The 53,746-nt window shown below is 73.1% G+C and carries 40 protein-coding genes and 1 tRNA gene (1 of these 41 cut by a window edge); 20 read left to right on the top strand and 21 right to left on the bottom strand.

Features of this window, described 5'->3' with window-relative positions:
- Together Pta02_RS14215 and Pta02_RS14210 are read right to left on the bottom strand one after the other, a co-directional pair.
- Positions 1-670 (bottom strand): hypothetical protein (locus tag Pta02_RS14215; RefSeq protein ID WP_203875259.1); only part of this gene is annotated, 670 nt, incomplete at its 3' end.
- Between the two features lie 162 nt (positions 671-832).
- Positions 833-1,669, bottom strand: a complete 837-nt coding sequence (locus Pta02_RS14210) for an aldo/keto reductase (protein ID WP_307837467.1) — start codon at positions 1,667-1,669, stop codon at positions 833-835.
- Positions 1,670-1,883: 214 nt separating this feature from the next.
- Between Pta02_RS14210 and Pta02_RS14205 the strand changes: the two genes are divergently transcribed.
- Positions 1,884-3,194, top strand: a complete 1,311-nt coding sequence (locus Pta02_RS14205) for a diacylglycerol/lipid kinase family protein (RefSeq protein WP_203875257.1) — start codon at positions 1,884-1,886, stop codon at positions 3,192-3,194.
- A gap of 79 nt (positions 3,195-3,273) precedes the next feature.
- Here Pta02_RS14205 and Pta02_RS14200 read toward each other — a convergent pair whose 3' ends face one another.
- Together Pta02_RS14200 and Pta02_RS14195 are read right to left on the bottom strand one after the other, a co-directional pair.
- On the bottom strand, positions 3,274-4,854 hold the full coding sequence (locus Pta02_RS14200) for a right-handed parallel beta-helix repeat-containing protein (RefSeq protein WP_203875256.1): 1,581 nt from the start codon (positions 4,852-4,854) through the stop codon (positions 3,274-3,276).
- 222 nt (positions 4,855-5,076) lie between these two features.
- Positions 5,077-5,150 (bottom strand) — tRNA-Lys (locus Pta02_RS14195).
- A gap of 99 nt (positions 5,151-5,249) precedes the next feature.
- On the opposite strand from Pta02_RS14195, the gene Pta02_RS14190 reads away from it, so the two are divergent.
- Positions 5,250-6,101, top strand: a complete 852-nt coding sequence (locus tag Pta02_RS14190) for an AAA family ATPase (protein ID WP_203875255.1) — start codon at positions 5,250-5,252, stop codon at positions 6,099-6,101.
- Between the two features lie 34 nt (positions 6,102-6,135).
- On the top strand, positions 6,136-7,503 hold the full coding sequence (locus tag Pta02_RS14185; RefSeq protein WP_203875254.1) for a vWA domain-containing protein: 1,368 nt from the start codon (positions 6,136-6,138) through the stop codon (positions 7,501-7,503).
- 30 nt (positions 7,504-7,533) lie between these two features.
- Here the strand turns inward: Pta02_RS14185 and Pta02_RS14180 are convergent, their stop codons facing one another.
- Positions 7,534-8,313 carry a nuclease-related domain-containing protein gene (locus tag Pta02_RS14180; protein ID WP_203875253.1) on the bottom strand — a complete coding sequence of 260 codons (780 nt, stop codon included), beginning with the start codon at positions 8,311-8,313 and terminating at the stop codon, positions 7,534-7,536.
- A 199-nt stretch (positions 8,314-8,512) separates the two neighbouring features.
- Between Pta02_RS14180 and Pta02_RS14175 the strand changes: the two genes are divergently transcribed.
- Positions 8,513-9,106 (top strand): TetR/AcrR family transcriptional regulator, encoded by a 594-nt coding sequence (locus Pta02_RS14175; protein ID WP_203875252.1) that lies wholly within the window; start codon positions 8,513-8,515, stop codon positions 9,104-9,106.
- Here Pta02_RS14175 and Pta02_RS14170 read toward each other — a convergent pair.
- A complete protein-coding gene (locus Pta02_RS14170) occupies positions 9,075-9,890 on the bottom strand; it encodes an SDR family NAD(P)-dependent oxidoreductase (protein ID WP_203875251.1) in 816 nt (271 codons plus the stop codon). The genes Pta02_RS14175 and Pta02_RS14170 overlap by 32 nt on opposite strands.
- Positions 9,891-10,004: 114 nt before the next feature.
- Here Pta02_RS14170 and Pta02_RS14165 point away from each other — a divergent pair, with 114 nt between their 5' ends.
- Complete coding sequence (locus tag Pta02_RS14165) at positions 10,005-10,658, top strand: TetR/AcrR family transcriptional regulator (protein ID WP_203875250.1); 654 nt, start codon at positions 10,005-10,007, stop codon at positions 10,656-10,658.
- Positions 10,659-10,809: 151 nt separating this feature from the next.
- On the opposite strand, the gene Pta02_RS14160 is transcribed toward Pta02_RS14165, so the two are convergent.
- The 3 genes from Pta02_RS14160 to Pta02_RS14150 all read right to left on the bottom strand — a co-directional run bounded on the left by Pta02_RS14160 (position 10,810) and on the right by Pta02_RS14150 (position 14,430).
- Positions 10,810-11,934 (bottom strand): acyl-CoA dehydrogenase family protein, encoded by a 1,125-nt coding sequence (locus Pta02_RS14160; RefSeq protein ID WP_239130510.1) that lies wholly within the window; start codon positions 11,932-11,934, stop codon positions 10,810-10,812.
- Positions 11,935-12,052: 118 nt separating this feature from the next.
- Positions 12,053-13,219, bottom strand: a complete 1,167-nt coding sequence (locus Pta02_RS14155; protein WP_203875248.1) for an acyl-CoA dehydrogenase family protein — start codon at positions 13,217-13,219, stop codon at positions 12,053-12,055.
- Complete coding sequence (locus tag Pta02_RS14150; RefSeq protein ID WP_203875247.1) at positions 13,216-14,430, bottom strand: acyl-CoA dehydrogenase family protein; 1,215 nt, start codon at positions 14,428-14,430, stop codon at positions 13,216-13,218. Before Pta02_RS14150 ends, Pta02_RS14155 begins: the two co-directional genes overlap by 4 nt.
- Before the next feature lie 72 nt (positions 14,431-14,502).
- Between Pta02_RS14150 and Pta02_RS14145 the strand changes: the two genes are divergently transcribed.
- Complete coding sequence (locus tag Pta02_RS14145) at positions 14,503-15,102, top strand: YdeI/OmpD-associated family protein (RefSeq protein WP_203875246.1); 600 nt, start codon at positions 14,503-14,505, stop codon at positions 15,100-15,102.
- Between the two features lie 43 nt (positions 15,103-15,145).
- Complete coding sequence (locus Pta02_RS14140; RefSeq protein WP_203875245.1) at positions 15,146-15,754, top strand: GNAT family N-acetyltransferase; 609 nt, start codon at positions 15,146-15,148, stop codon at positions 15,752-15,754.
- A 129-nt stretch (positions 15,755-15,883) separates the two neighbouring features.
- On the opposite strand, the gene Pta02_RS14135 is transcribed toward Pta02_RS14140, so the two are convergent.
- The gene (locus tag Pta02_RS14135) at positions 15,884-16,522 is read right to left on the bottom strand and encodes a TetR/AcrR family transcriptional regulator (RefSeq protein ID WP_203875244.1); all 639 of its coding nucleotides are present in this window, start codon (positions 16,520-16,522) and stop codon (positions 15,884-15,886) included.
- A gap of 72 nt (positions 16,523-16,594) precedes the next feature.
- On the opposite strand from Pta02_RS14135, the gene Pta02_RS14130 reads away from it, so the two are divergent.
- The gene (locus Pta02_RS14130) at positions 16,595-17,893 is read left to right on the top strand and encodes an FAD-dependent monooxygenase (RefSeq protein WP_203875243.1); all 1,299 of its coding nucleotides are present in this window, start codon (positions 16,595-16,597) and stop codon (positions 17,891-17,893) included.
- A 6-nt stretch (positions 17,894-17,899) separates the two neighbouring features.
- On the opposite strand, the gene Pta02_RS14125 is transcribed toward Pta02_RS14130, so the two are convergent.
- Together Pta02_RS14125 and Pta02_RS14120 are read right to left on the bottom strand one after the other, a co-directional pair.
- Complete coding sequence (locus Pta02_RS14125; RefSeq protein ID WP_203875242.1) at positions 17,900-18,760, bottom strand: DMT family transporter; 861 nt, start codon at positions 18,758-18,760, stop codon at positions 17,900-17,902.
- A 265-nt stretch (positions 18,761-19,025) separates the two neighbouring features.
- Positions 19,026-20,033 (bottom strand): GlxA family transcriptional regulator, encoded by a 1,008-nt coding sequence (locus Pta02_RS14120; protein ID WP_203875241.1) that lies wholly within the window; start codon positions 20,031-20,033, stop codon positions 19,026-19,028.
- Positions 20,034-20,165: 132 nt separating this feature from the next.
- Between Pta02_RS14120 and Pta02_RS14115 the strand changes: the two genes are divergently transcribed.
- Entirely contained in the window at positions 20,166-20,810 is a 645-nt protein-coding gene (locus Pta02_RS14115; protein WP_239130509.1) for a DinB family protein, read from the top strand.
- 57 nt (positions 20,811-20,867) lie between these two features.
- Here Pta02_RS14115 and Pta02_RS14110 read toward each other — a convergent pair whose 3' ends face one another.
- Positions 20,868-21,785: a DUF6891 domain-containing protein gene (locus Pta02_RS14110; RefSeq protein ID WP_203875240.1), complete on the bottom strand. Its 918-nt coding sequence runs from the start codon at positions 21,783-21,785 to the stop codon at positions 20,868-20,870.
- A gap of 260 nt (positions 21,786-22,045) precedes the next feature.
- Here Pta02_RS14110 and Pta02_RS14105 point away from each other — a divergent pair, with 260 nt between their 5' ends.
- The 4 genes from Pta02_RS14105 (at position 22,046) to Pta02_RS14090 (ending at position 26,433) form a co-directional block, all read left to right on the top strand.
- Entirely contained in the window at positions 22,046-22,990 is a 945-nt protein-coding gene (locus Pta02_RS14105; protein WP_203875239.1) for a DMT family transporter, read from the top strand.
- 54 nt (positions 22,991-23,044) lie between these two features.
- Positions 23,045-23,647: a TetR/AcrR family transcriptional regulator gene (locus Pta02_RS14100; RefSeq protein ID WP_203875238.1), complete on the top strand. Its 603-nt coding sequence runs from the start codon at positions 23,045-23,047 to the stop codon at positions 23,645-23,647.
- A gap of 163 nt (positions 23,648-23,810) precedes the next feature.
- Entirely contained in the window at positions 23,811-25,214 is a 1,404-nt protein-coding gene (locus Pta02_RS14095) for an MFS transporter (protein ID WP_203875237.1), read from the top strand.
- A gap of 1 nt (position 25,215) precedes the next feature.
- On the top strand, positions 25,216-26,433 hold the full coding sequence (locus Pta02_RS14090; RefSeq protein ID WP_203875236.1) for a M20 family metallopeptidase: 1,218 nt from the start codon (positions 25,216-25,218) through the stop codon (positions 26,431-26,433).
- 46 nt (positions 26,434-26,479) lie between these two features.
- Here Pta02_RS14090 and Pta02_RS14085 read toward each other — a convergent pair whose 3' ends face one another.
- Complete coding sequence (locus tag Pta02_RS14085; protein WP_203875235.1) at positions 26,480-26,845, bottom strand: VOC family protein; 366 nt, start codon at positions 26,843-26,845, stop codon at positions 26,480-26,482.
- 222 nt (positions 26,846-27,067) lie between these two features.
- On the opposite strand from Pta02_RS14085, the gene Pta02_RS14080 reads away from it, so the two are divergent.
- Entirely contained in the window at positions 27,068-27,475 is a 408-nt protein-coding gene (locus tag Pta02_RS14080; RefSeq protein WP_203875234.1) for an RNA polymerase sigma factor, read from the top strand.
- Positions 27,476-27,835: 360 nt separating this feature from the next.
- Here the strand turns inward: Pta02_RS14080 and Pta02_RS14075 are convergent, their stop codons facing one another.
- The 3 genes from Pta02_RS14075 to Pta02_RS14065 form a co-directional block, all read right to left on the bottom strand.
- Entirely contained in the window at positions 27,836-29,437 is a 1,602-nt protein-coding gene (locus Pta02_RS14075; RefSeq protein ID WP_203875233.1) for a sensor histidine kinase, read from the bottom strand.
- Between the two features lie 105 nt (positions 29,438-29,542).
- Entirely contained in the window at positions 29,543-30,334 is a 792-nt protein-coding gene (locus tag Pta02_RS14070; RefSeq protein WP_203875232.1) for a class II aldolase/adducin family protein, read from the bottom strand.
- Positions 30,331-31,482 carry a lactate 2-monooxygenase gene (locus Pta02_RS14065; RefSeq protein WP_203875231.1) on the bottom strand — a complete coding sequence of 384 codons (1,152 nt, stop codon included), beginning with the start codon at positions 31,480-31,482 and terminating at the stop codon, positions 30,331-30,333. Before Pta02_RS14065 ends, Pta02_RS14070 begins: the two co-directional genes overlap by 4 nt.
- A gap of 161 nt (positions 31,483-31,643) precedes the next feature.
- Between Pta02_RS14065 and secA2 the strand changes: the two genes are divergently transcribed.
- Positions 31,644-33,857 carry an accessory Sec system translocase SecA2 gene (secA2, locus tag Pta02_RS14060; protein WP_203875272.1) on the top strand — a complete coding sequence of 738 codons (2,214 nt, stop codon included), beginning with the start codon at positions 31,644-31,646 and terminating at the stop codon, positions 33,855-33,857.
- Between the two features lie 12 nt (positions 33,858-33,869).
- Here the strand turns inward: secA2 and Pta02_RS14055 are convergent, their stop codons facing one another.
- A complete protein-coding gene (locus Pta02_RS14055; protein ID WP_239130499.1) occupies positions 33,870-35,165 on the bottom strand; it encodes an aminoglycoside phosphotransferase family protein in 1,296 nt (431 codons plus the stop codon).
- Between the two features lie 131 nt (positions 35,166-35,296).
- On the opposite strand from Pta02_RS14055, the gene Pta02_RS14050 reads away from it, so the two are divergent.
- The 3 genes from Pta02_RS14050 (at position 35,297) to Pta02_RS14040 (ending at position 48,423) form a co-directional block, all read left to right on the top strand.
- Positions 35,297-36,097 (top strand): helix-turn-helix domain-containing protein, encoded by an 801-nt coding sequence (locus Pta02_RS14050; RefSeq protein ID WP_275423580.1) that lies wholly within the window; start codon positions 35,297-35,299, stop codon positions 36,095-36,097.
- Between the two features lie 290 nt (positions 36,098-36,387).
- Positions 36,388-42,762, top strand: a complete 6,375-nt coding sequence (locus tag Pta02_RS14045; protein ID WP_203875230.1) for a non-ribosomal peptide synthetase — start codon at positions 36,388-36,390, stop codon at positions 42,760-42,762.
- A 114-nt stretch (positions 42,763-42,876) separates the two neighbouring features.
- Positions 42,877-48,423: a non-ribosomal peptide synthetase/MFS transporter gene (locus Pta02_RS14040; protein WP_203875229.1), complete on the top strand. Its 5,547-nt coding sequence runs from the start codon at positions 42,877-42,879 to the stop codon at positions 48,421-48,423.
- On the opposite strand, the gene Pta02_RS14035 is transcribed toward Pta02_RS14040, so the two are convergent.
- Positions 48,392-48,922 carry a helix-turn-helix domain-containing protein gene (locus tag Pta02_RS14035; RefSeq protein WP_203875228.1) on the bottom strand — a complete coding sequence of 177 codons (531 nt, stop codon included), beginning with the start codon at positions 48,920-48,922 and terminating at the stop codon, positions 48,392-48,394. The two genes, Pta02_RS14040 and Pta02_RS14035, sit on opposite strands and share 32 nt — an antisense overlap.
- Positions 48,923-48,999: 77 nt before the next feature.
- On the opposite strand from Pta02_RS14035, the gene Pta02_RS14030 reads away from it, so the two are divergent.
- Positions 49,000-50,286, top strand: coding sequence for an alpha/beta hydrolase family protein (locus Pta02_RS14030; protein ID WP_203875227.1), 1,287 nt, complete (start codon positions 49,000-49,002; stop codon positions 50,284-50,286).
- A gap of 30 nt (positions 50,287-50,316) precedes the next feature.
- Here the strand turns inward: Pta02_RS14030 and Pta02_RS14025 are convergent, their stop codons facing one another.
- On the bottom strand, positions 50,317-50,700 hold the full coding sequence (locus Pta02_RS14025) for a VOC family protein (protein ID WP_203875226.1): 384 nt from the start codon (positions 50,698-50,700) through the stop codon (positions 50,317-50,319).
- 226 nt (positions 50,701-50,926) lie between these two features.
- The gene (locus tag Pta02_RS14020; RefSeq protein ID WP_239130489.1) at positions 50,927-51,451 is read right to left on the bottom strand and encodes a DinB family protein; all 525 of its coding nucleotides are present in this window, start codon (positions 51,449-51,451) and stop codon (positions 50,927-50,929) included.
- Between the two features lie 926 nt (positions 51,452-52,377).
- On the opposite strand from Pta02_RS14020, the gene Pta02_RS14015 reads away from it, so the two are divergent.
- Positions 52,378-53,746, top strand: the 5' portion of a protein-coding gene (locus tag Pta02_RS14015; RefSeq protein WP_203875225.1) for a golvesin C-terminal-like domain-containing protein. Its footprint extends 140 nt past the window's final position; 1,369 of the gene's 1,509 nt are visible here — the first part of the coding sequence; the start codon lies at positions 52,378-52,380; its stop codon lies beyond the right edge, outside the window.

Genomic DNA, 53,746 nt, shown 5'->3' with positions numbered 1-53,746 from the left:
AGCGCGTCGCCACGGTGCTCAGGCCCGCGGCCACGAGCAGGGCCAGGCCCAGTGTGACGAGGAGGATGGAGTTGCTCTCCTCCTTGACGTCGGCGGCCTCCTTCCTGAGCTCGTCGACACGCCCGGCCAGGGATTCGGTCAGCGCCGAGTTGATCTCCAGGCTCTCGGAGTAGGCCGCGGCGGCCTCCCCGCCGTTGATGCTGTCCATGGCCTCGGCCCGCGCCTCGCGGGTGTCCTGGGCCAGCAGCTCCATGATCTTGTCGTCCCAGACGAAGAAGGCGTCCCAGGCGGGCTTGAGCTTGTCGAACTGCGCCTTCTCGGCCGCGGTCAGGTATTCGACGTGGGTGGCGTCGAGCGCGTCGTACAGGGCCTTCTCGCTGGCCTGCTCGCCCTCGCGGTTGTAGGCGTCGGGAGCGGTGGCGACCTTGCCGCCGTAGGCCCCGGCGTCGGCAACCACCAGGCCCTGCCAGCCGGTGATGTCGGCGGCGTAGAAGGTGAGCTTCTGGACGTCGTCCTCGACCTGCTCCAGCCGGTCCAGCCGCGTGGCGATGTCGTCCTGGCTGTTCATTCCCGAACGGCCGGCCGCGACGGCCACGACGATGAGCAGGGTGACCAGGAGGAACGACAGGCCCAGACGCCTGCCGACTCCCCAATTGCGCAGGCCGGACATGGCCGTCTCCTTAGATCGGGCGAAGCGCGATGTCAGCGTTCGCTCTCCCATCGACCGGGCGGACGGCCAGTTCAGGAAAACCTGTGAGAAAGCTCTCAGCCTCCGTGCGCACCGGGCCGGCCCGGCGGGGCGGCCCGGTGGGACGGGCTCGTCCCGGCGGGGTCATCCCAGCAGGGCCAGCTCCTCCTGGCTCAGCGTGAGCTCGGCGGCGGCGGCCGAGTCGACGATGCTCTCCGGCCGGCTGGCCCCCGGGATCGGGATCACGACGGGGCTCCTGGCCAGCTCCCAGGCCAGGCAGACCCGCTGGGGCGAGACGCCCCGCGCGGCGGCCACCTCGGCGAACGGGCCGCCGAGCCGGTCGGCCGAGGAGATGCCGCCCAGCGGCGACCAGGGCAGGAACGCCACCCCCAGCTCGGCGCAGACGTCGATCTCCGGCTCGCTGCTCCTGAAGCGCGGCGAGTACTCGTTCTGCACGCTCGCCAGCCGCCCGCCGAGGATCTCGTGGGCCGTCCTGATCTGGTCCGGGTTGGCGTTGGAGATCCCCGCCAGCAGGATCTTCCCCTCGTCGAGCAGGTCGCGGATCGCGCCGACGGTCTCCTCGTACGGCACGGCGGGGTCGGGCCTGTGGTGCTGGTAGAGCCCGATCGCCTCGACGCCGAGCGCCTTGAGCGAGCGTTCACACGCCTGGCGCAGGTAATCGGGCCGTCCGTCCACGCCCCAGCCGTCGCCCGCGGTGCGCGTGTGCCCGCCCTTGGTGGCCACCAGGACCGTCTCGCGGTCGCCGGACCACAGCGCCAGGGCCTTGGCCACCAGCCGCTCATTGTGCCCGACGTCATCGGAGGACGGCGTATAGGCGTCGGCCGTGTCGATCAGCGTGACGCCCGCGTCGAGCGCGGCGTGGACGGTCCTGATCGACTGCGCCTCGTCGGGCATGTGCCCCGCCACCGACATGGGCATGGCGCCGAGCCCGATCGCTCCGACGGCGATGTTTCCGATCATGCGTGTTTCCATATGTCCATCCTGGGAGCTGGAGTTCGCTTCAGGTCAAGGCTCCCCGCTCCGTCACCCTCCACTCGCGGGACCGGCAAAGACTGGAAAGAACCGGCGAAGCGGTACACGCTACGCATGGAGGGGTGAAGACGGGCGGCGCACACCACGTGGATCGATCACCCGGCGTCGTCCGGTCCTTCCAGAAGACCTGGAGGAGGAGCGAATGACGACCCAGCGTGTCGCGGCGTTGGCCGCCCTGGTCCTCGGGACGGTCACCGTGGGGATGGCGGTGTGGCTGACCGTTTCGGCGTTCCCCCGCGGCCTCGTGCTGCTGGGACTGCTCGCGATCGCTCTGGGCGCGGCCTGGTACGGCCTGCGCCGCAGAGGCCTGCCGAGGGCGCTCGGGCTCACCGTGGCGGGGCTCGCCCTCGTGACGAGCCTGCTCCTGCTGGTGTTCGGGGGCTGGCTCCTGGCGCAGCTGCTCACCCTCTCCTTCGCGGTCCTGACGCTGGTGGCGGCCCGCGTCGCGTTCCGGACGCACGTCCCGCTCTCCCCTGCCGAGCCGCCCCGGCAGCCCGTGCTCTTCATCAACCCCCGCTCCGGCGGCGGCAAGGCGGAGCGCTTCCACCTGGCGGACGAGGCGCGCAAGCGGGGCATCGAGCCGATCGAACTGAAGCCGGGCGACGATCTGCAGACGCTGGTCCGCACCGCCGTGGCCGAGGGGGCGGACGGACTGGCGATGGCCGGCGGGGACGGCTCCCAGGCGATCGTCGCCGCGATCGCCGCCGAGCACGGCCTGCCGTACGCGTGCATACCCGCCGGGACGCGCAACCACTTCGCCCTCGACCTCGGCGTCGACCGGGACGACGTGGTGGGGGCCCTGGACGCGTTCGTCGACGGCGGCGAGCACGTCGTGGACCTCGGCGAGGTCAACGGCCGCGTCTTCGTCAACAACGTGTCCCTGGGGCTGTACGCGGAGGCGGTGCAGCGGCCCGGCTACCGCGAGGCGAAGCTCAGGACCATCCTGGAGATCATGCCCGAGGTCCTGGGCCCGGAGGCGGCGGAGCAGGACGGCCGGCTCGACCTGCGCTGGGTGGGCCCGGCGGGCCACGAGCACCAGGCGGGGGCGACCCTGCTGGTGTCCAACAACCGCTACCGCCTCGGGCGGATGATCGGCTCGGGGACCCGGCCGTGCATCGACGACGGCCTGCTCGGCATCGTCGTGCTCGGCGCGCCCACCGCGGCCGAGCGCCGTCCCGGCGGGCGCCGGCCGTGGCGCGGCTGGTCGGCGACGGCGTTCGAGGTGGACTCGGACCGCATGATCCCGCTGGGGATCGACGGCGAGGCCGTACGCATGGAACCGCCGGTGCGCTTCCGCATCCGCCCGGCGGTCCTGCGCGCCCGCATCTCCAAGAACCATCCGGGCGCCTCGCCGTCGGCGATGGAGCCCGAGGGCACGGCCGAGATGCTCCGGGCCGTCTTCCGCATGGCGATCGGACGCGGGCACGAGCCGTCGGCCGTGCCGGCGGCCTGAGGGGTCCCTCCCGGGTGACGGGCCGCCGGGCGGTGTCCCATCGGATCTCCGCCCGGCGGGGATCCGATGGGACCACCCCTCAGATCCGTGCCCCGACGTCCGCGCCGTTGCCCGGACGCAGGAAGGCGGAGGACGGGATCGAGCCGTCCGCCGCCCGGGGTCCGGTGATCGTGCCCGGGTCGGTGCTCACGAACGTCCACGTGCCGCCGAGGTTCCAGGAGTTGCCCGAGCCGGACGACGACGAGCCGGGCGACACCTGCGTCTTGTTGGCCGCCGACAGGTTCTTGGTGAGGGTGGAGTCGGAGTCGGCGAAGTCGAAGCCCGCGCCGCCGTTGCGCCATGCGGTGCTGCGGTCGATCGACAGCCGGCCGGGGTTGCCGTTGTCGACGAAGCCGCCGACCGCGTTGTCGAAGGCGATGGAGTTGCGGACGACGTGGTCGGCGGCCGGGTCGGGATCGCCGCCGCCGAGCTTGAAGCCGTTGCCGTCACCGGTGTAGCCGGGCAGGTTCCACCGGTTGAACCCGTTGCCCCAGGCCACCGAGGACTCCACGGTGACCGGGGAGGTGAACATCCAGAAGTCCAGGCCGTCGTCGGAGTTGTTCCACAGCCGGGCGCCGCGGATCACGTTGCCGCCGCCCGAACCCTCCTTGATCGCGATGCCGTCGGCGCTCTCGCCGTTCTTGCGCGGGTCACGGTTGCCGTAGGCGTCCAGGTCGATGATCCGGTTGTCGCCGGAGGCGCCCTGCAGGTGCAGGCCCGACTCGTAGTTGTCCCTGACGACCAGGCGCTCGAAGAGGTTGCCGCCGGTGTCCAGGCCGAAGATCCCGTACGGGCCGTGGATGATCTCCAGCCCGGACAGCCGCCAGTACTCGCCCTCGATGTGGACGGCGCCCCGCTCCGCGCGCGGGATGCTGGAACCGACCGCGCCGGGCGTGTAGGGCATGTTCTCGCCGTCGATGACCACCCGCTCACCGCCGTAGTTTCGCATCGTGATCGGCTGACTCGCCGTACCGCTCTTGAGCAGCTGGATGTTCGTGCCCGGCGCGTACGTGCCGCCGCGAATGAAGATCGTGTAGCCCGGCTGCGCCAGGTCGACCGCCCGCTGGATCGTGCGCAGCGGCGACGCCTCCGTCCCCGGGTTGCCGTCGTCGCCGCCGGTCGCCACGTACAGCGCGTTCGCGGGCGGCTGGCCGCCGGTCTCGACGTCGAGGTAGTCGATGTTGGGCAGGCCGCCCGAGGCGGTGGGGTTCAGCCTGACGGTGTTGGCTCCGGCCTTCACCGGCACGGTCACGGTCTTGGTGACCCAGGCCGACCAGGCACCGGTGCCCTCGAACGATGTGGTCCCGGCGGTGGACCCGTTGACGATCAGGCTGGTGGGCCGGACCGCGGTGGTCCCGTTGGCGAAGCGGATCCCCAGCGTCGCGGTGCCGGAGGCGGCGGCGTTCACGGTGAACTGGGCGTAGGCGCCGGTGGCGTTGGTGCCGTTGCAGAAGCCGCTGCCGGAGTAGCCCGGCCAGTTGGCGTCGACGGTTCCGGTGCAGACCGCCGGTGAACTCTCCGCCTCGTACCGGGTGGACGCCGCGTGCGCTGCGGGCGGTGACAGCACGGCGAGGGCGCCGGCCACCAGGCCGGTGCACGCGATGACAGCTTTCAGGCGCATCGTTGGTCTCCGTAAGGGCTCGTCGCCTCTGGTAAGCGCTTTCCAGATCGGTGAGCAGAGTCAAGCACGCGCCGCGGAGTGTGGAAAGCCCCGCGCCGCCGAAGGGCCGCTGAGAGTCGCCGGGGCGTGAAAGTTTCACGGGCAGGCGGATCACCCGGCCGTACGACGGGCCGGTGAACGAAGAAACCCCGGCCCACCGTGGTGAGCCGGGGTTTCCGCCGGTGCGCCGCCAGGGACTCGAACCCCGGACCCGCTGATTAAGAGTCAGCTGCTCTAACCAACTGAGCTAGCGGCGCGTGAAGCTCTTGAAGAATAGCGTACTTTTCCCCGTGCTCCGTAACCGGCGATTCGACCGGCTAAGCTAGAACAACATTCGGTTCTGTCTGGGAGCACACATGTGGTTCGCCTCGCCCGCCGACGTCCGTGAGCGGCTCGCCGCCGTGGACTATCTCGCCGACGACGCCATCGCGACCTCGGTCTTCCTCGCCTCCGCGCTCGGCAAGCCGCTGCTCGCCGAGGGCCCGGCGGGAGTGGGCAAGACCCAGCTCGCCAAGGCCGTCGCGGCGGCGACCGGGGCGCGGCTCATCCGGCTGCAGTGCTACGAGGGGCTGGACGAGGCCCGGGCGCTGTACGAGTGGAACTACAAGAAGCAGCTCCTGCGCATCCAGGCCTCCGGCGGGCAGGACTGGGACGCCACCCACGACGACATCTTCACCGAGGAGTTCCTGCTCGAACGGCCGCTGCTGGCCGCGATCCGCGCCGAGACGCCCACGGTCCTGCTGATCGACGAGACGGACAAGGCCGACGTCGAGGTGGAGGGACTGCTGCTGGAGATCCTGTCCGACTACCAGGTCACCATCCCCGAGCTGGGGACGATCACCGCCGCGCGCACGCCGTACGTCGTCCTGACCTCCAACGCCACCCGCGAGCTGTCGGAGGCGCTCAAGCGGCGCTGCCTGTACCTGCACCTGGAGTACCCGACGCCGGAACGCGAGCGGGACATCGTGCTGGCCCAGGTGCCGCGGATCCAGGAGGCCCTGGCCGAGCAGCTCGCCCGGACCGTCGCCACGCTGCGCACGCTGGAGCTGAAGAAGGCCCCCTCGATCGCCGAGACCGTCGACTGGGCCAACACGCTGCTCGCGCTGGGCCGGACCGAGCTGGACGAGGAGACGGCCGGCGCCACCCTCGGCGTGGTGCTCAAGCACGCCTCCGACCAGGTCCGCGCCCGCAAGGAGCTCGGCCTGTGACCCGCCCGGACGGGCCCGCGGCGGAGGAGGGCGCGTGAGCCTGCTGGACCGGCACGTCGGCTTCGTGCACGCGCTGCGCGAGGCGGGACTGCCCGTGTCGCTGGCCGAGGGGTTGGACGCGGTGCGGGCCATGGAGGTGATCGACCTGACCGAGCGGGAGTCGCTGCGCGCCGCCTACGCGGCCACGCTGGTCAAGCGGCCCTCCTACCGGCCGGGCTTCGACACGCTCTTCGACCTGTGGTTCCCCGCCTCCACCACGGGCCTGTCAGGTCCTGGCCGGGCGACGGGCCCCGACCCGCAGAGCGCCGAGGTCCCCGAGCTCCGCGACCGGCTGGCCGAGCTGCTCGCGGACGCGGGCGACTCCATCGGCGAGATGAACGCCTTCGCCCGCGCGATGGTGGAGCGCTTCGGCCGCCAGCCCGCCGGGCCCGGCCGGCAGAACTGGTTCTCCTATCCGGTCATGCGGGCCCTGTCCCCCGAGACGCTCATGGCCCGCCTGCTGGCGGAGGTCCTGACCGGCCAGGAGCGCGGCGGCATGGCCGAGAAGGTGGCGCGCCAGCGGATCACCCGCAACATCAAGCGGTTCGAGGAGGCCGTCTCCACCGACGTACGGCGCCGCATCGCCGAGGACTCCGGGATCGAGCGCATCGCCCGCTCGGCCGTGCGGCCCCCGCTGGAGCACCTCGACTTCCTCAGGATCACCAGGGAGGACCTCGCCCGGCTGCGCCGGGAGGTCCACCCGCTCGCCCGCCGCCTGGCCGCCCGGCTGACCGTCAAGCACCGGCTGGGCCACCGCGGGCGCCTGGACTTCCGGCGCACCGTGCGGGCCTCGCTGTCCACCGGCGGCGTCCCGCTGACCACCTTCAACCGGCCCCGCCGCCCGCACAAGCCCGAACTGGTCATCCTGTGCGACACCAGCGACTCCGTCGCCTCCTTCGCGCACTTCACGCTGCTGCTGACCTACGCGCTGCGCGAGCAGTTCACCAAGGTCCGCGCGTTCGGGTTCGTCGACACCGTCGATGAGATCACCCGGTTCTTCGTCCCCGGCGCCGACGTGGCCGAGGCGATGACCCGGCTGACGAAGGAGGCCGACATGGTCAGGTTCGGCCGGACCAACTACGGCCACGCCTTCGAGCGGTTCGCCGAGCGGTACGGCGACGCCGTCGGCCCGAAGACGTCGCTGCTGATCCTGGGGGACGCCCGCTCCAACTACCAGCCGCCCGCGCTGGAGACGCTCAAGCGCCTGAGCGCGGGCGCCCGGCACGCCTACTGGCTCAACCCCGAGCCGCTCGCCCAGTGGGACAGCGGCGACTCGGTGGCCACGGCCTACGGGACGGTCGTGCCGATGTACGAGTGCCGCAACGTCGCCCAGCTCGCGGCCTTCATCGAGGATCTCGCCTGAGGCCCCCGGGCCGGCGGCCGTACGGCGCGCTCAGCGCATCCGGCGCAGCACCCGCGCCGCCGTGCGGCTGAGCACCTCCACCTGGCTCTCGTCCAGCTCCTGGCGAGGGGCGCCCAGGATCCAGGAGGCCGCGTGGCGCGGCGCGAGCAGCGTGACCCCCTCGGCGGTCACCGAGCGCCGCCGGTCCCGGCCGTGCACGAGCCTGCCGGAGTGGACGGCGATCAGCGACTCGATCGACACGGGCACGCCGGACTCCCGGCTGAGCACCTCGGCCAGCGAGGAGGCGACGCCGGTGAGCGCCCTGGCCTCCTTCGAGCCGTACTTCTCCCCGAGGAACAACCGCTCGCCGTAGGTGGCGATCTCGGTCTCGGGGTCCCAGGACTCGTTGTCCACGATCCAGACGCCGCCGGGGCCGATCACCAGGTGGTCGATCGAGGCCTGGCCGGGGACCGCGCGGCCGCCGAGGATCCGGTAGCCGTGCCGGCCGAGCCGGCGCTTCAGCAGCTTGGCGGTGACGGTCTCGCCCCGGCGCCTGCCCCGCCAGACCGCGGTGGCGTCGTAGGCGCGCCAGGCCAGGAACGCGTCGGCCGCGGCGACCAGCAACCCGAGGACCAGGCCGATCGCCACCGGGCCCGGCAGCCCGAAGCGGTAGCCCAGCACGACGCCGGCCACCACGCCGCCCGCCGCCTTGAGCCCTCGCGTCTTCAGGCGCTGCTTGGCCTCCTTGCGCCAGAACTGTTCGTACATCACCTGCGGTGACAGCCCGTTGAGCTGGTCGGTGGGCGGGACGTAGATCGATCCGCCAGGCACAGCGAACCCCCGAGGGTCGAGTGGTGGGAGGGAGACGGATCTGCGACTCTGGAGATCCTTGGTCATCAAATACCCAACCTGGAGTTCCGGCACGTCAAAGTGACGTAAATAACACGCTGCCGTCATCCCCTAATCCATCCCCTAAACGCATTGACCGACCAGTCGGTATGCTTGCTCCACCACACGCATGGGGGAGACGATGACTCAGGACCAGGAGCCGGTACGGCAGCGCCTGCTCGGCGAGGCCACCCGCCTGTTCGCCGAGCGAGGTTTCGAGAGCACCTCGGTGCAGGAGATCGTATCCGCCGCGGGCGTCACCAAGGGCGCCATGTACCACTATTTCGACTCTAAAGACGATCTGCTCCACGAGATCTACGGCCGGGTCCTGCGCATGCAGATGGACCGGCTCAACCGGTTCGCCGACGGCCCGGGCCCGGTGGCCGAGCGCCTGCACGCGGCCGCCGCCGACGTCGTGCGCACCACGGTCGAGAACCTGGACGACTCGAAGATCTTCTTCCGGTCCATGCACCTGCTCGCGCCGGACACCCGCAAGAGCGTGCGGGCCGAGCGCCGCATCTATCACGAGCGCTTCCGGGACCTGGTCACCGAGGGCCAGCGCGAGGGCATCTTCCGCGACGACGTCCCCGCCGACATCGTGGTCGACTTCTTCTTCGGCTCGGTCCACCACCTCGGCACCTGGTACAGCCCGGAGGGCCCGCTCTCCGGCGCCGAGCTGGGCGCTCACTTCGCCGACCTGCTGCTCACCTCGCTGCGGCCGGAGAAGCCGGAGTGATCGGAGAGGCCGCCACCTTCCCGGTGACCATCCGCCCGATCAGCGCGATGAGCTTGCGCGGGCGCCGGGGCATCAGGTGGGCCAGGCCGATGTTGCCGAACCCCGGCACGACGTAGCCCCGGTCGCGGTCGAGGGCGCGCAGCGCGCTGCGCACGACCCGCTCGGGAGTGTTCATCCGCGCGCCGATCGCCGCCTCCCGCGTGCCCATCACCTCGAAGAAGGGGGTCTCGACCGGGCCCGGGGTGACGGCCAGCACCCGCACCCCCCTGCCGCGCAGCTCGCTCCACAGCGCCAGGCTGAAGTTGAGCACGAACGCCTTGGACGCGCTGTAGGTCGCGAAGAACGGCGAGGGCTGGAAGCCCGCGGTCGACCCCACGTTCACGACCGCGCCGCGTCCCCGCGCGAGCATGCCCGGCACGAGCGCGTGCGTCAGGCCGACCAGCGCGACGACGTTGACCATCAGCTGGTCGTGCTCCCGCTCCGCCCCGATCTCCTCGAAGCGCCCGGCGGTGCCGAACCCGGCGTTGTTGACCAACAGGTCCACGGTCAGCCCCCGGGCGGCCAGCTCCCGGGCGACCGCCGCGGCGGCGTCCGGCTCGGTGAGGTCCTGCACCAGCGCCTCCGCCCGCACGCCGTACGCCTGCCGCAGCTCTTCGGCCAGCCGTTCCAGCCTGTCGGCCGAGCGGGCGAGCAGCACCACGTCGTGCCCGCGACCGGCGAGCTGACGGGCGAACTCCGCGCCGATGCCGGAGGAGGCACCGGTCACGAGGGCGGTTCCAGCCATGACGATCTCCTGTCTGCGACTCTTCTGTACCGACAAAGTAACAGCTGAAACGATAATTGCAACACCCATGTTCCTGATAATCGACGAACGGGACCGGTGGTGTAACTTCTGAACATGGGTACGACAGGCCGCAAGCTGCGGGCGGACGCCGAGCGCAGCATCAGGACGATCATGGAGGCGGCCGAGCGGGTGCTCAGCGAGAACCCCGGCGCGACGATGGAGCAGATCGCCGAGGCCGCGGGGGTGGCCAGGACCACCATCCACCGGCGTTTCGCCAGCCGCGAGGCGCTGATCGACATCATGACGGTGGCGGCCTGGAGGGAGATCGCCGAGGCGGTGGACGCCGCGCGCCCCTCCACCGCGCCGCCCCAGGTGGCGATGTACCAGGCGACCGTGAACGTGCTGCGGGTGAAGTCCGGCTGGCGCTTCGCCCTCACCAACCGCGGCCCGCTCTCCGGCGAGGCCGCCCGGATCGAGGCCGACGTCATCGCCAAGTGCGACCTCGCCATCCGCCGCGGTCAGCAGGAGGGGGCCATCCGCCCCGACGCCGACCCGCTGTGGGTGCGCCGGGTCTATCTGGCCCTCCTCACCGAGGCCGCCCACGGCCCGCACCCCGGCCACGCCGGCCCCTGCGGCGAGGCCGCCCCCGCCGAGACCCCGGCCGAGACCGACGCCGACATCGACGAGCTGGCCACCCGCGTCATGGACACCCTGATCCGCGGCTTCGGCCCGGCCCGCCCCGAGGCCGACAGGCCCCGGGAGGACTGACCCGCGGAACGGCCGACGACCCCGGGCACCCGTCCCGGGGTCGTCGGCCGTTCCGATCAGGCGGGATTCCCAGGCCCGTCGTCCTTTGGGCCCCGTACCGGCCGGGCGGGGCCGCCGGACCGGATCGGACGGGACCGCCGGGCTGCGGTCGTCAGGCGGGAGCGGGGAGGTCGGCCAGTTCCGCGACGGCCTCGCGGTGGGCGCCCGGGGTGCCCAGGGCGATCTCCGAGGCCTTGGCCCGCTTGAGGTACAGGTGCACCGGGTGCTCCCACGTCATGCCGATGCCCCCGTGCAGCTGCACGCTCTCCTCGGCGACGTGCAGCGCCACCTCCGAGCACCACGACCCGGCCACCGCCGCCGCCAGCTCCGCGTCCGCGCCCGCCGCACCGCTCGTCCCGGAGGGCGCGAGGTGGTCCGGGGCCGGGGCCGAGGGGGCCGCCAGCAGATCGGCGGCGTTGCGCGCGGCCGCGCGGGCGCGCACCACGTCGAGCCAGAGGTCCGCCATCCGGTGCTTGATCGCCTGGAACGACCCGATCGGCCGGGCGAACTGGTGGCGCTCCTTGATGTAGGCCAGCGTCGTGTCCAGGCACCACTCGGCCACGCCGAGCTGCTCGGAGGCGAGCAGCCCCGCCCCGAACGCGAGCACCTCGCGCCGCTCGAAATGCCCGAGGACTTCGCCGGGAGCACCGGAGAAGGTGACCGTCGCGACCGGCCGGGTCAGGTCCAGGGACGGCACGACCTCGATCCGGGCATGCTCCGCCTCCACCTGGTACAGCGCCGAGTCGACCGGGACGAGCAGCACGTCGGCCACGTCCGCGCCCGCCACCCCGCGCACCTCGCCGCTCAGCGTGCCGTCCTCGCCCACCGTCACGGTCTCCCGCGGCGGACGGTACGGCGAAGCCGCCAGCGGGACCACCAGCGCCGCCGTGGTCTCACCCGAGGCGAGCTCCTGGATCAGGTCCTCCTCGCCCACCTCCAGCAGCGCCTTGGTGGCGAGCACCGCGCTGGTCAGGAACGGCACCGGCGCGACCGCCCGGCCCAGCTCCTCCAGCACCACCGCGGCCTCGCGCGCCGACGCCCCGGCCCCGCCGTACTCCTCCGGCACGAGCAGCCCGGCCACCCCGATCTCACGCGCCAGCGTCTTCCACAGCTCCATGTCGTACGGCGTGTCCGACTCGATCCGCTTCAGCACGGCGTCGGACCCGCACCGGTCGGCGAGCAGATCCCGCACGGAGGCCCGCAGCTCCTCCTCGACCTCTGTGTACAGCAGCGTCACCGGTCGCTCACCACTCCTCATTCGCTGCGCGGAGCACTCGTCCCTCGCGCTCCACTGCACTCACCGCGTCGGGTTCACTCCGGGTCACCGGTCGCTCACCACTCCATCAAGAAAGAAGTCATCGGGGCAGGTCCTTCCAGGGCACGTCCTTGTCGACGCGGGGCTCCGACGGCAGGCCGAGCACGCGTTCGGCGACGATGTTGCGCAGGATCTCCGAGGTGCCGCCCTCGATGGAGTTCCCCTTGGCGCGCAGATAGCGGTATCCGGTGCCGCGGCCGAAGAAGTCCACGCTGTCGGAGCGGCGGAACGACCAGTCGTCGTACTCCAGCCCCTCCTCGCCGCGCAGCTCCACCTCCAGCCCGGACAGCTCCTGGTTGAGCGAGGCGAAGGACAGCTTCATGCCCGAGCCCTCGGGACCCGGCTGCCCGACCGAGAGCTGCTCGCGCAGGCGCGCCCCGGCCAGCCGGGTGACCTCCGACTCCACCCACAGCCGCAGCAGCCGCTGGTGCAGGTCGTGGGTGCGCAGCTCGGGACGGGACCGCCAGGTCTCGGCCACCACCCCGACCATGCCGCCGCCCCGCCGCACCGGCGCCCCGCCGATGGCGACCCGCTCGTTCATCAGGGTCATCTGCGCGACCCGCCAGCCGTCGCCGATCTCGCCGAGCCGCAGGTCGTCGCCGAGCCGTACGCCCGTCAGGAAGACCTCGTTGAACTCGGCCTCGCCGGTGATCTGCCGCAGCGGCCGCACCTCGACCCCGGGCGCGTGCATGTCGCACACGAAGTAGGTCATCCCGCGGTGCTTGGGCACGTCCGGATCGGTCCTGGCCACCAGGATCGCCCACCGCGCGTGGTGCGCCCCGGAGGTCCACACCTTCTGCCCGTCCACGACCCACTCGTCCCCGTCGCGCACCGCGCGGGTGGCCAGGGTCGCCAGGTCGGACCCGGCGCCGGGCTCGCTGAAGAGCTGGCACCAGATCTCCTCGCCCGTCCACAGCGGGCGCAGGAAGCGCTTCTTCTGCTCCTCGGTGCCGAACGCCAGGATCGTCGGCGCCGCCATGCCCAGGCCGATCCCCTGGACCCCGGTGTCGAGCTGCGGCGTGCCGGCGAGCTCGCGCTCGACGACCTGCTGCAGCTCACGCGGGGCGCCCAGGCCGCCCAGGCCCTCCGGGAAGTGCACCCAGGCCAGCCCGGCGTCGAACCGGGCCCGCAGGAACTCCAGCCGATCGCCGGGATCGTGCGCGGCCAGGAACTCCCTGGCCAGAGATGCGACGTCCTCACCTGTCATGAACGGTCTCCCATGTGCTTCTTGAGTTCGCGGTAGGCCAGGGAACGCTTGTGGACCTCGTCCGGGCCGTCGGCCAGGCGCAGCGACCGCGCTCCGGCCCACAGGCCGGCCAGCGGGAAGTCCTGGCTGACGCCGCCGGCGCCGTGGACCTGGATGGCCTTGTCGATGATCCACTCCACGTCCCGCGGAGTGGCGATCTTGATGGCCTGGATCTCGGTGTGGGCGCCGCGGTTGCCCACGGTGTCCATCAGCCAGGCGGTCTTCAGCACCAGCAGGCGCAGCTGCTCGATCCGCACACGCGACTCGGCGATCCAGTCCTGGACGACGCCCTGCTGGGCGATCGGCCTGCCGAACGTGCTCCGCGACAGGGCCCTGGCGCACATGAGCTCGACGGCCCGCTCGGCCATCCCGATCAGGCGCATGCAGTGGTGGATGCGGCCGGGCCCCAGGCGGGCCTGGGCGATGGCGAAGCCGCCGCCCTCCTCGCCGATCAGGTGGTCCGCCGGCACCCGGACGTCGGTGAAGCCGATCTCGGCGTGCCCGCCGTGGTCGCCGTCGGTGTAGCCGAACACGTGCATGCCGCGCCGGATGTCCATCCCCGGGGTGTCGCGCGGGACCAGCACCATGGACTGCTGCCGGTGCGAGGGCGCCTCCGGGTCGGTCTTGCCCATCACGATGAGGATCCGGCAGTTCGGGTTCATCGCGCCGGACGCGAACCACTTGCGGCCGTTGATCACGTACTCGTCGCCGTCGCGCACGATCGACAGCGAGATGTTCGTGGCGTCGGAGGAGGCCACGTCCGGCTCGGTCATCGCGAACGCCGAGCGGATCTCCCCGCGCAGCAGCGGCTCCAGCCACTCCTTGCGCTGCCACTCGTCGCCGAACATGGAGAGCACCTCCATGTTGCCGGTGTCCGGGGCGGCGCAGTTGGTCGCGGTGGGCGCGATCCTCGGCGACCGGCCCATGATCTCGGCCAGCGGCGCGTACTGCAGGTTGGTCAGCCCGGCGCCGTGCTCCCCCGGCAGGAAGAGGTTCCACAGGCCGCGCCTGCGCGCCTCGTCCTTGAGGTCCTCCAGCAGCGGGGGGCTGGCCCACCCGCTCTCGGCGGCCTGGGCCTCGAAGGCCTCCTCCGCCGGATAAACACACTCGTCCATGAACGTGAGAAGCCGCTCTCGCAGCTCCTCCGTCTTGGCGTCGAACCCGAAATCCATGGGTCCTCCTCACGGTCTCCCTCGGAGCGTACCGACCGGACGGTATGCCTGTCGACCGCTACCCTGGTGACCATGGAGCCCCTCTTCTTCACCGCCTCCCGGGATTTCCGCACCTGGCTGGAGGAGCACCACGACACCGAGACCGAGGTGCTGGTCGGGTTCCACAAGAAGGGAACCGGCCGCCCGTCGATGACCTGGTCGGAGTCGGTCGACCAGGCATTGTGCTTCGGGTGGATCGACGGTGTGCGCACAAGCCTCGGTCCCGACAGTTACACGATCCGCTTCACCCCCCGCAAGGCGCGCAGCACCTGGAGCGCGGTGAACATCGCCAAGGTCGCCGAACTCGCCGAGCGCGGGCTCATGCGTCCGGCGGGCGTGCGCGCCTACGAACGGCGCACCGAGGACAACTCGCGGATCTACTCCCACGAGCGCGGCGAGCAGGCCGTACTGGACGAGGAGCAGGAGCGGCTCTTCCGGGCGAACGCACCCGCCTGGGAGTGGTTCCGCACCCAGGCCCCGCCGGGCTACCGCAGGACCGCGCTGCACTGGGTGACGAGCGCCAAGAAGCCCGAGACCCGCGCCAGGCGCCTGCTCCAGTTGATCGAGGACTCCGCCGCCGGCCGCCGCGTCCCCCCGCTCACCCCCCGGGTGGCACCCGGGAAAACGCCCTGAGTGGACCTTACCGCCGGTCCGCCGGCTCCCTATGGTCGTTCCCATGACCGCGAGCATGCCCTCCCCCGTGATCCTCGAAGGCGACGCCGTACGGCTGGAGCCGCTGACCCCCGCCCACGTCCCGGACCTGTTCCTGGCCGGCGGCGGCGACGGCGAGGTGTGGCGCTGGCTGCCGGTGCGGACCCCCGTCACCGAGGCGGAGCTGGCCGCGGTCGCACACTTCCTGATCGAGGACGCCGCGCACGTGCCGTTCGCGGTGATCCTGAAGGAGACCGGGCGGGCCATGGGCTGGACGACCTACGGTGACGTCCCCGGCTTCGACGAGAGCGTCGAGATCGGCTGGACCTGGTACGGCAGGGCCGTCTGGCGCACCGCCGTGAACACCGAGTGCAAGATCCTGCTGATCGACCACGCCTTCTCGCTCGGGTTCAACCGCGTCCTGCTGAAGACCGACAACCTCAACACCCGCTCCCAGGCCGCCATCCGCCGCCTCGGGTGCCTGCACGAGGGCACGCTGCGCCGCCACCGCCGCCGTCCCGACGGCACCTGGCGCGACACGGTCTGCTTCAGCGTCCTGGACGAGGAGTGGCCGCCCCACCGGGCCCGCCTGGCCGCCCGCCTGGCCGAGGGGGCGGCGCCGGCCGCCGTCTGACCCCGTACGGCCCGGCCGGGGGTCAGCCCTCGGCGCCGCACTCCCGGGCCGCCCGGCCCTTCGGCCGGGAACGGATCTCGACGCCGCCTCCCGGGAGGGCGCCTGAGGCCGCCCGGCCCTCCGGCCGGGTCAGACCTCGGCGCCGGGCTCCGGCAGCATCCCCCGGAGCAGTTCCCGCACGCCCAGACGGATGTCGTCGAGGGTCGGCTCCGCCCCGGCGCCGGCCACGGCGTCGAACATCAGGCCCTCGCCGAACGCGACCAGCTGGCGGCCGTGCCGTACCGGATCACGGGAGCCCGCGGCGGCGAGGGCGGCCACGGCGGGCTCGCGGAACCGCACCCCCGCCCGGTCGTAGATCGCCCGCAGCTCGGGGCGGCGGGTGGCCTCCAGGGCGAGCTCGTAGCGGGCGACCGTCAGGCGTCTGCCTGCGGTGAGCTGCGTCCACAGCGCCTGGGCCATCAGCTCCGCGAGGGTCTTCAGCCCGCTGTCCTCTTCCTGATCCGCCCCGCCCCCGGCCCCGGCCGTCCCGTTCCCGGCCCTGGCCGCTCCGCTCTCCAGCACGGCCGAGAAATGCCGCGTCTCCAGCTCGGTGAGCCGGGCCAGGGTCAGCTCCAGCAGGGCCGAGCGGGTGCGCGCCAGGTTGGACGTCGAGCCGGGCGGCAGGCCCGCCGCCTCGTCGACCGCCCGATGGGTCAGTCCGCGCATCCCCCGCTCGACCAGCAGGGTGACGGCGGCTTCGGCGACCAGCTCGGCGCGTTGGGACTTCACCCTCCGATACTACATTTGTAGTTTAACTACAGGAGTAGTACTGTTCACTACATCCGTAGTGAGGAGATGGTCATGGCACACGCAGTGGTGATCGGGGCGGGGATCGGCGGGCTGACCGCGGCGGTGGCGCTGCAGCGGCGCGGCTGGGACGTCACGCTGCTGGAGCGGGCGGCGTCGCTGGAGCCGGTCGGCTCCGGGCTGGCCGTCGCGGCCAACGCGCTCAAGGCGCTGGACACGATCGACGCCGGCGACGAGATCCGCAAGCTCTCGGCCGTCCAGGGCGACGGCGGCGTGCGGAGCGCGAGCGGCCGGTGGCTGGTGCGCACCAGCACCGAAGCCGTCTCCGCCCAGTACGGCGACTCGGTGGTCCTGCTCCGCCGCGCCCAGCTGGTCGACGCCCTCGTCGCACGGCTGGCCCCCGGCACGGTCCGGCTGAACACCACGGTGACGGCCGTGGACCCGGACACCGGCCGGGTCACCGCCACCACCGGCCCCGAGGGGGCCGGCGCCACGGACGCCGGGGGGAGCCCCGGCCGGCGGGCCGTACCGGTTGACCGGAGCGAGGCCGTACCGGCGGACCGGAGCGGGACCGCGGCCGAGGCCGTACCGGCGGACCGGAGCGGGACCGCGACCCAGATCGAGGCCGACCTGGTGGTGGCCGCCGACGGCATCCACTCCCCCGTCAGGAAAGCGCTGTTCCCCGAGCACCCCGGCCCCGTCTACTCGGGGACCACGAGCTGGCGGGTGCTCGTCCCCGCCGCGGGCGTCCCCGGTCAGGCCTCCGAGAGCTGGGGCGCCGGCGGGGTCTTCGGGATCATGCCGCTGGCCGGGGGCACGACCTACTGCTACGCCACCGACGTGGTCCCGGCGGGCGGCGGGGGCGGCGACCAGCTGGCCGAGCTGCGGCGCCTGTTCGGCACGTGGCACGACCCGATCCCGGCGCTGCTCGCCGCGGCCTCACCCGAGAACGTCCTGCGCAACGACGTCTACCACCTGGCGGCCCCGCTGCCCGCGATGCACCGCGGCCGGGTGGCCCTGCTGGGCGACGCGGCGCACGCCATGACGCCCAACCTCGGCCAGGGCGCCTGCCAGGCGATAGAGGACGCGGTGGTCCTCGCCTACGTGGCGGGCCCGGGCGGGGGATCGGCGAGCGATGTCGCGAGCCGCCTGCCGGACTACACCGCCGCCCGCCTGGAGCGGACCTGGAAGATCGTGACCCGCTCGTCCGCGATCAACCGCGCCACGAGGATCCGCAACCCGCTGGCCGTACGGCTGCGCGACATCGCGACGGCCCTGGCCGGCAGGCTCGCGCCGGGGAGGATGGCCGGGGCGGGCGACGAGATCTTCGGCTGGCGCCCGCCGGCGACGTGACCGCGGTCAGCGGGTGATCGGGACGGGCTCGGGAAGCGTGCCGGGGGTCTTGTGGTCGGGGGCCAGCCGCCCGAGGGTCATGGTTCCCCAGATCATGAGGGCGCCCGCGAGGAGGGCGGGGAGCACGTTCGACCATCCGGTCGGGAGAGCCTCGTCGAGCAGCAGGGCGCCGGCGAGGATGGAGGTGATCGGGTCGACCACCTGGACTCCGGCGTAGGCGATGCCGAAGTAGCCCACCTCGTAGGACTTCTGCAGCAGCACGACGGCGCAGATCAGCAGGACGGGGACGGCCACGGTGAACCAGCTGAGCAGCTTGGCCCAGTCACCGCCGAAGTTGCCGCCCACCACCCGGACGAACGTGGACACGCTGGCCGTCACCGCACCCGCGCCGACCGACAGCAGCAGCGCCTTGACCGGGCCCTGCGCCCTGCGCCCCGCCAGGTGGGCCAGCAGCACGACCAGCCCGACGGCGCCGAGGAAGCCGAACGCCTCCCGGCCCGTCATGTGCGGCGCCACGGCGTGCTGGGGGACCAGCAGCAGCAGGCCGAGCAGCCCGACCGCCACCGCGACCGACCCGATGATCTCCGCCCGGTGCGGCTTCCTGCCGTGCAGCATCGCCGCGAGCGGCACCGCGAACACCAGCGTCGCCACGCTGATCGGCTGCACCGCCACCAGCGGGGCGAAACTCAGGGCCACCGCGTGCAGGGAGGCCCCGGTGAAGCCGATGACCCCGCCGATCCACCACCGGGGCCGCCGCATCAGCTTGAGCGAGGCGCCCTCGCTGACGGCCTCGAACTGCTGGAGCGCCGCACCCAGGGCGTAGCCGAGCGCACCGACGAGAGCGATCGTTATGCCGACCCAGGTCATCGCCGCCCTCCGGAGGAGGGCGCGCACGTGGGGATGGGCGAGACTCGGGTCATCCATCCAGCTTAGGGGCCCATGTGAACTGATGGCCGCGTCCCGCCTTCGACGATCTCCCTCTCCCGGCGGAGATCGCTCTCCACGTGGCATTCCACGTGCCTGCCGGGCCACCACTGTCGCAAATGTGACGGATATCACGTTTGCCGAGACCGGCTCCGGTCGCGTCGTCCACTGTCTCGGCGAGACCCGCTATGACCGCATGTGACCACCCTCATCCCCGGCCGGAATCGGGCCGGTGCCGGGCGGGGAAGGCCCGCCGGTAGTCGCCCGGGGACACTCCCAGCTGCTTGAGGAAGTGGTGGCGGAGGTTGTTGGCCGTACCGAGCCCGCTCAGTTCGCCGATCTTGGTGATCGGCAGGTCCGTCGATTCGAGCAGGCTCCGGGCGCTTGCCAGGCGCTGGTTGAGCAGCCACTGCAGCGGCGTCATCCCGGTGGATGCCCGCAGCCGCCGGTAGAACGTCCGGGAGCTCATCGCCGCCCGCCGCGCCAGCTCCTCGACCGTGAGCGGCTCGTCCAGGTGCGCGCCCGCCCACTCCAGGACGGGGGCCAGGCCCTCGTCGTCGGTCGCGGGCACGGACAGCTCGATGAACTGCGCCTGGCCGCCGGGCCGGTGGGCGGGCACCACCATCCGGCGGGCCAGCTGGTTGGCGATGTGCGCGCCGAGGTCGCGCCGTACCAGGTGGAGGCAGAGATCGAGTCCCGCGGTCAGCCCCGCGCTGGTGAGCACGTCGCCCTCGTCCACGTACAGCACCGAGTCGTCGACCCGCACCTTCGGATAGCGCTCGGCCAACTGGGCGGTGTGCATCCAGTGGGCGGTGGCGCGGCGCCCGTCGAGCAGCCCCGCCTCGGCGAGCGCGAAGGCGCCGGTGCACAGCGAGACGATCCTGGCGCCGTCGGCGTGGGCCCGGCGCAGAGCCGCCACCAGCGCGGGCGGCACGGGCGCGCCGTCCTCGACGCAGGCGTCGGGCACCGAGGGCACGATGACCGTGTCCGCACCGGCGAGGCCGTCGAGCCCGTAGTCGGTCCGCACCGTCAGCCACGATCCGGAGAGATCGCTCCGGCCCTCCCCCATCCCGCACAACCGCAGGTCGTACCAGGGATCGGCGAGGTCGGGATGCGGCTGGCCGAAGACGGTGCAGGGGATGCTCACCTCGTACAGGTCCCAGGAGGGGACCTCGATGTCCTCGGGCACGACCACGGCGACGGAACCGGCGCTCATGGCCCGAACCCTATGGCAGGAATTTGGTGACACCCGTCATCCCCGTCACTGTTCCCCGGCCCCGGCCCGCTGAGAGCGTGGTCCCCCGTGATCGACCGCCGCAGGCGAACAGAGACAGAGAAGGAGTCATGGATGACCGCTGAGCATCCGGCCGTGACCGCCGTCGGACCGGACCCGGTGGACCCGGCACCCGCCGCCTCCGCACCATGGCCGGACCTGGTGGCGGCCGTCGCCGAGGAGTGCCTGGCCGTTCTCCTCAAGGGCGCCGACGAGGACTGGTCGCGCCGGGCCGGCGACCTCGACTGGACCTGCCGCCAGACCCTCGACCACATCGCCCTGGGCCTGGTCGGCTACGCCGGTCTGCTCACCGCCCGGCCCCGGGACCGCTACATCACCCTCTTCGCCTCCATCGACCCCGAGGCCTCCGTCCCCGCCTGCCTGGAAGGGCTCGGCATCGCCGCCTCCCTGCTCGGCACCACGGTCCGGGTCACCCCCGGGGACGTGCGCGCCTGGCATCCCTGGGGCCACTCCGACGCCGCGGGCTTCGCCGCGATGGGCATCGTCGAGCTGGCCGTCCACACCTACGACATCACCCGCGCCCTCGGCCTGTCCTGGACACCGCCCGACGGGCCCGCCGCCGCGGTCCTCGCCCGCCTCTTCCCGGACGCCCCGCCCGGGCACGCCCCGTCCGCCGCCCTGCTCTGGTGCACGGGCCGCATCCCGCTCCCCGGGCTGCCCCGGCGCACGGAATGGCAGTGGTACGGCGGCACCCCGTAGCAACCGCGACGGCGGTACGGCCGGCACACGCGCAGCAGAACCGCCGGGTTCGCCTCCTCAGCCGACGAGGCGTTTGCGCCAGTCGAGAGGGGTGACGGCGATGGCCCGCCCAGGATCGCCGTTCCACTCCACCGAGAGGCCGGTCTCCTCGACGGCGGCCACGACCTCGCGGCCGATGGACGCCGTCGTGCCCGGTGAGCCGTCGAACCCGCCGTACAGGAGTGTCAGCCCGTGTCCGGCCGCGGCCGAGTCCGTGCACTGGCTGTGGAAGTACACATAGCCGCGGGCATCCGGTGCGCCTGCTCCTCCGATCTCCGCCTGACCGCACGTGCGGCAGCAGGTGAAGTCCTCCCTCGCCGTGATCCCCGAGGCCTCCAGGGCGGCGAAGGCCCGGCTGAGCCGTTCCGGGTCCGTCTCCCCCTCCCAGTGGGCCTGCTCCTCGACGCGCTCCAGCCACATCCGGTCCACCAGCCGGCGTGCCTGTGCGGAGGAGACCGGGCGGCGATCCTCCGACACGAGGAACTCCTCCGCGATCTCGGCCAGTTGCTTCCGCGTCGCGTAACCGCCCACGATCACTTCACGGATGCGCGCGTCGAGCGCCTTGCGGTCGTCCTCGTCGAGTTCGAGAGGGGGCGGAGACTCGGGGAGGCCCAGGTCCAGCGGGGTCCAGTCCAGTCCGGAATCCCATCCGTCCTCCTGCCGCGCCCAGCGGATCATGGCCGCGACCACCGGCTCAGGCCCGTCGAGGTCCGTCTGGAAATGCCGGTCGGGTGCTCCGTCGCGGTGCTCCAGCGTGTACTCGCCTTCGTCCTCGTGCCATACCTGGATGAAGACGTCGGGGAGGTCGGGAATCTGCTGGACGACCAGGAACCTGTTGTCCCGGCCGCCCAGCCGCCCGACCAGTTCGGCGAGTTTCCCCGCCTCCGCCCGGACGTACCGGCGGCCGTCCTCCATCCCTACGGTGATTGCCAACATGCCGGTCACTCTGGCACAGAGCATGAACAAGGCGCAGATCCGCCGAGGCCGGATATGCCCGGATATCGGGTGGAGCCGGGGGTCTCCGGGTCGTTACGGTGGGCGGGTGCCGACGTTCCTCATCGCTCCGATCGTCTCCCCGCCGCCCGCCCGATAGCGGGCGGGATCTCTCCTGTGTGACCGGGTCGGGGTGACCCGGTGGGTGGTCGCTGCCCGCATACGTGCGGCCGTTGACGACCACTTCTTCCGGAGAGATCTCCATGACGCATGTCTCCGTACGGCAGGGCCTGCTGTACGTCTCCCTCGCGGCGACCGCCTGGGGCACCGGTGGTGCCGCGGGAGCGCTGCTCGACCGGGCCGGCGGGGTCGGGCCCGTCGCCGTCTCGTTCTGGCGGTTCGCCGCCGGAGCGGCCACGATCCTGCTGGTCACCCGAGTCCTCTTCCGCGGGCGCCGGTCCGTCCCGGCGCCGCGGTCCGGCCCCGGCCGGGCCGGTCTCGGACGGGCCGGTCTCGAACGGGCCGTGATCACGGGAGTGGCGATGGCCGTCTGCCAGACGGCCTACTTCGCGGCGATCGCCGAGTCCGGCCTCGCCATGGCCACCGTGGTCACCACCGGCGCGACGCCCGTCCTCGTACTCGCCGGGTCCGCCGTACTCCTGCGGGAGCGGCCGGGCACGGCGGGGACGGGGTGCGTCGTCGCCGCCCTGGCCGGGCTGGCCCTGCTGACCTCCGGCGACGGCACGGGTGGATTCTCCCCGGCCGGTGTCGCGTGGGCACTGCTGTCGGCGACGGCCTATGCGGGCGTGACGCTGCTCAACCGGGCCGCGCCCGCCGAGCCGTACACCGCCGCGATGGGCGGCTTCGCGGCCGGCGCCGTCTGCCTGTTCCCCCTGGCGCTGTCCCAGGGCCTGCTCCCCGCCGGTGAACCGCTCGCGTCCTGGTCGCTCATCGCGTATCTGGGCGCGGTCCCGACGGCTCTCGCCTACGGGCTGTTCTTCACCGGCCTCGCCGCGGTGCGGGCCACCACCGCCTCGGTGATCACCCTGGTGGAGCCGATCGGGGCGGCGGCCCTCGGCGTGCTCCTGTTCGGCGAGCGGCTCACTCCGGTGACCGCGGGCGGCGCCGCACTCCTGCTCACCGCCGTCGTCCTGCTCGCCCTGGACGAGCGGAAGGCAACAGAATCACATTCTGTTAACGAGATGTAAAACGCTACGTTTCGTTATTGATTAACGGCCCGGAATGCCCGATTCTCTGGATGCATGACGGACGACAGACGCCGGCGTCCCGGCCGGCCCCGGAGCGAGCAGGCTCACGACGCGGTCCTGGCCGCCGCGCGTGAGCTGCTCGCCGAGGTCGGATACCCGCGGCTGACCATCGAAGGCGTGGCGGCCCGCGCCGGGGTCGGCAAGACCACCATCTACCGCTGGTGGTCCAGCAAGGCCGAGCTGGTCGCCGAGATCCTCTACCGGCCGATCGGCATCGAGGAGATCCCCGAGTCCGGATCCCCGCGCGACGACCTCGCGACCAACATCCGCCTCCTCGTCGAGCCGTTCGCCGACCCCTGGTACGGCCCCGCCCTCACCGGGGCGCGCAACGACCTGAACGCCGACCCCGAGGGGCAGAAAGCGTTCCAGGCGCAGATCATGTCGGGTCGCCGGGCCACCGGCCGGGCGGTCTTCCAGCGTCTCATCGACGCCGGGGACCTGCCCGAGGACACCGACGTCGACTATCTGATCGACGTGATGTCCGGCCTGCTGGTCTACCGGGGGGTCATCTGGCGTCAGCCCATCACCGAGGACGACATCCGGAAGATGGTCGCCCTCCTCGTCGACGGCGCCCCGCCCCGCCGTACCCCCTCCTGACCCTCAGCACCCCGCAGCACCCCGCAGCACCCCGCAGCATCCCAACCGCCGCCCCTCCCCGATCGCCCGATCCCCCGACCCCCGTCCCCGTCCCCGTCCCCTGCGCGACAGCCCTCCGCGAGCCGGAGGGCCGATGGCGCCTGCCCGGATCCGGAGCGCGCACATGACCCAGACCTCCAACCCGCCCCCCGTGAAGGTGTCCGCCGTCGTCGGGCTCCTCGTCTTCGTCGAGATCACCAGCGGTCTGATCCAGGGCATGATGCTCCCGATCACCCCCGCCATCGGCGCCGCCCACGGCGTCTCCAACGCGAGCCTGCACTGGGTCAGCGCCGTCCAGCTGCTCTCCGCCGCGATCTGCGTGCCGATCTTCGCCCGTCTCGGCGACATGTACGGCCACCGCAGGCTGCTGCGGATCTCCCTGCTCTTCCTGCTGGCCGGCAGCGCCCTGGTCGCCTGGGCGTCCAGCTTCGAACTGCTGCTCGTCGGCCGGGCGCTGATGGGCCCGATGTCGGCGCTGCTCCCGCTGGAGTTCGGCATCGTGCGCAGCCGCCTGGAGCCCGAGCGGGCGCGCTCGGCGATCGGCATGCTGGTCGGCTCGCTCACCCTCGGCACCTCGCTCGGCCTGATCGTCGGCGGAGTGGTGCACACCGTGCTGAAGGACGTCCACCTCACTCTGACCGTCCCGGTCGTGATGACCGCGCTCTGCGTGGTGGTCGTGGCGTTCTGGGTGCCGGAGAGCGTCGAGCGGGCGGTCGCCTCGATCGACTGGGCCGGCGCCGCGGCGCTCAGCGTCGGCCTGGTCACGCTGCTGCTCGGGATCGGCGACGGCTCGGCCGTACTGCTCGGGGCGGCCGCCGCGGTGCTGGCCCTGTGGGCCTGGATCGAGCTGCGCGCCGAGCACCCGATGGTGGACGTGCGCAACCTCCTGCGCCCGCGTCTCACCGGTCTCTACGTGGCCAGCTTCATGCTCGGCTTCGCCATGTTCGGCGCGCAGACCGCCTCCGCCACGTTCATGGCGAGCGTCCCGGAGAAGGTCGGCTACGGCTTCGCCTTCTCCGCGCTCTCCCTGGCCCTGATGATGATCCCCAGCGGCCTGTTCGCGATGGCCGGCGCGTCGGCGATGGCCAGGATCGGGACCGGGATCGGGCACGACGCCACGCTCCTGCTCGGGCTGGGCCTGACCGCGGCGGGATACCTGCTCGTGGCGGTCCTGCACGCGAACCCCGCGCAGTTCCTGGCCACCACCGCGCTCGTCTCCCTGGGCACCGGCGTCGCGCTGGCCTCCATCCCGGCGCTGATCGCCGAGCGCGCCCCGATCACCGACATCGCGATCTCCACCGGCATGTACAACACGTTCAAGACCCTCGGCGGCAGCGTCTCGGGCGCGGTCTTCGCCGGGGTGCTGTCCACGATGGTCATCGAGGGCGGCACCAGCCCGGCCGAGAGCGGTTACGTGACCGTCTGGCTGATCTGCGCCGGCGCCTCCGTCCTGGCGGTCCTGTTCCTGCTGGCGGTCTCCCGCCGTGCCTCCGCCCCCGTCCCCGCTCTTCCCGTCAAGGAGTCCTGAGATGCCCGCCCCGTCCTCCGACAAGGCCCTGCCCGCCGAGAAGAAGGCCGCCCAGTCCCGGATCTCCGCCGCCGCCGACGAGCTGGTGGCGTTGAGCCGGAGCATCCACGCCGAGCCCGAGCTCGCCTTCCGCGAACACCGCTCGGCGGAGAAGGTCGCCGTCTTCCTGGAGAGGTCCGGTTTCGCCGTCGAGCGCGGCGCGTGCGACCTGCCGACCGCGCTGAGCGCGACGTACGGCGACGGCGACCTCGTCGTGGCCCTGTGCGCCGAGTACGACGCGCTGCCCGAGATCGGCCACGCGTGCGGGCACAACGTGATCGCCGCCTCCAGCGTGGGCGCGGCGCTCGCCCTCGCCTCCGTCGCCGACGAGCTGGGCCTCACCGTGAAACTGCTCGGGACCCCGGCCGAGGAGGACGGCGGCGGCAAGCAGATCATGCTGGACCGGGGTGCGTTCGACGATGTGACGGTGGCGATGATGGCCCACCCCGCACCGATCGACCTGACCGCGCCCGGCGGCCTGTCCACCAAGGCCAGCGGCCAGATCGAGATCGTCTACACCGGCCGGGAGGCGCACGCCTCGGTCGCCCCGCACACCGGGATCAACGCGCTCGACGCGGTGACCGTCGCCCAGGTGGCCCTCGGGCTGCTGCGCCAGCACATGATCCCCGGCGGCCAGCTCCACGGAATCGTCCAGGAGGGCGGGATACGGCCGAACATCGTGCCCGCGCGCACGAAGCTGGCCTACTATCTGCGGGCCGACACCCTGGCCGACATGCACCGGCTGGAGGAGCGGGTGCGCGACTGCTTCGCGGCGGGCGCGCTGGCCAGCGGCGCCACCATGGAGATCCGCCGTACCAGCCCCGACTACGCAGAGATGCGCAACGAACCGTGGCTGGCCGACGCCTTCGGCGCGAACCTGACCGCCCTGGGCCGCGAGGCCATGCCGGTCCCCGGGGAGTTCCGGGGCGGCTCGACGGACATGGGCAACGTCTCCCACGCCCTGCCGGGCATCCACCCCGTGATCGGGATCGACCCGGCCGGGTTCAGCATGCCGCACACCCCCGAGTTCGCCACGGCGGCGGCCACCCCGACGGCCGACAAGGCCGTGGTCGACGCGGCCACGGCGCTGGCGTGGACCGCGATCGACCTCGCTCTCGACGACACCCGGCGGGCGGGGATGCTCGCCGTACGGCGCGCGGGCCGGTCCGCGGCCGAGTGAGCCTGGCCGCCCCGGGCGGCCGGGCGGTCGCCGGGGGCGGGCCGGCTCACTCGTCGCGGGTGGGGCAGACGCAGAACAGGTGCCCCTCGGGATCGGCGAGCACGGTCCAGTTCTCGCCGCCGGGCTGGAAGTCGGGCTTGCTCGCGCCCAGCTTCAGATAGTCCTCGACTGCCTGCTCCACGTCCGGGACGCGCACGTCCATGTGGAACTGCTTGTCCGGGCCCGGCCAGGCGGCCGGCGTACGCTCGGTGTTCTTCTGGAAGTAGAGGTTCATGGCGCCGTCGCCGATGCCTGCGTACTCCTCCTCGCTGTACTGGACCTCATAGCCGAACACGGCGGCGTAGAACTCCGCCAGCCGCTTGGGCTCGGCGCAGTCGATGGTCAGGGCGAGGAACTTCGCTGTCGTCGTCATGACCTCATCGTCGCGCCCATACCTGTCAACGAGTGTCAGGTTCATTTCACGTCTTCTCCGGTACGGCGGCGGATCGCCGAGCTGCCCGAGCGCGTCCTGCCGTGGCTGCTCGGCGTCGCCCGCAGCCTGCTGGCCAAGCAGCGGGACTCGCGGTTCCGGCGGCAGGCGCTGATCGACAGGATCACGGCGCTCAGCACCCCGCGGGACCAGGTCGCCTGGGACGTGGCCGAGCACGTCGTGGACCGGGACGCCGCACTGGCCGCACTGGCCTCGCTGGCCTCGCTGGCCTCGCTGGCCTCGCTGTCCGAGCAGGACGTGGAGGCGATGGCGCTGGCCACCTGGCACGGGCTCCCGCCCGAGCAGGCCGCCGCCGTCATGGGCTGCTCCACGCGCACCTACGACGTCCGGCTGCACCGCGCCCGGAAACGGCTGGCCCGGGCCCTGCGCGCGGAGGCGCGGTCGGCGGCGCCCCCAGCGCCCCGGCCGGTGGCACCGCGTACGGAGTCCGGACCGGCGGCGCCGTTCGGCCGACCTGGCGCGTGCGTTCGAAACCCCGCCCGCCCCGGCGCGCGCGTCCGCCGCATCCCCGAGCGGGGCCGCCGGGGACCAGGGCCGCCCTGTTCCGGGTGACGGCCGACCGTCTGAGCATGACCTCGCCGGGGCGGGTCACCGACTCGATGGGGCGCGCGGGGGTCGCCTGACGAGGACCGGCTCCGGTGACCACGGTGAGCCGATCGAGTTCCGCATAATCATCGATCCGGACTCCGCCGAGCTGTTGCAGTACGAGGTGGTCGAGGCGGGCACGTCCTCTCCGGTGTGGCGGCACACCCTGCAGGAGGCGGGCTGGGTCGACCGCCTCGGTGACCGGCCCTGAAGCCGTAGGACGAGTGCGTCCTGAGCCTGAGGCGGATACGGCGGCGCGTCGGGTGTCGGCCGGGTGTCGCCCGCCCTCCAGGGCGACACCCGGCCCACTCCCCCAGAGCGGGCCCGTCAGGCCGGGGACGCCGCGGCGGCGGGGGTCTCGGCCTCCTCCGGGGCGTCCTGCCCGGCGGGCAGCGTGATGATGAAACGCGCGCCGCCCGTGTGGTCGGTGTCGAGCCAGATCTTCCCGTGGTGGTGCTCGACGATCTTCCGGCAGATCGCCAGGCCGATGCCCGTCCCCGCGTAGGCGTCCCGGGTGTGCAGCCGCTGGAAGATGACGAAGATCTTCTCGGCGAACCGGGCGTCGATGCCGATGCCGTTGTCGGTCACGGTGATCCGCCAGTCCGTGCCCTCGCGCCCGGCCTCCAGCCGGACCGCGGGGGCGCGGTCGGGGTGGCGGAACTTGATGGCGTTGCCGATCAGGTTCTGCCAGAGCATCACGAACTGGGACCGGTCGCCGCTCACCTGCGGCAGGTCGCCGATCTCGATCTCGGCGCCGGACTCCTCCACCGCGGACGAGAGGTTGCGCAGGGCCGCCCTGGCCGCGTCACCGAGGTCGAACTCCACCGGATCCCGGGTGATCCGCCCCACCCGGGAGAAGGTGAGCAGCTCGTTGATGAGCTCCTGCATGCGCTTGGCGCCGTCCACCGCGAAGCCGATGTACTGCTTGGCCCGGTCGTCGAGCTTGTCCCCGTAGCGCTGCTCCAGCATCTGGGTGAAGCTGGCCACCTTGCGCAGCGGCTCCTGAAGGTCGTGGCTGGCCACGTAGGCGAACTGCTCCAGCTCGGCGTTCGAGCGCCGCAGCTCGGTGGCCTGCTCGTCCAGCAGCTGCCGCGAGCGCCGGGTCTCCTCGAGCTCGGCGACGATCCGCCCGCGCATCGCCTCGATGTCGCGGGCCAGCTCGGCCACGTCGGCCGGGCCCCCGGTGTCGACGTGGTGGGCGAAGTCCCCGTTCGTCACGCGCCGGGCGGCGGCGGACAGGCGGTCCAGCGGGCGGAAGACCACCAGCCTCAGCAGCAGCGCGATCGCGAGGATGGCCACCAGCAGGGTCCCGAGGATGACGAGGAAGGCGAGGTCGCGCCCCGCCCTCGCGGAGGACAGGTCGGCGCGCGCGGCCTCCCGGGCCCGGCCCCACGCGGCGTTGTGCGCCTCCAGCGCGTTCCGCAGGGCCTCGAAGGTCCGCCTGCCCTCCTCGGTCTGCCCCTGGGTCACCGACTCGGCCCCCTCGGTCCGGGTGCGCGCGATCATCGGATCGGCGTACCGGGACCGCCACTCCCCGGCCAGGCGCTCCACCTCGGCCAGCTCGCGCAGCGGCTGGCCGTCCGAGTCGAACTCGTGCAGGCGGGCCACCGTCCGGCGCTCGGCGTCCCGGCCGAGGACGTACGGCTCCAGGAACTGTTCCTTGCCGGTGAGGACGAACCCCCGTACGCCGGTCTCCTGGTTCAGCAGGGCGGCCTGGAGGTTCACCGCCTCGATGCGGGCCGGAGAGATGCGGTCGACCAGGCGGTCGGACACCTGGGCGGTGTTCTGCAGCACCAGGGCGCCGACCAGCGCCGCCGCGACCACCAGCAGCGACATCACCGCGAGCACCAGGGCGAACCACGCCTGCGCGCTCCAGCGGCCCGCCCGGGCCTGTCCCGGAGGGGTGGTGATCGTCTCTTCGGCCGACATGGGACTCCCGTTTTCCGGCATCACGCCCGGCGGAGGGTGGAGGACTCGATGCCTGAGGAAAGATACCCGAACGATCTTCCCGGTGTCCGGCGCGGGGGGACGGGGTCAGTCGAACAGGTCGGGGTCGGAGACGACGATCTGGTCGTGGAGGGGCTGGAAGTTGATCCAGCCGACCAGGTCGTTGCCGATCTGGCCGTGGGTGAGCTTGGCGTTCTCGTGGTCGATCGGGACCGTGGGACCGGCGGCCTTGGCCAGGAGCTGGGCCTGGCAGCTGCGCTCCATGGTGATGAACCACCATGCGGCGGCGTCGACGCTGTCGCCCACGGTCAGCAGGCCGTGGTTGCGCAGGATGACGGCCTTGTGCGAGCCCAGGGCCCGGGCGATGCGGCGGCCCTCCTCGGTCTCCACGACGACGCCGGTGTAGTCGTCGAACAGGCCGTGGTCCTCGTAGAACGCGCACGCGTCCTGGGTGAGGGGCTCCAGCAGGGTGCCCAGGGACGACAGCGCCTTGCCGTGCACCGAGTGCGAGTGGGCGGCGGCGACCGCGTCGGGGCGGGCCTGGTGGACCATGGCGTGGATGGCGAAGGCGGCCTTGTTGACGTGGTGGCGGCCCTCGACGACCTGCCCCTCGTGGTTGACCAGGATCAGGTCGCTGACCTTGATCTGCTTGAAGGACATCCCGAACGGGTTCACCCAGAAGTGGTCGGTGTGCTCGGGGTCGCGGGCGGTGATGTGGCCCGCCACGCCCTCCTCGAAGCCGAACCTGCCGAACAGGCGCAGCGCGGCGGTCAGGCGTTCCTGGCGGTGCCGCCGCTCCTCCTGCACGGTCGCGAACTTCTGCGGCAGCCGGAAGCTCAGCTGCTCGGCGGGGACGGGCTGCAGATCGGACAGGCTCATGCGCGCTCCAGTACGGAAGGGTCGAGGTCGGCGGGCGTGCGGAACCCCGCAAGCCCCAGGGTGAGATCGAGCTCGGCGAGGATGCTGCGGACCACGTGGCGCACGCCGTCCTCTCCCCCGTTGGCCAGGCCCCACATGTACGGCCGGCCCAGGAGCACCGCGCGGGCGCCGAGGGCGAGGGCCTTGAAGACGTCGGCCCCGCTGCGCACCCCCGAGTCGAACAGCACGGTCAGCCGGTCGCCGACGGCCTCCGCGACCGGCGCGAGCGCGTCCAGGGAGGCGAGCGCGCCGTCGACCTGGCGTCCGCCGTGGTTGGAGACGACGACGCCGTCCATGCCCGCGTCGGCGGCGCGGCGGGCGTCGTCCGCGTGCTGGACGCCCTTCAGGACGATCGGCCCCTCCCAGTTGTCGCGCAGCAGCGACAGCTGGTCCCAGGTGTGGGCGCGGCCGTTGAACATCGGCACCCACTGCATGATCGCCGCGTCCGGGTCCTCCTCCACCGGGCGGGCCAGCCGCGAGCGGAACACCGGGTCGGACAGCGGGATCGCCAGGCCGGTCCCGCGCAGGAACGGCAGATAGGCGCGGTCGAGGTCGTTGGGCCGCCAGGCCAGCGTCCAGGTGTCGAGCGTGACGACCAGGGTGTCGTAGCCGCTCTTGCGGGCCCGCTCCAGCAGGCTGAGGGTGACCTCGTCGTCGTGCGGCCAGTACAGCTGGTACCACCGGGGCCCGTCCGCCTCGGCGACCTCCTCCAGGGTGTGGGAGGAGGCGGTGCTGAGCACCATGGGGACGCCGAGCGCGGCGGCGGCCCGGGAGGTCGCCAGCTCGCCCTGCGGGTGGACGATCGACTGCACGCCGACCGGGGCCAGCGCCAGCGGCGCCGGGTAGGTCCGGCCGAACAGCTCGGTGTCCAGGTCGCGGACCGAGACGTCGCGCAGCATCCTGGGCACGATCCGCCACCGGTCGAACGCCTCGCGGTTGGCGCGGTCGGTCGCGCCCGTCCCCGCCGAGCCGGCCACGTACCAGTAGGCGCCGGGGTCGAGCCGCTCCCTGGCGGCCCGCTCCAGCTCCGCCACGTGGGCGGAGTACGGCGGGTGCCGGCCGGTCAGCCCGTTGAGGTAGATCTCGTACTGATAATCGGAGAACGCCACCGCTCCAGCCTGTCCCGACCGTTCGCGGCGTGTCTACGGCCCATCATTACGAATCGCATTCGGTTTCGCGCCGTGACGGCGTGACCCCTCCCGGCCGGTACGGTGGGCCGGCTGGCGGGAACGTGTTCCCGGAAACGGGCGTTGGAGAGAACGTGGCCTCGATTAAGCAGTTCATCAGGCGGTTCCTGGAGCGCCCCGGTTCGGTCGACCTGGCTCCCTTCGAGCGGGTCGTGGCGGCCGCGGGCGCCCACGAGGAGCGCCTGCGGGGCCTCGACGAGCTGCCCGCCCCCTCGATGGACGACCTGGCCGAGTTCTGCGCGATCGCGCGCGAGGCCGCCGACCGGGCGCTGGGGCTGCGCCCGTACGACGTGCAGCTGGTCGGAACCCTGGCCATGCTGGCGGGCGACGTCGCCGAGATGGCCACCGGCGAGGGCAAGACCCTGTCCGGGGCCATGGCCGCGGCCGGATACGCGCTGCGCGGCAGGCGGGTCCACGTGATCTCCGTCAACGACTATCTGGCCCGGCGCGACGCCGAGTGGATGGCGCCGCTGTACGAGGCGCTGGGCGTCTCGGTCGGCTGGATCGGCGAGGCCTCCACCCCGCAGGAGCGCCGCGAGGCCTACGCCGGGGACGTGACCTACGGTTCGGTCAGCGAGATCGGCTTCGACGTGCTGCGCGACCGCCTGTGCGTCGACGCCGGCGACCTCCTGCAGCCCGAGCCGGACGTCGCGCTGATCGACGAGGCCGACTCGGTGCTGGTGGACGAGGCCCGGGTGCCGCTGGTGCTGGCCGGAGCCGCCGACCCCGGCGGCTCGGTGCCGGAGATGGCGGCGCTGGTGCGCCGGCTCGTCAAGGGATACCACTACGAGATCGACGACCAGGCCCGCAACGTCCACCTGACCGCCAAGGGCATCGACACCGTCGAGGAGGCGCTGGAGGTCGAGCTCTACCACGACCCCGCGACCCTGACCCAGGTCAACCTCGCCCTGCACGCCCACGCCCTGCTGAACAAGGACGTCGACTACATCGTCCGGGACGGCCGGGTCCACCTGATCAACGCCTCCCGGGGCCGGGTGGCGCTGCTGCAGCGCTGGCCGGACGGCCTGCAGGCGGCGGTCGAGGCCAAGGAGGCGCTGCCGCCCTCGGAGACCGGCGAGATCCTCGACTCGATCACGGTGCAGGGCCTGATCACCCGCTATCCGACGCGGTGCGGGATGACCGGCACCGCCGTGGCCGTCGGCGACGAGCTGCGCGAGTTCTACGACCTGAAGGTGGCCGTCGTCCCGCCGAACCGCCCGGTGGTCCGCATCGACGCGCCCGACCGGCTCTTCGCCTTCGCCATGGACCGCGACCGGGCCCTGCTCGACGAGATCGCCGAAGTGCACGCCACCGGCCGGCCGATCCTGGTCGGGACGCTCGACGTGGCCGAGTCCGAACGGCTCGCGCTGAACCTGTCCGGCCGGGGGCTGGAGTGCGTCGTGCTCAACGCCAAGAACGACGCCGAGGAGGCCGCCATCATCGCCGCGGCCGGGGAGCGCGGAGCGATCACGGTCTCCACCCAGATGGCCGGGCGCGGCACCGACATCAGGCTCGGCGAGGGGGTGGACGAGCTCGGCGGGCTGTACGTCATCGGCTCGGGGCGCCACTCCAGCAGCCGCCTGGACGACCAGCTCCGCGGCCGGGCGGGGCGGCAGGGCGACCCCGGCGGCTCGGTCTTCATGGTGAGCGGCGAGGACGACCTGATCACCCACTACGTCGCCGACGAGTACACCTCCGGCGTGCCGGCCCAGCGGCTGGTGAGCCACGCCCAGCGCGTCGCCGAGGGCGTCAACACGCAGATCCACCGCGACACCTGGCGCTACACCCGCCTGCTCGAACGCCAGCGCGGCCTGGTCCTGGAGCGCCGCGACCGGATCCTGCGCGGCCGGGCCGGCGGGGAGGCGCTGGCCGCCGCCGCTCCCGGACGGTGGGCCGAGCTCGTCGAGGCCCTGCCCGCGGAGACGGCCGAGGACGTGCTGCACGCGGCCGCCCGGCAGATCGTCCTGTTCCACATCGACGACCGCTGGACCGAGCACCTGGCCCACCTGGCCGAGATCCGCGAGGGCATCCACCTGCGCGTGCTCGGCCGGGCCAACCCGCTCGACGAGTTCCACAAGGAGGCCGTCGCCGCCTACCAGCGGCTGCTCGCCGAGATCGAGTCACGCTCGGTGGCCACCTTCGAGACCGCCCCCATCACCGCCGACGGCCTCGACCTCGACGGCGCGGGCCTCAAGCGCCCCACCGCGACCTGGACCTACCTCGTCCAGGACAACCCCTTCGGCAGCGAGTGGGAGCGCATGACCAAGCGCCTGTCCAACGCGGTCCGCCGCCGCTGACGGCCCGCCGGGTCAGGCGCGGCCCAGCCGCACCCCGGCGTCCTGCAGTGCCGCGGCGCCCGCCAGCGCCGCGCGGATCTCGCCCGCCGGGTCGCCCTCGTGATAGATCCGCTCGCTGGTCTCGATGCCGTCGAGGAACTCCTGGTAGCGCACCGCGTGCATGACGCACTTGACCGGCTCGGCCAGGACCAGCGCCCGGCCGGGGTCGGAGCCGGGCACCAGGTCCGACCAGGCCGCGATCCACGCGGCGGTCGCCCGGTCGCGGTGCTCGGCCGGGCGGAAGTCGCCCGCCCGCAGGCCGTCCACGGCGGGGTGCCCGAAGTGGCTGTCGGAGAAGTCGACGGCCACCGTGCGCCGCCCGTCCGACCGCCAGTTGCCGCAGTGGAAGTCGGCGTGCACCAGGGTGTCCGGCAGACCGCACTCCTCCAGGGCGGCGGCCATGGCGGGCAGGTCGTCGGCCAGCCTGCGCGCGGCCGACAGCTCGGCCGCGGTCAGGCCGGTGGCTGCCTCGCCGTCGAGCAGTCCGTGCGCCAGCCCGGCCAGGGTGCGCGGCGTGCGGTCGGTCAATCCGGCCAGGGTGCGCGGCGTGCGGTCGGTCAGGCCGGCGGGAGCCGCCCGCCCGCGCCGGGCGATCTCCAGCTGGGCCGCCGACCAGCGGCGGATCATGGTCTGGACGACGTCGTCGGAGGCCTCCCAGCAGTCCTCGCCGGGCACGTGCTCCAGGAGCATCAGGCGGCGGTCGGCGTCGGCGGCCACGACGGAGGGCACCAGCTCCGGGTCCACCTGCGCGACCAGGTCGATCGCCCGGGCCTCCCAGGTCGCGAACTCCGGCAGCGCCTTCAGCCAGACGGGCCCGCGGACGGTGGGGACGCGGAAGAGCCCGGAGAGGTTCCAGCTCTTGATCTGCCGGACGTCCCCGTCCACCGGCCGGTCCGCCGCCCGCAGCGCCTCGCGCGCCCACGACAGGGCCTCGCGCAGGCCCGGGGCGGTGGCCCACCCGGACCGCCGGGGGGCGGGGCGGAGCAGGTCGGCCGCGTCCGGCGGGGGCGCCCCGAGCAGGCCGTCGCGCGGGCGGGCGAGGGCCTCGGCGTGGTAGGTCACGTGCCCGTCCCTGGCGCCCTCGCCGCCCTCGACCCTCACCAGGCGCAGCACCATGACGGGGACGCCGAGCGCCGCGGTCAGCCGCTCGGCCACCGGCCCGACCTCGGCCCACCAGGGGCTCTCCACCGGGAAGGGCCCGTAGGTCCCCAGGCACTCCCCCTGCGACGTCACCACGACACCGGCCGTACGGCCCCGCTCTCGATCCACCGGGCCAGTGTGGCCCTCCGCGGCCGGGGACGCGACCGGTTATCCGCCCGTCCGGGACGGGGCGCACATCGCGATACTCATTACATCCGCGGTAATGGTTGGGTCGATCACGTTTGGATATCGTGACGTGCGTGACCACCACCAGCGGGAACCGGCCAGTCGGCGAACTGCTGCGCCAGTGGCGGGAACGACGGCGGATGAGCCAGATGGACCTCGCGATCCAGGCCGACGTCTCCACCCGCCATCTGAGCTTCGTGGAGACCGGCCGGTCCAAACCCAGCCGCGGCATGATCCTCCACCTCGCCGAGGAGCTCGACCTGCCCCTGCGCGAGCGCAACCACCTGCTGCTGGCCGGCGGCTTCGCCCCGGTCTACGCCGAGACCCCGCTGAACTCCCCGGAGATGGCCTCGGTGCGGGAGGCGCTCGGACAGGTGCTGAGCGGGCATCAGCCCTACCCCGCCGTGGTCGTGGACCAGCGCTGGAACCTGGTCGACCGCAACTCCGCCACCGGCCTGCTGCTGCGGGGCGTCGCGCCCGAACTGCTCGAACCTCCGGTCAACGTGCTGCGGCTGAGCCTGCACCCCAAGGGCATGGCCCACCGCATCCTCAACCTGGGCGAGTGGCGGGCCCACCTGCTGCACCGGCTCCGCCGCCAGATCAGCCTGACCGCCGACCCCGACCTCACCGAGCTGTGGCGGGAGCTGGAGGGCTATCCCTGCGACCAGCCCGAGCCGGAGATCGGCGCGGGCCCGGGGCAGATCGTGATCCCGCTCAAGCTCCGCCGCGGCTACCGCGAGTTGATCTTCTTCAGCACCATGACCACCTTCGGCACCCCGCTCGACATCACCGTCGCCGAGCTCGCCATCGAGGCCTACTTCCCGGCCAACCCCGAGACGGCCGCCTATCTCCAGCACCAGCACCACCCCGACTGAGAACCCGTCCGGAGAGGGCCGGCCACCCCCGTCGCCGGACGGCCGGGAGCCTCGCCGCGCCGCGCCCCGGAACTAATAGGAAACTTTCTATTTAATTTCGGCGCCCGGCGCGGGGCGCCGAAACCTATTGGAAACCCCAGCTCAGAGGGCATTCGGCCAGACCTGAATCCCCGTCTCTCGCGGGGTTTAGGGCGCCGGGAGGGTATTGACGCGTTCTGAAGGGGCTTCCTACGCTGCCGGGCGAGGCCCGCACGGGGACGACACGCTGCGGCGCGATCTCAGGGTGCTCGATGAAGGAATTCCCCCTCTCTCCCGCGCAGGAACGCCTGTGGTTCCTGCACCGCTACGATCCCGCCGACCCCGGCTACAACGTCAACATCGTCCACCGGGTCACCGGGCCGGTGGACGGCGGTGTCCTCGCGCTGGCGCTGGGCGACCTCCAGGCGCGGCACGAGGCGCTGCGAACCCGCTTCCCCGAGCGGGAGGGCAGGCCGTACGGGCTCGTCGAGCCGCCGTCGGCGGTGCCCGTGGAGCTCCTGGAGCTCTCCGAACAGCAGGCCCTGCACGCGGTCGCCGAGCGGACCAACGCCCCCTTCGACCTCGCCGCCGGACCGCCGATCCGGGCCACGCTGATCGGGCTCGGCACCGGCGAGCACGTCCTGTGCCTGGTGCTGCACCACATCGTCGCCGACGGCTGGTCGCTCAACATCCTCCTGGCGGAACTGGGCGCGTGCTACGCGGCCCGCCGCGACGGCCGGGCTCCGGACCTGCCCCCGCTGCCGGCCCCGCCCGCCGCTCCGGAGCCGGGCGGGCTGTCCGAGGACGACCGTGACGGAGACACGGACGGGGACGACGACCTGGCGTACTGGGCCCGCCGCCTGGCCGGGGCGCCCGTGCTGGACCTGCCGACCGATCTGCCGCGTCCCGCGGAGCGCGACAGCCGGGGCTCGGAGGTCGTCTTCACCGTCCCCGCCCCGCTGGCCGCGGCCCTGACCGACCTGGCCAGGGCACAGCGGTGCACGCCGTTCACCGTGCTGCTGGCCGCCTACCAGGCGCTGCTGGGCCGGTTGACCGGGCAGCGCGACCTCGTGATCGGCTCGCCGGCGGCCGGGCGCGACCGTCCCGAACTGGAGCCGCTCGTCGGGCTGTTCACCAACACGCTCGTGCTGCGCGGCGACCTGTCGGGCGACCCCCCGTTCACCGAGCTGCTGCGCCGCACCCGCCGTACCCTCCTGGAGGCGATGAGCAGGCAGGAGGTGCCGTTCGAGCGGCTGCTGGCCACGCTGGACGTGGGCCGGGACCTCAGCCGCACGCCGCTGTTCCAGACGGTGGTCACGCTGCACTCCAACGCCGCCGGATACGACGAGGCCGACACCTTCGCGGGCATGCCGTCCGCCGCGTTCCCGCACGGGTGGGCGCGCGCCAAGGTCGACCTCACCCTCGACATGTGGCAGCGGTCCGACGGGATCCTCGCCACCTTCATGTACAGCACCGACCTGTTCGAGGCGGCGACCGTGCGCCGCTTCGCCGATCGCTTCCTCACCCTCCTGCGGGCCGTCGCCGAGGGGCCGCACCTGCGCCTGTCCGAGCTGGAGGTCCTGCCGCAGGAGGAGCGCGCCCTGCTGGCCGCGGGCAACGCCACCGCCGCCGAGGTCGGCCCCGAAACCGTCGTGGACCTGGTACGCCGCCGGATCCGCGCCACCCCCGCCGCCCCGGCGGTGGTCTGCGGCGCGCGCCGCGTCACCTACGCCGAGCTGGGCGCGCGGATGGAGGAGGTCGCGGTACGGCTGCGCGCGGCCGGGGCGGGTCCCGGCTCGCTGGTCGCGGTCTGCGCCGGGCGGTCGGACCTGACGGTGGCGGGACTGCTGGGCGTGCTGGCCACCGGCGCCGCCTACGTGCCGGTGGACCCGGACTACCCGGCGGCCAGGATCGAGCACATGCTGGCCGACTCGGGCACGGCGATCGTGCTGGCCGAGGAGGACTCCGGGGGACGGATCCCGGCCTCGGCGACCGTCGTCCCGCTCGACGCCCCGGACGCCGCCCCGGACGCCGCCGCGGCGGACGGCCCGGCGTCCCCGCCCGGCCCGGCGCACGACGGCCCGCGGGCGGCCGACCCGGCCTACGTGATCTACACCTCGGGCTCGACCGGCCGCCCCAAGGGGGTGGTGGTCACCCACGGCGCGCTGAGCAACTTCCTGGCGGGCATGGCCGCCCTGCTGGACCCGTCCCCCCGGGACGTGTGGCTCTGGCTGACCTCGCTGTCGTTCGACATCTCCGCCCTGGAGCTGTACCTGCCGCTGGTCTGCGGCGGGAGCCTGGTCGTGGCGGACGCCCGGGCCTCGCGGGACGGGGCCGCGCTCGCCCGGCTGGTCGAGTCCGGCGGCGTCACCCACATCCAGGCGACGCCGTCCGGGTGGCGGATGCTGCTGGCCGGCGGGGCCGGGACCGCGGACGCGGTCGGCCTGGTCGGCGGCGAGGCCCTGCCGCTCCCGCTCGCCGCCGAGCTGCGGCCCCGGGTGCGGCGCCTGGTCAACATGTACGGCCCGACCGAGACCACGATCTGGTCGACGGCGTGGGAGGTCCCGCCGGACCCCGGCGAGGTGCTGATCGGCCGGCCGATCGCCAACACGCAGGTGTACGTGCTGGACCCCGACGACCGGCAGGCCCCGATCGGGGTCCCGGGCGAACTCGTGATCGGCGGCGCGGGCGTCGCCCGCGGCTATCTCGGCCGCCCCGCGCTGACCGCCGAACGCTTCGTCCCCGACCCCTGGGGACCGCCCGGTTCGCGGCTCTACCGCACCGGGGACCGGGTGCGGCTGCGGCCCGACGGGACGCTGGAGTTCCTCGGCCGCGCCGACCGGCAGGTCAAGCTGCGCGGCCACCGCATCGAGCCCGGCGAGATCGAGGCCGTGCTGGAGTCCTGCCCCGGGGTCGCCCAGGCCGCCGTCGTCGTCCGGGACGACCGCCTGGCCGCCTACCTCGTGGCCGCCGAGGCGGCCGATCCGTCCGGCACCGGCCCGTACGGCGTCGGCCTATCCGGCGTCGGCCTGCAGGGTGCCGACTTGCAGGGTGCCGCCCCTTACGGTGCCGATCCGCGGGAGTACGCCGCCGGGCTGCTGCCCGCCGTGATGGTGCCCTCGGTCTTCACCTGGCTGCCCGCGCTGCCGCTGACGCCGAACGGCAAGGTGGACCGGAACGCGCTGCCCGATCCGGCGCTCCCGGCCGGGGGGCGGGGCGGGGCGCCGACCGGCGCCTCGCAGCTGCGGGTGGCCGGGCTGTTCTCCCAGGTGCTCGGCGCCCGGGAGGTCGGGACCGACGACGACTTCTTCACGCTGGGCGGGCACTCGCTGCTGGCGGTGAAGGTGATCGCGGCGCTGGAGGCCGAGCTGGGCGTGGAGGTCCCCATCCCCGTGCTGTTCGGCAACCCGACCGTCGCCGGGCTGGCCGCCGCCCTCGACGACCTCACCGGCCGCGCCGCCTCCGGCGAGGCCGGCGGCCGGCTCGCCGCCCCGCCGGTCCCGCGCCCCGCCGGTACGGCCCCGCCGCTGTCCCGGGCCCAGGAACGGCTGTGGTTCCTGCACCGGCTCGACCCCGATGACGCCTCCTACACCATGTTCCTGGTGCGCCGGCTGAGCGGGCCGCTCGATCCGGCCGCGCTGGATGAGGCCTTCACCGCCCTGGTGGAGCGGCACGAGAGCCTGCGCACCCGCTTCCCCGACCGGGACGGCCTGCCGCTGGCGGTCGTCGAGCCGGCCGCCGCCCCGACGCTCACCCACCTGGACGTGCCGGGCGCGACGCCCGAGGAGGTGGAGGCGGCGGCCCGGCGGATCGTCGCCGAGCAGACCAACGCCCCCTTCGACCTGGCGGCCGCGCCGCCGGTGCGCGCGGTGCTGCTGCGGCTGGGCCCCGCCGAGCACGTGCTGTGCGTGGTCTTCCACCACATCATCGGGGACGGCTGGTCGCTCAACGTGCTGCTGGACGACCTGGCCCGCCTGTACGGCGCGCGCGTGGCCGGGCTGTCCGGCCCGCCCCCGCTGCCGCTGCAGTACGGCGACGTCGCGCTGTGGCAGCGCGGGCGCGACGAGACCGCGGCGCTGGCCCACTGGCGGGAGCGGCTGGCCCGCCCACCCGTGCTCGACCTGCCGACCGACCGGCCGCGCGGGCAGGCCCGCCGGGGCGCCTTCCACCCCTTCCGGCTCCCGGAGGAGGTGACCGCCCGGCTGGAGGAGGTGGGCCGGGAGCGGGGGGCGACCCTGTTCATGGTGCTGCTGGCCGCCTACCAGGTGCTGCTGGCCCGGCACACCGGCCAGGACGACCTGCTGGTCGGCTCGCCGTACGCCGGGCGCGACCGGCCGGAGCTCGAACCGATCGTCGGCTGCTTCACCACCATGCTCGTGCTCCGCGGCGACCTGTCGGGGGACCCGGCCTTCACCGAGCTGCTGGGCCGTACCCGGCGCGACGTGCTGGACGCCATGACGCACCAGGAGGTCCCGCTGGAGCGGCTGGCCACCGAGCTCGGCGTGCAGCGGGACCTGACCCGCACGCCGCTGTTCGAGACCATGGCCGTGCTGCACAACCAGGGCGGGCGTCCCGCCGACTTCGGCGAGGTCCGGGTCGGGCTCTTCGACACCGGTTACGCGCAGGCGAAGCTGGACCTCGCCTTCGAGGCGTGGCGGGAGGCCGACGGGCTGTCCATGGTGCTGGGCTACGACGCCGCGCTGTTCGACCCGGCCACGGTGGCGGGGTTCGCGAGCGGCCTGCAGTCGCTGCTCCGCGGCGTCGCGGCCCACCCCGAACGGCCGGTCTCCCTGCTCCCCCTGCGCGCGGAGAGCGAACGGGAGGTGCTCGCCGAGCTCGCGCAGGGCCCCGCCGACGACGGGACGGACCTGGTGCCCGGCCTGATCGCCGCCTCCCCGCCCGGTGCCGTCGCGGTGGAGTGCGGCGGACGGGAGCTGACCTACGCCGAGCTGGACCTGCGCGTCACCCGGCTGGCCGGCCGCCTGCGGGAGACCGGCGCCGGTCCCGGCACGGTCGTGGCGGTGCGCGCCGAGCGGTCGATCGGCACCTTGGTGGCGATCCTCGCCGCCTGGCGGGCGGGCGCCGCCTACCTGCCCGTCGATCCCGCCACGCCCGACGCCCGCCGGGACCACCTGCTCGCCGACAGCCGGGCGGTCGCCCTCGTCACCGGATCGGACGAGACCGAGATCGTCGAACCCGCCGGTGCCGCCGATATCGCCGGGGTCCCCGAGCCGGGCGGGCGGGCCACGCAGCCGGGGGACGCCGCCTACCTCATCTACACCTCGGGCTCGACCGGCGTGCCGAAGGGGGTCGTGGTCGAGCACCGGAGCCTGGCCGCGCGGGTGCGCTGGATGGTCCGGGAGTACGGCCTGCGCCCCGGGGACAGGGTGGTGCAGTTCGCCTCCCTGGGCTTCGACGCGCACGCCGAGGAGATCCATCCCACCCTGTCCGCCGGGGCGACCCTCGTCCTGCTGCCGGGCGGGCCGGAGACGCTGCCCGACTTCCTGGCCACGCCCGAGGGGCGGCGGATCACGGTCCTGGACCTGCCGACCGCCTACTGGCACCGCCTGGTCGAGGTGATCGACGAGGTGACCTGGCCCAACACGCTCCGCCTGGTCATCCTCGGCGGCGAGCAGCTGTACGGCTCGGCCGTGCGCCGCTGGCGGGAGCGCTTCGGCGACCGGGTCCGGCTGGTCAACACCTACGGCCCGACCGAGGCGACGATCATCGCGACGGCCGCCGAGGCGACCGGCGAGGAGCGCCCGCCCATCGGCCGCCCGATCTCGGCGACCTCGGTCCACCTGCTCGACGCCCACGGCGAGCCGGTGCCGCGCGGCGCGGCGGGCGAGCTGTGCGTGGGCGGCGACGGCGTGGCCCGCGGCTATCTGGGCCGGCCGGCGCTGACCGCCGAGCGGTTCGTCCCCGACCCGTGGGGCCCGCCCGGCTCGCGGCTCTACCGCACCGGCGACCGGGCCCGGTGGCGGGCCGACGGCCGGCTGGAGTTCCTCGGCCGGATGGACGACCAGGTGAAGGTGCGCGGCTTCCGGGTCGAGCCGGGCGAGATCGAGGCGCTGCTCACCGGGCATCCCCGGGTCGCGCAGGCGGCGGTGCTGGCGCACGGGGAGACCCTGGCCGCCTACGTCGTCCCCTCCCCCGGCCCGGAGGCCGAAGCGGGCGCGGCGCTCCCGCCGGACGAGGCGGAGCTGCGCCGCCACCTGGCCGCCTCGCTGCCGCCGTACATGGTCCCGACGTTCTGGATGACGGTGGCGGCCCTGCCCATGACGGTGAACGGCAAGGTGGACCGGGCCGCGCTGCCGCGGCCCGAGGTCCGGGCCACCGCCTACGTCGCCCCCCGCTCGGACGCCGAGGAGCTGGTCGCCGAGGTGTGGTCGGAGGTCCTCGGGCGGGACCGGATCGGCGCCTTCGACGACTTCTTCGCCCTGGGCGGGCACTCGCTGCTCGCGACCCGGGTGACGGCGCGGCTGCGCACGGCGGTCGAGGTCCAGGTCCCGCTGAAGACCCTCTTCGTCCGGCGCACCGTCGCCGAGCTGGCCGAGGCCGTCGAGGAGCTCATCGCGGCCGAGATCGACGAGCTCTCCGACGACGAGGTCACGGCCCGGCTCTCCGCAGGGGAGGCCGTCCGGTGACCGTCCCGCAGTACGCAGAAGCCCGCCGGGAGACCGCCGGATGATCACCCCGCCGTCCGTGAAGAACGTGAAGAACCCGCCGATGACCGAGTCCGCCACTCCGGAGGTCCGCCGATGACCGAGTCCGCCACCGCAGACGCCAGGAAGGCCCTGGTCGCCCAGCGGCTGCGGCGCAGGAAGACCGGGCCCGCGATCACCCCGCGCCCGGAGGGCGAGGTGCCGCCGCTGTCCTCCGCCCAGGAGCGGCTGTGGTTCCTCGACCAGTACACGCCCGGTGAGACCGCCTACGTCATCCCGGTCTCCCGGCGGGTGCGCGGCCCGCTGGACCCCGGCGCGCTGGAACGGGCCTTCGCCGAGGTCGTGGCCCGGCACGAGGTCCTGCGCATGCGGTACCCGGCCGACGACGAGGGCCGCCCCGGGGTGGTCGTCGTGCCGCCGCCGGCCGCGTCCGCGCCGTTCACCGTGGTGGAGGCGGCCGGCGAGGTGGAGGCGCGGGCGGCGGTGGCGGGCTTCCTGGCCGTGCCGTTCGACCTCGCCGAGGGGCCGGTGATCAGGGCCCTGCTGGTACGGCTGGCGCCCGAGGACCACGTGCTGGCCCTGGCGATCCACCACATCGCCGCCGACGGCTGGTCCACCTCCGTCCTGCTGCGCGAGCTGTTCGCGCTGCACGACGGCCGGGAGCTCGCCCCGCCGCCGGTGGGTTACGGCGACTACGCGCTCTGGCAGCGCGGCCGGGAGCAGGAGCGGGAGGATCTGGACTTCTGGCGGCGGCGCCTGGCGGGGGTGGAACCGCTCGCCCTGCCCGCCGACCACCCCCGGCCGCCCGAGCAGACCTACGGCGGGGCCGCGCACGCCTTCCGCGTGGACGCCGCGACCGCCGAGCGGCTGACCGCGATCGGGCACGAGCACGGGGCGACGCCGTACATGACGCTGCTGGCGGCCTTCGCCGCCCTGCTCGGCCGTCACTCCGGCCAGGACGACGTGGCGATCGGGTCACCGGTGGGCGGCCGTCCCCTGGCCGAGCTGGAGGGACTGGTCGGCTGCTTCGTCAACATGCTGACGATGCGGGTGGACCTGTCGGGGGACCCGACCTTCCTGGAACTGCTGGCGCGGGTCCGCGACCTGGCGCTGGAGGCCTACGCCCACCAGGAGACCCCGTTCGAGCGGGTGGTCGCCGACCTCAACGTCGCCCGGGACGTCTCACGCTCGCCGCTGTTCCAGGTGATCCTCGCCATGCAGAACTACACGGGCGAGGGCGGCGACGGCGACGGCCCCGGCCTGGAGGGCTTCCCGCTGGGGACCTGGGCCACCCGGTTCGACCTGGAGCTCTATCTCAGCGAGGACGCCGAGGGGCTGGCGGGCCTGTTCGTCTACAACACCGACCTGTTCGAGGCGGCCACCGTCGAGCGCCTGACCGCGCACCTGACGGCCCTGCTGGAGCGGGTGGCCGCCGACCCGTCCCTGCGGACCTCCGCCCTGGACGTGCTCGGCGAGGAGGAGCGGCGGCTCGTCCTGACCGAGTGGAACGCCACCGCCGTACCGTCGCCGGGAGAGACGACCCTGCACGCGCTCGTCGAGGCGCAGGCGGCCAGGACCCCGCACGCCCCGGCCGTCACCTTCGAGGGCGGGACCCTGTCCTACGCGGAGCTGGACGCCCGCGCCGAGCGGGTGGCCGGAGCCCTGCGCGGGCTGGGCGCCGGGCCGGGGAGCCTGGTCGGCGTCTGCGCCGAGCGATCGTTCGAGCTGGTCGCCGCGTTGCTGGGGGTGCTGAAGACGGGCGCCGCCTACGTGCCGCTCGACCCGGAGTACCCCGCGGACCGGCTGGCCTTCATGGCCGGGGACGCCGGGCTGTCGGCGGTCCTCACCCTCACCCCGGCGGAGGACTCCGCGCTCCCGGGAGAGGGCCCCGCGGGCCCGGACGCCCTGCGGGCCCTGCGCGACTCCGGCGGGCTCGCCGGCTGCCCGGTGCTGCCGCTGGACGACCCGGACGCCTGGCCGCAGGCCGCGTCACCGGGACCGGGAGCGGGCCCGGACGACACCGCCTACGTGATCTACACCTCCGGCTCCACCGGCCGGCCCAAGGGCGTGGCCAACGGGCACCGCGGCATCGTCAACCGGCTGGAGTGGATGCAGGAGCGCTTCTCCCTGACCGCGCAGGACGTGGTGCTGCAGAAGACCCCGGCCGGGTTCGACGTGTCGGTCTGGGAGTTCTTCTGGCCGCTGGTCACCGGTGCCCGGCTGGTGCTGGCCCGGCCCGGCGGGCACAAGGACTCCGCCTACCTGCGGGATCTGATCACCGCCGAGGGCGTCACCACGCTGCACTTCGTGCCCTCCATGCTCGCGGTGTTCCTGGCCGAGGAGGGCGTGGCGGACTGCGGCACGCTGCGCACGGTCGTCTGCTCGGGCGAGGAGCTCCCCGTCGACCTGGCCCGCCGCTGCGTCGAGACGCTCCCCGCCGAGCTGCACAACCTCTACGGCCCCACCGAGGCGGCCGTGGACGTGTCCGCCTGGCACTGCGCGCCCGAGGCGCTGTCCGGGCTGGCCCGGGTGCCGATCGGCGGCCCGGTGGCCAACACCACCCTGTACGTGCTGGACGCGGGCATGCGCCCGGTCCCCGTCGGGGTGCCCGGCGAGCTGTACATCGGCGGCGTGCAGGTGGCGCACGGCTACGTCCGGCGCCCGGCGCTGACCGCCGAGCGGTTCGTGCCCGACCCGTTCGGCGACGGAGGGGGGCGGCTCTACCGGACCGGTGACCTGGCCCGCTGGCGCCCCGACGGGACCGTCGAGTTCCTGGGCCGCATCGACAACCAGGTCAAGCTGCGCGGCCTGCGCATCGAGCTGGGCGAGATCGAGGTGGCGCTGCGCGCCCGGCCCGGGGTCACGGACGCCGCCGTGATCGTCCGTGAGGACCGCCCGGGGGACCGGCGGCTGGTCGCCTATCTGGTCGAGGAGAACACGCCGGACGGACCGGCGCCCGACCACCGCGCCGAGTTGAAGCGGCGGCTCCCCGACTACATGGTCCCCTCCTCCTTCGTCACGCTGCCCTCCCTGCCCCTGACCCCCAACGGCAAGCTCGACCGCTCCGCACTGCCCGAGCCGGTGTTCTCCCGCGAGGAGGGCGCCGTCTTCGCCGAGCCGTCCACCCCGACCGAGCAGGCGATCGCCGCCGTCTGGTCGGAGGTCCTCGGCATCGAGACCATCGGGGCCGACGACGACTTCTTCGACCTGGGCGGGCACTCGCTGCTGGCCACGCAGGTCGTGGCGCGGCTGCGCACGGCCGTGGGCGGCGGGGTCTCGGTGATGGACGTCTTCAAGCACCGGACCGTGCGGGAGCTGGCCGCGCTGGTCGACACCCCCGCCGACAGCCGGGAGCCGCGCGGCCTGCTGCACGAGCTGACCCGCTCGCGCGCCACCGAGCTGAGCTATGTGTGCGTGCCGTACGGCGGCGGCAGCGCGGTGGTCTACCAGCCGCTCGCCGACGCGCTGCCGGCCGGGTACGGCCTGTGGTCGGTCGCCATCCCCGGGCACGACGTGGGCGTGGACGAGGAGCGGCTGCCCTTCGACGAGCTGGCCGCCAGATGCGTCGCCGAGATCCAGGAGAAGGTCCAGGGGCCGATCGCGCTGTACGGCCACTGCGGGGTCGGCTCCGCGCTGATCGTGGAGATCGCCCGCCGGCTGGAGGCCGAGGGCAGGCATCTGGAGGCCGTCTACATCGGGGCGATCTTCCCCTTCGCCCGGCCCCGGGGCGGGGCGATGTCACGGCTGGCCCGGATGGCCCGGATGGAGTCGCTCCGCGGCGACCAGGGGTACGCCAACTGGCTGACCTCGATGGGCGTCGACATGAGCGACCTCGACCCGGACCGGGCCCGGTTGATCATCCGCAACATGCGGCGCGACTCCGAGGCCGCCGAGCAGTACTTCACCGAGCTGTTCGAGAGCTCGGCGCGGCGGCTGCGGGCGCCCATCATCACGGTGGCGGGCGAACGGGATCCGGCCACCGACTACTACCAGGAACGCTTCCGCGAGTGGCACTTCCTGACCGACGACTCGGCCGTGGTGGTGCTGGAGGAGGCGGGGCACTTCTTCCTGAAGTACCGGGCCGCGGAACTCGCCGAGATCGTCACCGGCGTCCACGTGTCCATGCGCTCCGCCCCGGAGACCCCGGCCTCCGCCGAACCGGGCACTCCCGCCGCGCCGGACTCCGCGACCTGGCGGTTGCACGCGGTCTCGCACTCCACCTCGGCGGTCGTGCCGACCGGTCCGCAGCCCAGCATGCGGCGCTTCGCGCTGGTCGCCTCCGGGCAGCTGGTCTCCATCACCGGCTCGGCCCTGACCGAGTTCGCGATCCCGATCTGGATCTATCTCACCACCGGATCACTGGTCCGCTTCGCCCTGTTCTCCGTGCTCGCCATCGTGCCGGGCATGCTGGTCGCGCCGCTCGCCGGAGTGATCGTCGACCGGTCCGAACGGCGCCGGATCATGCTCATCGGCGACCTGTGCGCCGGAGGCACGCAGCTGGCGCTCGGACTGCTGCTGTGGACGGGCAACCTCCAGACCTGGCATCTCTATCCGCTGATCGTCTGTCTGTCGATCGCACTCACCTTCCAGCGCCTGGCCTACGGCTCGGCGATCCCGCAGCTGGTGCCCAAGCGCTATCTCGGCCACGCCAACGGCATCACCCAGATGGTCAACGGCACCTCGCAGCTCATCGTGCCGATCATCGCGGTCGGGCTGATGGCCACCATCGGCCTGGAGGGCATCCTCATCATCGACGTGCTGAGCTACGTCTTCGCGGTGACCGTCATCCTGTTCGTGCGCTTCCCCTCCACGATGGCGTGGAGGCGGCGCGAGTCGGTCACGGCCGAGATGGTCGAGGGGTTCCGCTACTCCTGGGGCAACCGGGGCTTCCGGTCCATGCTGGTGTTCTTCGCCATCCTGAACATCTTCCTGTCCCCGCTGTTCCTGATGACCTCCCCGCTGGTGCTCTCCTTCGCCACCCTCGACGAGGTCGGCACCGTCGCGTTCTTCTCGGGCCTGGGCGTCTTCCTCGGCGGCCTGTCGATGACCGTGTGGGGCGGGCCGCGCCACCGCAGGATGTACGGCGTGCTGCTGTGCACCCTGGCCCTGGCCGTCTCCGGCACGCTGATCGGCCTGCGGCCGGACCTGGTGATGATCTCGGCGGGCGCGTTCGGGCTGGGGCTGTGGGTCTCCCTGCTCAACGGCATCTACGCCACGATCGTCCAGGTCAAGGTCCCGCAGCGGTTCCACGGCCGGGTCTTCGCGCTGAACACCCTGATCGCCTGGTCGACGATGCCGTTCGGCTTCGCCGTGGTGGGACCGGCCGCCGCCGCCCTGCTGGACCCGCTGCTCACCCCGGACGGGCTGCTGGCGGGATCCGTCGGCGAGCTCATCGGCGTCGGGCCGGGGCGCGGCATCGCCCTGATGTACCTGCTGGCGAGCCTGGCCATCGCGATCCTGGCCGTCGTCTGCCTGCGCGGCGGGCCGCTGTCCCGCTTCGACGACGAGATCGCCGACGCCGCCCCCGACGACCTGGTGGGACTCCAGGCGCTGCGGCGCGATGGCGATGGCGAGGAGTCGCAGACCCCGGAGGTCCCGGCGGTCCCGGCGGCTAAGGCACGGAAGGCAGCAGGACGGTCGTGATGAGCCTGCGCACCCGTCCGTCGCCGGGGCCGTTGCCCGTCCTGGCGGCGAACACCTTGCGCAGGTCCGCCGCGAACTCGGCCAGTTCCTCGTCCGACAGCCACAGCGCGGCCTGGCGGTAGCCGACGCCGTCGCGGCCCAGGTCGATGTCCCCCCGTTCGGTGTAGCGGTCGAAGTCGGACAGCAGTCCGGCCACGAACGCCGTGAACGCCTGCCGGTGGTCCTGGGGGGACATCGCGGCCAGATCCTCCTCGGCGACCTGGGCCGCGGACAGGCGCAGCGCGTAGGTGCGCTCCACCGCGCCGCGCACCTTCTGCTCGTCCACCACCTCCAGGACCCCGGCGTCCGCCAGCGTGCCGACGTGCCGGTAGAGCGTGGCGGTGGAGACGTCGGAGAGGTCGGCCGCCAGGGCCGCCGTGGTCATGTGACGGTCGCCCAGCAGGGCTTGGACGATGCGCAGCCGTACCGGGTGGAGCAGGAGATCAGCCGTCGTCTTCATAGGTCAATATTCTCATATTTGACATCAATATCAAAGATGAGAATACTCATGACCAGACGAAGCGGAAAGGACGCACGATGGCGACGATGACGATGACCGGTGGCGAGCTGGTGCTGGAGCTCAGCCAGGGCGAGAGGGTGGCGGGCCTGCACGGCGACATCCGCGTGCCGCGCGCCGCGGTCCGCCAGGTCGCCGTTGTGGAGGACGCGGTGGCGGGCGCCGGCGGCCTGCGCTCCCCCGGCCTGGCCCTGCCGGGCCGGACCAAGATCGGAACCTGGCGCAGGCCCGGCCACCGGACGTTCGTGGCCGCCCACCGGGGCGTGCCCGCCGTACGGGTGAGCCTGAGCGGGACCGGCTACGACGAGCTGCTGGTCAGCGACGAGAACGCGCCGGAGCTGGCCGGGCGCATCCGCCAGTGGGCCGGGCTGCCCGGGCCGGTCGCCGAGGAGCGCGTCACCTTCCGCTCCGGCGACCTGGTCCTCGGCGGCACGCTGGCCCTGCCCGCCGGTCCGGGGCCGCACCCGGTGGTGGTCATCATGACGGGCTCGGGCCCGCTGGACCGCGACGCCGACCACAGGCGCATGCCCCTGGGGGTCAGCCGCGACCTCGCGCACGCCCTGGCCGGGGCCGGCGTGGCCTCCTTCCGCTACGACAAGCGCGGCGTCGGGGAGTCGCAGGGCGACTTCCTGGCCGCGGGCCTGAGCGACAACATCGCCGACGCGCGGGCCGCGGTGGCCTGGGTGCGGGACCGCGAGGAGATCGACCCGGCCGCGGTGTTCGTCGCCGGCCACAGCGAGGGGGCCGTCATCGCCACCGCCGTGGCCGCCGAGGAGACGGACCTGGCCGGGATCGTGCTGCTGGCCGGCATGGCCAAGACCGGCGAGGAGACCCTCCGCTGGCAGGCGCGGCAGATCGCCGGGGACCTGCCCGCGCCGGTGCGGGTGATGCTGCGCCTGCTCCGCACCGACCTGTTCGAGAAGCAGGACGAGGCCATCGCCACCTTCAAGGCGAGCACGGCCGACGTCGTCCGGGTCCAGGGACGCAAGTCGAACGCGCGCTGGCACCGCGAGTTCATCGCCTTCGACCCCAAGCCGTCGCTGCGCGGGACGCGCGTGCCGATCCTGGCGCTCACCGGCGCCAAGGACGTCCAGGCCGACCCCGACGACCTCGACGTCATCGCCGCCACGGCGGGCGGCGACGTCACGACCGTCCGGGTCCCCGACCTGACCCACCTGCTGCGCCGCGAGGCGGGCTCCGGGGGCCTGCGCACCTACAAGCAGCAGATCCGCAAGCCCACCGACCCCGAGGTCCTGTCCCTGGTGACCGGCTGGATCACCGACCGGGTCCCCGGGCGCCGGGCCTGACGGCGGTACGGCGCGGCAGAGTGAGCCGCGTCAGTCCCAGCGCTGGGAGTTGTGCTCGTCGAGCGTGCCGCCGGAGTCCGGCAGGACGCAGAACGGCAGGCCCGCCGGGTCACGCATGATCCACCAGTGCTCCACCTTCCGCACCCGCTCGGCGCCCAGCCGCTCCAGCCGGGCGACCTCCGCCTCCAGGTCGTCGGTGTGGATGTCGAGGTGGACCCGGGGCACACCCTCCCCCAGCCGCTGGACCAGCAGCGCGAACTCCTGCCCGTGCAGGTGGGCGCCGTGGTATTCGCGATAGCGGTCGAACACCTTCAGCGTCTCGCCGGTCGCCCCCTGCCAGAACTCCACCTCCCTGTCGTGCACGTCGTCCGGAACGTCGATCACGACCTTGTAGAGCCTGCTGTGGTGCGGCACCCCGCGTCACCTCCGTCTGGCGGTCCGGTCTGGACCCGATCACGCAACCACAGCGGCCCCGCGCGCCACAAGCGGTGCGCGAAGCCGTACGGGATGTGCGCCCGTGAGCGGGTCGTCCCCCTGCGGGTCTCCCGTACGGCCCCGCGCTCAGCCGGACCACGGCCACGCCCCGGCCGGGAGCGTCGCCGACCCGGTGTACTCGCCGCCGCCGAGCCGGGCCGGGGCCTCAGCCCATGGTCTTGGCGCCGTCCAGGGACTCGCGGATGATGTCGGCGTGCCCCGCGTGCTGGGCGGTCTCGGCGATGATGTGCAGCAGGACCCGGCGCACCGACCAGCGCGCGCCCGGCTCGAACCACGGCGCCTGCGGGAGCGGGTGCGAGAGGTTCAGGTCGGGCGTCTGCGCCACCTGCTTCTCGGTGGCCAGCGCCACCTGCTCGTAGGCGTCGAGCAGGCCGGCCAGCGTCTCGCCCTCCGCCATGCGGAACCGGCCCTCCCAGTCGACCGGCTCGCTCTCCGCCGCCTCGGCGCCCCCGGCCGCGAAACGCATCCACATCGCCTCGGTGCCGGCCACGTGCTTGATCAGGCCGCCCAGGCACAGCTCGCTCGCGGTGGTGCGCAGCGCCGCCTGCTCGTCGGTCAGCCCCCGCACCGTCTGTCGCAGGAAGCCCCGGTGCCTGGCCAGCGTCTGCAGCAGGTCGGCGTGCTCGCCGGTCATGCTCGCCCCGTCCCCGGTCATGCTCGTCCCGTCCATGGTCGCGCCGCCTTCCGATGTCGTCCGACCGCGCCAGAGTAGATCCGTCCGGCGGCGTTTCCCATGGGCCGGGACGATCAGGCCCGGTCTTGTCGCGGTGGACGACGACGTCGGCCCCACGGCCCGGATAGGCCATGATCAGCAACCGCTGCGTGCGGTTCCTCTCACCCTTCCAGGGCATCCAGTCGAGGTGGACGCGGATCCGGTAGTCGCCGCTCCCGCCCCGCACCGCGAGGTCGGGCAACTCCGTCCCCATGAGCGAGTCCAGCGGAGGATCTGCCAGAGCCCCCAGCCCTGCACGCCTCCGACCAGGACCAGGACCGGCACGGACCACCAGAGCCACGATCCCGGCCGGATCAGGTCCGGGTGGAGTTCCGTCTCCTCTCGGAGAACGAGCCACTGGAGGATCGCGATGTCGCCGCCCGCCACCACGATGACGGCCGCTGTGAGGACGGCGAGGGTGTAGCAGGCCACGACGAGCGCGGCGGGCAGCCCGAAGCGGTAGCGGCGGGCGGGGCGGAGGAGGCCCACGCGGGTTTCCCGGGGGGCGAGGGACTGGCCGGACAAATCGCCCAACCCTAGGGAGCCGCCCCGACAACGCCGGAGGCCCGTGGGATCACCCGAGCCTCCGCGGGGGGGCCGGGAGCCCGAGATGCCGGAGCCGATCACCTGGGCCATCGCCCGAGGGCCGGGAGGATACACCGCCTCCGTCACGGTTCCGGACTCCGGCACCGCTCCCGCGCCGCGGCTTCATCCCCGCGCCGCGCCGGGAGCACCTGGTCACAGCGGACTTTCCTATTGGAACGAAACATCCGTACCGGAGTGATCGGAAAATTTCCTTCATACCGGTGATAGCAAATCACCCCAATACGCCCCACGGACTCCTTTACCGTGCTGCACTCACCCCCCGGACAAGGAGACCCTCGATGACGTTCGCCCTGAGGCGGCCTGCGGCCCTCGTCGCCTGCGCCCTCGCGGCCTTCCTGATGTCGGCCGGACGGCCGGCCGCGGCCGAGCCGGATCCGCCCCTGCCGGCGGCGTTCGAGCACGCCGCGACCGAGTACGACATCCCCCGCGACCTGCTCGCCACCCTCGCCTACGCCGAGACCCGTCTCGACGACCACGGCGACGAGCCCAGCGCGAGCGGCGGCTACGGCATGATGCACCTGGTCAGCAACCCCACCACGCACGCGCTGGAGAAGGCCGCCGAGATCACCGGCCTGCCGGTGGAGAGGCTGCGCGCGGACACCGGGTCGAACATCCTCGGCGGGGCGGCGGTCCTGCGCGCCCACGCCGACGGGCTGGGTCTCGACGAGACCGCCAGGAAGGACATCGGCCGCTGGTACGAGGCCGTGGCGCGGTACGGGAACCCCTCCTCCGCCGAGACCGCCCGCCTCTACGCCGACTCCGTCTACGAGCTGCTCGGCACCGGGTTCACCGCCCGCGGCGTGACGGTCGCGCCGCGGCAGGTCACCGCCGACCGCGGCGAGTACGCCCAGGCCCGCGACCTCGGCGCGATGGCCGCCCCCGGCGCCGAATACCCGTCCGCGTCCTGGGTGGCGGCGAGGTCGAGCAACTACACCGCCGCCAACCGCCCGGCGAGCCGGAAGATCGACCGGGTGATCATCCACGTCACCCAGGGGTCCTACGCCGGCGCCATCTCCTGGTTCCAGAACCCCAGCGCCAAGGTCTCGGCGCACTACGTGATCAAATCCTCCAACGGCGCCGTCACCCAGATGGTGCGCCACAAGGACGTCGCCTGGCACGCGGGCAACCGGGACTACAACCACCGCTCCATCGGCATCGAGCACGAGGGCTACGTCAGCAACGCCGCGTGGTTCACCGACGCGATGTACCGCTCCTCCGCCGCGCTGACCCGCCACCTGTGCGACAAGTACGGCATCCCGAAGGACCGCGCGCACATCATCGGCCACTACCAGGTGCCCGGGGCCACGCACACCGACCCGGGCCCGAAGTGGAACTGGACCACGTTCATGAAGTACGTCACCGGCGGGAGCACCCCGGCGTGGTCGACCACCGCGGACAACACCACCGCCGGCCGCTTCACCGCCGGCGCGAACTGGGGCACCTCCACCTACTCCGCCCAGCGCCTCGGGCCCGACTACCGGTTCGCGACCCCGGCCACCACCCCCGACCCCGCCTGGTACAAGGCGACCGTCCCCAGCGCGGGCACCTACCGGGTCGAGGTCCGCTATCCGGCGCACACCGGCTACAACAGCGCGGCGCCGTACCTCGTGGTGACCGCGAACGGGACCAAGACGGTCTACGTCGACC

Origin of the sequence: Paraplanobispora takensis, assembly GCF_016863195.1 — a bacterium.
In the GTDB taxonomy this organism is placed as follows: Bacteria; Actinomycetota; Actinomycetes; order Streptosporangiales; family Streptosporangiaceae; genus Planobispora; species Planobispora takensis.
Note: the sequence above shows the minus strand (reverse complement) of the source record. Positions and strands in the feature narration are given on the sequence as shown.

What these genes read in the sequence shown, in the direction of transcription:
- Pta02_RS14210 (WP_307837467.1), bottom strand. Translation starts at nt 1,669, where the DNA reads ATGATCGGAAACATCGCCGTCGGAGCGATCGGGCTCGGCGCCATGCCC.
- Pta02_RS14205 (WP_203875257.1), top strand. Translation starts at nt 1,884, where the DNA reads ATGACGACCCAGCGTGTCGCGGCGTTGGCCGCCCTGGTCCTCGGGACG.
- Pta02_RS14200 (WP_203875256.1), bottom strand. Translation starts at nt 4,854, where the DNA reads ATGCGCCTGAAAGCTGTCATCGCGTGCACCGGCCTGGTGGCCGGCGCC.
- Pta02_RS14190 (WP_203875255.1), top strand. Translation starts at nt 5,250, where the DNA reads ATGTGGTTCGCCTCGCCCGCCGACGTCCGTGAGCGGCTCGCCGCCGTG.
- Pta02_RS14175 (WP_203875252.1), top strand. Translation starts at nt 8,513, where the DNA reads ATGACTCAGGACCAGGAGCCGGTACGGCAGCGCCTGCTCGGCGAGGCC.
- Pta02_RS14170 (WP_203875251.1), bottom strand. Translation starts at nt 9,890, where the DNA reads ATGGCTGGAACCGCCCTCGTGACCGGTGCCTCCTCCGGCATCGGCGCG.
- Pta02_RS14165 (WP_203875250.1), top strand. Translation starts at nt 10,005, where the DNA reads ATGGGTACGACAGGCCGCAAGCTGCGGGCGGACGCCGAGCGCAGCATC.
- Pta02_RS14155 (WP_203875248.1), bottom strand. Translation starts at nt 13,219, where the DNA reads ATGACAGGTGAGGACGTCGCATCTCTGGCCAGGGAGTTCCTGGCCGCG.
- Pta02_RS14150 (WP_203875247.1), bottom strand. Translation starts at nt 14,430, where the DNA reads ATGGATTTCGGGTTCGACGCCAAGACGGAGGAGCTGCGAGAGCGGCTT.
- Pta02_RS14145 (WP_203875246.1), top strand. Translation starts at nt 14,503, where the DNA reads ATGGAGCCCCTCTTCTTCACCGCCTCCCGGGATTTCCGCACCTGGCTG.
- Pta02_RS14140 (WP_203875245.1), top strand. Translation starts at nt 15,146, where the DNA reads ATGACCGCGAGCATGCCCTCCCCCGTGATCCTCGAAGGCGACGCCGTA.
- Pta02_RS14130 (WP_203875243.1), top strand. Translation starts at nt 16,595, where the DNA reads ATGGCACACGCAGTGGTGATCGGGGCGGGGATCGGCGGGCTGACCGCG.
- Pta02_RS14125 (WP_203875242.1), bottom strand. Translation starts at nt 18,760, where the DNA reads ATGACCTGGGTCGGCATAACGATCGCTCTCGTCGGTGCGCTCGGCTAC.
- Pta02_RS14120 (WP_203875241.1), bottom strand. Translation starts at nt 20,033, where the DNA reads ATGAGCGCCGGTTCCGTCGCCGTGGTCGTGCCCGAGGACATCGAGGTC.
- Pta02_RS14115 (WP_239130509.1), top strand. Translation starts at nt 20,166, where the DNA reads ATGACCGCTGAGCATCCGGCCGTGACCGCCGTCGGACCGGACCCGGTG.
- Pta02_RS14110 (WP_203875240.1), bottom strand. Translation starts at nt 21,785, where the DNA reads ATGTTGGCAATCACCGTAGGGATGGAGGACGGCCGCCGGTACGTCCGG.
- Pta02_RS14105 (WP_203875239.1), top strand. Translation starts at nt 22,046, where the DNA reads ATGACGCATGTCTCCGTACGGCAGGGCCTGCTGTACGTCTCCCTCGCG.
- Pta02_RS14100 (WP_203875238.1), top strand. Translation starts at nt 23,045, where the DNA reads ATGACGGACGACAGACGCCGGCGTCCCGGCCGGCCCCGGAGCGAGCAG.
- Pta02_RS14095 (WP_203875237.1), top strand. Translation starts at nt 23,811, where the DNA reads ATGACCCAGACCTCCAACCCGCCCCCCGTGAAGGTGTCCGCCGTCGTC.
- Pta02_RS14090 (WP_203875236.1), top strand. Translation starts at nt 25,216, where the DNA reads ATGCCCGCCCCGTCCTCCGACAAGGCCCTGCCCGCCGAGAAGAAGGCC.
- Pta02_RS14085 (WP_203875235.1), bottom strand. Translation starts at nt 26,845, where the DNA reads ATGACGACGACAGCGAAGTTCCTCGCCCTGACCATCGACTGCGCCGAG.
- Pta02_RS14075 (WP_203875233.1), bottom strand. Translation starts at nt 29,437, where the DNA reads ATGTCGGCCGAAGAGACGATCACCACCCCTCCGGGACAGGCCCGGGCG.
- Pta02_RS14070 (WP_203875232.1), bottom strand. Translation starts at nt 30,334, where the DNA reads ATGAGCCTGTCCGATCTGCAGCCCGTCCCCGCCGAGCAGCTGAGCTTC.
- Pta02_RS14045 (WP_203875230.1), top strand. Translation starts at nt 36,388, where the DNA reads ATGAAGGAATTCCCCCTCTCTCCCGCGCAGGAACGCCTGTGGTTCCTG.
- Pta02_RS14040 (WP_203875229.1), top strand. Translation starts at nt 42,877, where the DNA reads ATGACCGAGTCCGCCACCGCAGACGCCAGGAAGGCCCTGGTCGCCCAG.
- Pta02_RS14035 (WP_203875228.1), bottom strand. Translation starts at nt 48,922, where the DNA reads ATGAAGACGACGGCTGATCTCCTGCTCCACCCGGTACGGCTGCGCATC.
- Pta02_RS14030 (WP_203875227.1), top strand. Translation starts at nt 49,000, where the DNA reads ATGGCGACGATGACGATGACCGGTGGCGAGCTGGTGCTGGAGCTCAGC.
- Pta02_RS14020 (WP_239130489.1), bottom strand. Translation starts at nt 51,451, where the DNA reads ATGGACGGGACGAGCATGACCGGGGACGGGGCGAGCATGACCGGCGAG.